The sequence below is a fragment of the Anabaenopsis sp. FSS-46 genome (assembly GCF_029891665.1).
Taxonomy (GTDB): Bacteria; Cyanobacteriota; Cyanobacteriia; order Cyanobacteriales; family Nostocaceae; genus Anabaenopsis; species Anabaenopsis arnoldii.
Genome location: NZ_JANQDG010000130.1, coordinates 1 through 53035 on the forward strand (window position 1 = coordinate 1; position 53035 = coordinate 53035).

Consider the following 53035-nt stretch of genomic DNA (forward strand, 5'->3'; position numbering starts at 1 on the left):
AAATTTGATTTTGTCTTGAGGATTAAGTTTGTTATGTAATAATACCTGTTGACAAAGTGCTAAACCTTGATTCCAAGCGTGTCTGGCTACTCCTGCGTGTTGCGCCAGTAGTAGTCGTTGTTGCTTGTTAACTTTGAGTTGGGTTTTGAATCCTAGTAGCATACGGTAATTTTACTGTAATTCTGTCACAAAGCGAAAAGATGACAGGAAATTTTGAGCAAATGTGATTATTTGTTAGTATTAGTTAATAAAAACGTAACTAGCTACTAAACCTGTGAGATTAACGCCAATTATCCCAGTTTTCGTTAAAAATTGAAGTATCAGGAAAAGCTGTCGGGTTGCCATTTTGCTCTAATAGACGTTTGAGAGCCTCTAATTGTGGTTCTGGACTGGGTAAATTGTTCACCAGTTGGTAAGGTGCAACTTGATTTTTTAAGGCAAAAGCCGCGGTGGTTCCCGCAGCAGCACCCGCAGACCATTCAAAGGAGTGTACCCGATAAGCAGCGGCCGCAATGTGACTAGTGGCGATACTTTTACCTCCTAGGAGCAAATTGTCGATTTTCTGGGGAATCATGGCTCTGAGAGGAATTTGGAAGGGATAAGCAGCACCAGCACCCCGCCTTTCTCCGGGAAGTTCTCTATTACCGGGCTTTTCTGGGGGGCTTTTCTCCATACAAGGATGAAAGTCTATGGCATAGTGACCAATACCTACAGAATCAGGGAAAATAGTAGAACGAGTCCGCCGTATTACCTGTTCCGGTGGCTTTTGACCTATAATTACAGAGATAGCTTCCAAACCAGCCAGTGTTGCTTGTAACCGGCGGTACATATCTACAGGCAGTGTATAACGATAATACTCATCGTTGTAGTCGCGACGAGAAATATCAGTTTCCCAAATGGTAAAACCTCCAGGTTGTCCCCAACTGGGACGGCCAATAATGCGTCGTCCTTCCCGGATATAGGGATATTTGGATAAGCCATGGGCTGTTCCCATGGGGGAATTGAACCCAGATATAAAACGGTGATTTGTGTGTTGCTGCTTGACACCTGTACCAAGTTGAGAATCTGTAGTCCCAGCAACTAACCAATAATAGTAGGCTAGTGCATTTTCTTCACCTCTGCGGAGGCTTTCGGTTCGTAGTCCCCCCATCCATCCGCCGGGTTGTAATTGTCCAGTAGCTTGCAACTGTTGGCGAGTGTAAACTAGGTTATCTTGAGGGGTTCCAGGGCGATAGTCGTTACCCCAAGTCCAATTTTGCATGGAAATGTCCCCTGGTGTGGGAGCCGAAAACCTTACACCTCCAAATCTTACAAGTTGTCCCCGCTGCTGGCTCCAAATGCGGCGATAGGTGAAAACTACGTCAAAGTTTGCCAACCGCTGTAATTCATAACTAAAATATGGGGCATACTGTGGATAGAATGGGGGCATTTCCTGGGGTTGTGGTTCCTTAGTGGCTTCCATTGCAAAGGTGTAAGTGAAGCCTTGGGTACAATAAGGATTGTTTTTGGTACTGGAGGAAGAGGGTTCGAGGTGGGAGAGGGGGTCAATACCCAAACGGTAGGGAACATCGGCCAGGGCGATCATTTCACCGGTTTCGCTAGCGTCTACGATGTACCATTTGGGAGAATTCCCTTGTGTGTTTTGGGGAACTAAGCGAATGATGTTTTTAGTAAACCGAGATGAGTTTTGGTAACGGTAAGCATCTTCAATGGTTTGAGATAAGGTGAAGGTGTTATGAGGTGGTGCGCCTGGGACTGGTTGATGTTGAATGGCGATCGCACTACTAATTAATTGTCCACCCCCGTCAACTGTAGAGGGTGTAATTTCTAAATCCTTAATTACTGTATTGGGAAACCATTCTAACTTGCCTTTCCCCTTTCTTTCGGCATCTCTGAGCATATGACTGATAATCGTGTGGGCATCACGAGGCAGAAAACAAGAGTCACTTACCCAGCAGTTCCCAGGGTTCAGTTTACCATACTTGCGTTCAATGCGATTTCGCAATTCCAAGTAGCCGCGAGAATAAAATTGGCGACTGCGTTGGGTGGGGCGTTCATCTAATGCAGATGTTCCCTGGGAAGAAATTTGACCCCCTAACCAATCAGTAATTTCTGTGAGACAAACTTTGCTTCCTGCTAGTAACCCCTCGTAAGCTGTAGCTACACCTGAGAGTCCGCCACCCACAACTAAAATGTCACAATTTACGGTTTTGTCTGGGTTTCTCGGTGGTGCGGCAAGAATGGCAGAATCAGGTGTAATAAAGTTGGATATTAAGCTGATACTGATTAATGAGGTCAAGCTGTAAGCTAATTTCTGTTGATGCTTCATAGTCAGGGTAACGTTGAACCGCTATCCCAAGTAGACGCTACCATGTAATAAATGTTCTTCACAACTTCAATAGAGACATGGAAACTTTTGATACTTGAGCAAAAAAGCCAGACTTAAATAGGACTTAAGTAAGATTGGACTAAAAACCTGGTTCTGATGTAGGGGTGATTCATGAATTACCCCTACTTTTGTTGTGTTTTGCGTAAGTCCTGATTGTATGGGGATACTCCAGCGGTAAAGACTTGTTTTGCTGCTAATTGCAAATTAGGAAAGATGGAGGATACCAATTGATCGTTGTTTTGAAACAATCGCTTTTGATACTCATCGTCTAATAATGTACAAATTGTAACAGTAGGCTGCTTGATTTTGCCAATATAGTCTCTACCACCTATACCCAAATAATCAACTATCCAATATTCCGAGACACCCAGTAAAGCGTAATCTTCGACTTTACGGGCGTAGTCATTTTGCCAATTTGTACTGACGACTTCAGCTATTAGTTTGATAGATTTACCTGATGTAATGACTGGTTCTTGTTGCCACAATGGCTCATTGATTAGTTGTGTTTGGTCTAGGACAATAACATCGGGACGAAATGCTGTATTTGTTCCTAATAGTTTAATTAAGCAGCGATGGGGGATAAAGTATGGTAAGTCCTGATGATCAATTTCTACGTTAAGTTTGCGCCCAATTAAGGATGATACCTGCTCATGGGGTCCGGTTGGTTCCACTTCGATTAATTCCCCATCAATTAGTTCGTAATTTTCTTGATCGCCGTATTCAGCAATAAATTCATCAACTGTGATTAGCTTTAGGGCTGATTTTCCCATGATGATTTTTCCTGATGATTCAATAAAGCAAGTATTCTGTGAATAAATTTCTGGAATTGTTTTTTACATATAGCTTACCTCTTAGATCAATTTTAACTTGTTTCGTCTAATTGATGCTACACGGGGAGCCGGGGGGTTAGAAACCCCCGTCTGAAAGCTAAAGTCAGATAAATCTGACACCGAAGATCATATATTGGATGGTCTTGACCGGATGCGATCGCGAAGCGCTGGTGTTAAAGGCGATCGCGTCAGTGCTGCTGTAAGCAGATCGCGAAGCGCTGGTGTTAAAGGCGATCGCGAAGTGCTGCTGTAAGGCGATCGCTCTGGGTTGATCCCGTTTGATGCTACAGGGGGAGCCGGGGGTTAGAAACCCCCGTCTCAAAGCTAAAGTCAGATAAATCTGACTAGAAGATCATATATTGGATGGTCTTGATGGGATGCGATAGCGAAGCGCTGGTGTTAAAGGCGATCGCGTCAGTGCTACTGTAATGCGATCGCCATTCCATATAGCCCCCTCCCTTTGTAAGGGGAGGGGTTGGGGGTGGGGTCAATACTACTCTAAAATTTTTATATTCTCAAAAATCTATCTTTAGATAGATGACAAGATTACCTAAATACTATCACTGAGGTTGAATAAAATAAATGTGTCATTTATTTTATTATTTCCATTTGAGTGTGGTATTATAAATTTCATCTATTTAAACTTTTGCTGTTTCTTCTTATAAGTACGCATACCGTTAAATATTCAACTAACCATCAAAGGTAAAACCCATGCAATTAATAGGACTAACTAGGGCTGTAGGCTTAACAACACTGACATTCACCCTCAGTGCTACTCCCACTTGGGGTCAAGCTAATCAAAACAGCTTCACCTGTTCCTCAAGCTCCTACCCAGGCTGTGTGGAACAAATTCCCAGCCCATTGGGGTTAACACGTGAATCAGGGAAATACCAGAAAAATAATCTAGAAATACAGTCATCTCAGAAGATGGCAAAGGAAAATAGCATAACAGGTTACGACCAATTTCAAGTTAAAAGTAACAAAAACCAGAAAATATTTCCTAGTAATTACAAATATATTACTCAGTCCTTTTTACAGGAAATAAATAATTTTGTAAGTAAGAATCCGAACAAAACACAATTTGAAACCACATCTGAGCATGAAGCAAGATTGAGCAGATTACTTAATATTTTCTCGGTAAATCTAGAAAGAAAAGGTATTAATATAAATAATACATATAATATAGAGATTGGAGAAAAGAGTTTTAATACAAGTTATAATGCTGATCAAGAATTATTAACAGTTAAGTTAACATCATTTGGACGTTTAGAACTAGAAGACAATAGAAGATCAAGGCGGTCAAAAAACAGAAGAGGTATTGATTACCTCGAAGAAATTGAGAGTTATAACTTAGACGTGTTAAATTCCACAGAAATAATTTCTAAATTTCCATCAGAAGGGCTTTCTTTTTCTCTTAAGAGGTCGGATGCAAAACAGTTATTATCTAACAAGCAATTAGGAGTTATTGTAGTATCCGAGTTTGTATTGCCTTTTGTTAATACTAAACAATCAACTATAGATAAACTAAACATTGGAAGAACTCAACGAATTTATGGGGGAAATATTGTAGAAAATTTTATTGAATCTATTGCAATTGCTCAGGAATAACTGGCAATATCTTACGCACAGCGTTATAGATCACAAGGTTATACAAGTTATATTGTTAAGGAGAAAGAATTTAATTTAAAAGCCAATGTTAAAGAAATAGTTATTTATAACAAAAAAACAAAATTAGTAAAACAAAGATGGATTACTCCTCTTAGTTCTGAAGCTTATTTCAATCGCGGTGTTGTTTACACTCGACAGCAGAAATGGGATTTAGCGCTGGCTGATTTCAACCAAGCTATTAAACTTAATCCTAATGATGCTTTAGCTTACAAAAATCGCGGTACTATTTACTATAACCAGCAAAAATGGGATTTAGCGCTGGCTGATTTCAACCAAGCTATTAAACTTAATCCTAATTATGCCGGTGCTTACACCAATCGCGGTAATGTTTACCATGACCAGCAGAAATGGGATTTAGCTGTAGCTGATTATAACAAAGCCATTGCGGTTGATCCTAATTTAGCTCAAGCTTACTACAATCGTGGTAATATTTACCTTAAATTAGGAAACATCAACAAAGCCAGGGAAGACCTCCAAAGAGCAGCGCAATTATACCTCACTCAAGGTAATACCGCCTATTATGAAGATGCAATTGAGATTTTAAACTCACTTTAGCTGCAAAGATACCTGAAAGTAAGCACTGAACAGGTTTTAGTATCCGCCCTATAATTATCGCCAGTAGAAGAAAGTCAAATCATTCAAGCTTAAACCCCGCCTAATTACCTTTCCACCTAACAAGTATCGGGTAATACGTCATTATATAATATCCCCAAGACTAAATTAACTACCAGTGGTAAACTATCATGAACGAGCCACAACCAGGGGAATTTGATGTACTACTAGGTGGTACTAGTAACGCTCCAGAAAATGCCCTGGTCTTAGGGGGAATCCAAGAGGAGCAGCAGAGATATAAGAACCCTGACCCCAAGGTGAGGATAAATGCGATATCCCAAGCCCTCAACTATGGGGATGAGGGGGTTAACTTACTTCTCCAAGCTTTAACCACAGATGAATCAACCGATGTCAAGGATGCGGCTTATAATCTCCTGTCCTCTAGAGACAATAAGTCTGTTCAGGTCATTGAGGCTTTAAAAGCTTATGAACCCTTTTTATGGCGGGAAATCATCACCCTCACCGGACATTCAGGTTACGTCACTTCAGTAGCTTTCAGCCGGGATGGTACAACCTTAGCTTCTTCTGGGATTAGGGGAACCATCCAACTGTGGGATGTCGCCACACGTCAGGAAATCGCCACTCTCACCGGACATTCAAATTGGGTTCATTCAGTAGCTTTCAGCCGGGATGGTAAAACCTTAGCTTCTGGGAGTAGCGATAAGACCATCAAACTGTGGGATGTCGCCACCCGGCGGGAAATCGTCACCCTCACCGGACATTCAAATTGGGTTCATTCAGTAGCTTTCAGCCGGGATGGTCGCACCTTAGCCTCTGGGAGTTGGGATAGAACCATCAAATTGTGGGATGTCGCCACGGGGCGGGAAATCGTCACCCTCACTGGACATTCAAGGGAGGTTTATTCAGTAGCTTTCAGCCCGGATGGTAAAACCTTAGCCTCTGGGAGTAGCGATAACACCATCAAGATTTGGCGAAGGCGTTATTAATCCACACCTATTCTCACAGAGAAGAAGTGAAGGACAGCCCCGCTGGTGGAACAGCAGGTAAACTTATATTAACGATCGCCCTTAGTGTCGCAGCCCGTCGCCTACTTTGAAGGTTATTAAATTAAATTTATCAGCAAACGCTACCGGCTGCTTATATCAAAAAACCAGAGAAAAAAAACCAATTAGTAAAGTCCATTAGTTTGGATGATTTAATGATTCCACCCACCAAGCGATCGCTCCTAGAAGCAGCACAAATCAGAGCCACAGAAAACCGCTATCAACGGGGCGAAATCACCGGAGTAGAACGGTTCCAAAAAGTCATCAATATCTGGAATGGAACCGGTGAGAGCCACTCAAGGATGAAGTAGTAGTAAACTTCAAAAGTACCGACCCATTAAACTCCTCCCCCTGATATTCCTTCGACTGCGCTCAGGGAACATATTGATCTCGGTGGGTATAACCCCACAGTTCAGGCCAAGCCAAATGTGGGTAGTTTATGCTGGAACTACTTGAAGGACTAGTGAGCGTTTATCGAGGGATTGGACTTTTCCCACCTCACTCAGAGCGCTGACAATGCGGTCTAACATTTCTCCTGCTTGTTCGCGGTGTTGATGCTCTCTTCCTCGTAAGCGAATGGCGAATTTGACTGAATCGCCTTTGCTCAACCATTGAGTTGCTTGTGCTATCCGTAAATTGTAATCGGCTAAACCCACATTGGGACGTAAGCGAACCTCTTTGACAGTGGGTCTAGCGCTCTGGGTCTGACGTTTTTTCTTTTGATACTGGAGCTTACCATAGTTGACAATCTTGGCAACCGGTACCTCTTTACTTTCCGACACCACAACCAGGTCAAGCTCTACACTTTCTGCTAGGTGTAGCGCCTCGGCGGTATCAACAAGACCACGGTTATTATTCTCATGATCAATCAAGTAGACTTGATTGGATTTAATTTGGGAGTTGATCAGTTGTTTTTTAACTACGATAATGATTTCCTCTTAATTTAATACTTGGGTTTGTGGCTTGCCTAGTCTCTGTTCTAAGACAGGTGCGCTGACTTTGCACTTAGCATCTCCATAATATCATAACCGACTGATCCACCAACCAGGTTACCCGCAATAAATTAATTTAGGGACTTGCGGGGGGGGAAGTCTTCGGTGAGAATTGAATTCTGGTATAGATTGGAGATAAGCCACCCACTGCAAAAAACTGACCCCAGAATCAGGATGGTTCTTATGAAGCGCAAAAATCAAGTTGTCCTCACTTTAGTATTGAAAAGCGCTCTTGTCTTTTCGCCCTTGCTGCTTGCTGGTATTGCTACTGGTTCCACAGCAGTGAATAGGCCTGAGGTAATATCTGCTCAGAAGTTGCAAGCACAACAGCTTACTCCAGAGCGAGTTTCCCCGGGAGTGGAACCAGGTTTGAATAACACAAATGTCTTGTGGAGTCTGTGGTTAGTGATCTTGAGTTTATTTCCTGTGTCGGTAATTGCTTTATTCTGGCTGTTGCGCCGGGTAGCAATTCGTGAGATTGTTCATAGAGCAATGGCACAGCTAGACGGGTTAGAAAATCTCCAAAACCAGCTGATTATTGTCAAGCAAGATGCGGAAAATCTGATTGGAGAATCTAAACAGAGAAATCGTGAATTGGAAACAGAACTTTTGAAGTTGCAACATAATATACAAAGACAACAAGAGAATTTAGCTAATTTAGCATCGGAAATGGTGCAGTCAAAAGATGCCATCCTAGGAGAATTAAAAACGACAATTAAAGAGATTGAAGATAATTTAGAGTCTGATTTTACAGTCAAAGTCTCTCAGTTGCAGTTAGCAGCAGAACAAACAAGAGATAGAATCATAGAAGGTTTAGAGAATCTAGAGTCTGACTTTATCCATAAACTAGAGAATTTGCAGTTAGAGGCTGAACAACAAAAGAATCTCACTCTGGAAGATTTACAAGCATCTAGGAGTGAATTTGTGGCTGAACTTTCTCAGTTGCTGTCTCAGACTCAATCAGAGAAAGATCACACTGTGGCAAATCTGATTAAAGTATATGGTGATGCTGAAAACCAAAAGAATGATATTCTAGAGAATATTAGAGAATTAGAAAGATTATTTCAAGGAGAAATATCTAACTGGCAGTCTGAGGCTCGGCAAGGAAAAGATAATATTTTTGAGAGTTTAGGAAAGTTACAGGTAGATGCGCAACAGGAAAAAGATAAAACCCTAGATAGTTTAAGGGAGTTAGAAAATTTATTTAAGGCTCAAATCGCTGTATTACAGTCTGGGGTAGAATCACATAAGGATACTCTCCTGGAAAGTCTGACGGAATTACATTCAGAATTTGCGGGTGAATTATCTGAGTTACAGTTGGAGGCTCAAAACCGCAAAGCGCTAATTGTTACGAATTTAGAAGCATCAGCAGCGGAGTTGACAGAGCAATTTTCAGATTTACAATTTCATGCTCAAGAGCAAAAGCTGTTGATTCTGGAAAAGCTGGAAAAATTAGAGAGGGATTTTGGATCTCAACTTTCTAAGTTACAGTTGGATGCTGCACATCGCCAGGAGATGATTTTACAGGAATTAATCAAGTCTGAAGAGTCACAGGTGCAGCTACAAGGTTCAGAGTCAGTTAATGATGACTTTCAACAAGCAGAAGATTTATTTACTCAAGGGAAATATACCGAGGCGATCGCAGTTTATAATCAGGTGGTGAAAAATCAGCCAGATAATTGCGTGGCTTGGTTAAAACGGGGTTTGACTTTAGGAAGATTACAACGTTACCAAGATGCTATCACTTCCTATGACAAGGCCATTGAAATTCGCCCAGATTATCACCAGGCTTGGTGCGATCGCGGTGTGGCTTTTGGTAAACTAGGACAGCATCAACAGGCTTTTACATCTTTTGACCAAGCTACTCAAGTCAAGGGTGATGATCCTGTGGCTTGGTTAAATCGTGGTCTTTCTTTGATAGAATTAGAAAGATATGAAGATGCCATGGCTAGTTTTGACCAAGCTATCAAAATTAATCCTAATTCTGCCAAGGTGTGGGATAAACGCGGTTATACTTTGGTCAGATTGGGAGAAGATGACGAAGCGATCGCCAGTTTTGACAAGGCGTTACAAATTAATCCCAACTATGGGAGTGCTTATTATAATAAAGCCGCTTGCTATGCTCTGCAAAGACAACTAAAGTTAGCATTGACAAATCTGCAAAAAGCCATTGAACTCAATCCCAGTTATAAAGAAGATGCAGGATTTGACATTGATTTTGATGAAATTGCCGATGATAAAAGCTTTAAGGAAATTATTTCTGAATAGAACCATCACTATATTCCTTTCATTTTCCATATTAAAAAATTGAAAATATTCAAAGGAAACATGGGAGGATTATAGATGAGCAAACAAACCGTTGGTATCACATCTATTGGTTATTACATTCCCCCAGGAATTTTAACCAGTAAGGAAATGTCAAAACTATCTCAGTTACCTGAGTTTATTTTCACTGACAAGATTGGGATCAAACAGAAACCAGTTGCAGGTAAAGATGAACATCCCAGTGATATGGGAATTAAAGCAGCATTAGGGGCTATAGAGCAGGCAAAAATTACAGCGTGTGAAATTGATTTGATTGCTTATTGTGCTGCGGGAGATTATGATTATAGATTTTGGTCTCCTGCTGCCAAAATTCAAGATGCACTTGGGGCAGAAAACGCTTTTGCATTTGAAGTGAAAAATTTTTGTAATAGTGGGAATTTAGGGATACATATTTGCAGAAATATGTTACTGGCAGATAATGATTTATCTTATGCATTAGTAGTCTGTAGTGATAAATTATCTATGCTGTTAGATTATTCAGATGTGAATAATTTATCAACATTTATCATGGGTGATGGTGCAGCAGCAGTGATTTTGAAAAAAGGAGAATTAAGTAATGAAATTCTCTCTTATCACGGGATCACCAATGGAAAGTTAGTAGATTGTCTCAAGGTATCCTCAGCAGGAACTAAGTTTCCGGTGGGAGGTAAACCAATTAAGGATGAACTAAATTATTTAAAGGTTGAAGACCCTAAAGAACTAGAAAGAATCTTACAGGATGTCTATTTAGAAAACTATGGTAAAGTGATTCACAGGTCTTTAGAGAAAAGCGGTTATTCAATCAAAGATGTGGACTTTTTATTAACTAATCAAGTCAAAAAAAGTTTATCTAAAGCAATTTTAGAATCTTTGAATTTAAAGGATGAGCAGACATTGATTTCTTTGCCTGAATATGGTCATCTAGGTGCTGTAGATACTATATTTGGCTTGGCAAAAACTCTAGAAGCCAATAAAATAAAGCCGGGAAATATCGTGGTGTTAGCTAGTAGTGCGGCTGGTTTTTCATGGGCAGCATTAACTGTAAGATATTAGATAAAAAAGTATTCTAACAAGAGAATAATTTGAGCAAGATAGAGATTTATCGCTAAACTAATAATATTTGGTATGACTAGCAATATTATAGTATGACTGCTGCCACAACTGTAAAAACTGAGTACGAAGCGATTATAGGTCTAGAAACCCATTGTCAACTGAGCACCAATACCAAGATTTTCTCTAATAGCTCCACTGCTTTCGGTGCTGATCCCAATACTAACATTGACCCCGTGTGTATGGGCTTACCGGGTGTTTTACCTGTACTGAATGAAAAAGTCCTGGAATATGCGGTAAAGGCGGGTTTGGCTTTGAATTGCCAAATTGCTAAGTATAGTAAATTTGACCGTAAACAGTATTTTTATCCTGATCTGCCCAAAAATTACCAAATTTCTCAATATGACCTGCCGATTGCGGAACATGGTTGGTTAGAAATCGAATTGGTAAATGCTGAGGGGGAACCGATTCGTAAACGCATTGGTGTGACTCGTTTGCACATGGAGGAAGATGCAGGAAAACTGGTACACGCGGGGAGCGATCGCCTGTCTGGTTCTAGCTATTCTCTGGTAGACTATAATCGCGCCGGTGTGCCATTAGTAGAAATTGTTTCTGAGCCTGACTTGCGTTCTGGTGAAGAAGCTGCGGAATATGCCCAAGAATTACGCCGAATTATGCGTTATCTTGGTGTGAGTGATGGCAATATGCAAGAAGGTTCTCTACGCTGTGATGTGAATATCTCTGTGCGTCCAGTGGGACAACAGAAGTTTGGCGTTAAGGTAGAAATTAAAAATATGAACTCCTTCAACGCCATTCAAAGAGCCATTGATTACGAAATTGAGCGCCAAATTGCAGCCATAGAAGCAGGGGAGCCGATTATCCAAGAAACTCGCCTATGGGAAGAAGGCGCTCAACGTACGATTAGTATGCGGGTGAAAGAAGGTTCTAGTGATTACCGCTATTTCCCCGAACCAGATTTAGCACCGATTGAGGTATCCCAGTCCCAATTAGAGGAATGGCGAGGGGAACTTCCCGAACTACCCGCCCAAAAACGTCATCGTTATGAAAGTGATTTAGGGCTTTCAGCTTATGATACAAGGGTGTTGACAGAAGACTGCACCGTGGCGGATTATTTTGAGTGCGCCATTGCATCGGGCGCTAATCCCAAAGCTGCTGCTAACTGGATTACTCAAGACATCGCCGCATACCTCAACAAGCAGAAGCTGAGTATTACGGAAATTGCTCTGACTCCCGCCAATTTAGCTGAGGTGATTAGTCGAATTGAATCTGGTAAAATCAGCAATGCCCAAGCTAAACAAAAGCTGGCGGATTTGCTGAGTGGTGTTTCCCCAGAGGAGGCTTTTGCAGGTCAAGAGTTAATCACTGATCCTAGTGTGCTAGAACCGATCATTGATGAGGCGATCGCAGCTAATCCCAAAGAACTAGAGAAGTATCGCAATGGTAACACTAAGCTGAAAGGCTTCTTTGTGGGACAGGTTTTGAAGAAAACCGACAAACGAGCTGATCCTCAACTAACTAATGAATTAGTTGAGAAAAAACTGAATTCTTAGGTCTTTACTGTTTTTTAACCTAATTCTTCATCAATTCTTTACAAAAAAACCGAAAAATAGGTTACACCCCTCACCCCTTAAAGGCTATTCTATGTATTGTAGATGAACCCTAATGATCTGGAGAGCAGCCCATGAGCTCTCCTGATTTTTTTGTTTATTCACAAGAAAATCGCAAAAAAGGCAGGGAAGCCACTTGGCTTTACCCAAACCAACATTTTTGATTGACTTTGATTAACCGGACCTGTTTTCAAGTAAATAAAGTACACACCTGAAGATTATAAATCTTGTGGGGTGGGCATCGGTGCCCGCCCTTTTGTATCTAACTCAGATGAGATACGCTGTAAATTCGTTTAAGTGCAATCTTCGCCAAAATTGGTATAAGTTATGATTCATGACTGGAATACCATAACTTAAACAATTGCATCGAAATTATCAATGGTGAACTCTACTTTCGTGACCAAATTCTATGTCAATCCTATCCAAGGGAATGATACTAATCCTGGTTCTCGGTCTAGTCCCTTTAGAACTCTCACCCGGGCTTTAAAGGCCACCAAAACACCGCTAATTATTCAGTTGACATCTGGGACTTATAGTGTTGCCAATGGTGAGGTGTTTCCCCTAGTTATTTCTGCGGGGGTGACATTAGTAGGTAACGAAGCGAAAAAAGGTGTGGGGATTGTGATTTCCGGGGGTGGTGAGTATGAAAGTTCTAGTTTTGGTAGACAAAATATCACATTACTGTTGCAAGATAATGCCAGTCTCTTGGGTGTGACTGTGATTAACCCTATGTCTAAAGGGACTGGGGTCTGGATTTCATCGTCAGCAAAAAATGTGGCTAACAATACCTTAAGTAACTGTGGTAGGGAAGGTATATTTGTCACTGATACTGCTAAACCGGCCATTGTAGATAATGTCTTTAGGCAAAATGCTGCTAGTGGCTTGATGATGGCGCGTCATAGTAAGGGTGAAGTGCGGCGGAATGTCTTTGAGCAAAACCCCTTGGGTATTGCCATCAGTGACTATGCCGCTCCATTAATAGCAAATAACATCATATCAGATAACCGTCTAGCGATCGCCCTGTCTCGCCACGCTAGACCTGTACTACGTCACAATCGAATTAGACAAAATACCCAGGGGGGGATGTTAGTTAATGGTAACGCCATTCCTGATTTAGGCAATAACCAAGACCCAGCTGGGAATATTTTTGAGTATAACGGTCAATTCGATTTACACAATACCACACCAGAAACACTGGTTTCAGCAGGTAATAAATTAAATCCTACCCAAGTTAAGGGTAGGGTAGATTTTATAGCTGTCCTCCAAGAGCATCCTCAAAGCCTCTCAGCCAGCAGTATTTTTCCTGACTTAGTTGGACATTGGTCAGCAGCTTTTGTGGAAGCATTGGCGAGGATGGGTGTCATTAGCGGCTTTCCCGATGGTACTTTTGCCCCGGATAGCGCCATGACTCGCGCTCAGTATGCAGCCATGATTGCCAAAAGTTTCCAGTTACCAACAAGAAATATTAATAGTAAATTTACGGATGTAAATCCCAGTTTTTGGGCAGCATCAGCGATTTACCGAAGCGCCGAAATGGGTTTTATTAGTGGGTTTCCTGATGGAACCTTTAGAGGCGGACAAAATTTGACCAGAGTACAGGCTATAGTATCTATAGTTAGTGGTTTAAAACTCACAGGGGGTCATCCCCAGGTATTGAACCTGTACCGCGATCGCGCTCAAATCCCTACTTATGCCATTAATGCCGTAGCAGTGGCTACCCAAGCATTGCTGGTGGTGAACTATCCCCAAGCAGAAGAATTAGAACCTATGCGAGATATAACTCGTGGCGAAGTGGCAGCATTAATTTATCAAGGGTTAGTAGCCAGCGGTCAGGAAAAGGCCATCCCTTCACCCTATATTGTCAGCCCCGATATTGATCTCCCCAGCTTTACAGACATCATGGGACATTGGGCAGAACCATTTATTCGGGGATTAGCCAGGATGAATTTAACTAGTGGTTTTGCTGATGGTAGCTACCAGCCAGATAAACCCATGACCCGTGCCCAATATGCCGCTTTAGTAGCCACTGCCTTTAAGCCCACACCCAAACGCCCCGCACCTGAGTTTACAGACGTATTGCCAGATTTTTGGGCTGATCAAGCCTTGCAAATTGCCGCTAGGGGTGGCTTTGTCAGTGGATTTAGAGATGGCACTTTCCGCCCCGGGCAAAATGTGCAAAGGTTACAGGTAATTGTCTCCCTAGTGAATGGACTGACTCTACCAAGGGCTGACGATAATACTTTACTCACTTATACTGATGATCATACAATTCCCGATTATGCGCGTCAAGCAGTGAGGACTGCCACACAGCATAGAATTGTTGTCAACTACCCTGACCCCAAACAACTTGTACCCCAGAGGGAAGCAACACGTGGGGAGGTGGCCGCAATGGTCTATCAGGCATTAGTTGCAATCCAGCGAACCTCAACTATTAATTCACCCTATATTGTTTAGAGAGTAAGGAGTTGAACAAGTAAAATGAAAAACACAATGTATGATGATCAGCCTGGAAACTCTCGGGAAAGAATGCTATACCAAAAAACACCATAGGCTATGAAGGATGGCTAGACAATTTATACCCCTATTCTGAACCCAATAGCGCCATGTTAAGCACAGAGTCAGAAATCTCTGCCGAATTGGCAGCCGCTCTATTAACCCATTACAGTTTTGATCTCAGTGGATATACTGCCAGGGAGCTGATTAACCGTTGGCAAACCCAATATCCACTCAACTGGCTGCACTTGGCAGTGATTGAGGCGCTATATCAAGGTCGCTATAAAGCCATCTCAGTGCAACAAATATTACTATTTTGGCAACGCCGCGGTCAGGTGATTTATCATTTCAATATGGAATTTGAACGCCTGATTTGTAGCAAATTTCCCGAAAGCTTAACTCAACAGGCTACACCAGTTCTACCTGCTATTAACAAACCAATTCGCCATGGATCAGCATCTACTGATAAACCAGTGACAACTAATTGCTTACCAGATGATCTGAAAAATGGCTATAGGCAAAGTCACACCACCACCCAACAAGGGATCAACTCACAAGAAGAGGAGAAAAACAGGACATTAGTATCTACCGGTGTGAACCTTGCTGTGTCTGGTAGTGATTCCAGGCTGAACTTACCAAGGTATCATGAGAGAAATTCCCCATTACCCAAACCTCACCAGCAGACAAAGCTGATAGCATCATCTGCTAATCATCCACCCATTGGACAATTTACTCCAGCAACCGGCAATTACTCTGATTCATTTACATCAAAACTAAAAGCGATGTCGGACGAAAAGAGATAACCGTCTATAGCTTAGGAATGACTCTATACTTACTATTAATAAAAATTCTTACCTGCTTTTAGTCAAAGACTGGTCACCTCACCCGGACTGTTTGGGGGTGAGGTAAGTGTATTTCACAAGACAGGTGATGCTTTCGCACAAATCATTTTAATGGTTCCATTATAGTTCTTAAACCCAAACTTTTGAGGACATTAAGGATTTCATCGGCATTATTGCGATCGCTAAACACTCCCACTTGCATCACTCTGCGACCTTGCCGGACAGTAGGAAATGCTTCTGGTACTAAGTTTAGCACTAGATCTCGTTCCTGATTATTTGTGATATTAACTACAACGCGGTAGCGTAAACCCGGCGGCTCTTCAGTAGATGCGATGCTCTGAGTGGGAGGAGTACTGGGATTGGGAATTGGTAACAGAGGTGATTCCCCAAAGGGAGGTGCTTGACCTGGAGGTGGCGACTGGGGGGCTACAAATTCCACAATATTAGGATCAATCTGGAGATAATTCCTCTGTGATTGATTAGCTTGGTTTGGCTGACTGGGAGCAGAAAAGATAATTTCTTCATTGGTAGGGATTGTCTGGGTGGGAGGATTGGCGAGGGTAGGCCGCTGAGGGTTTTGACCTATGGGTGCTGTTCGAGCTTGAAAGTCTACGTTACCAATAATGCGATTTGGGAACAGGTTATTACCAACTGCAGGAATCCTCTGGTTACTCCCACTTGCATTAATATCATAGCCCATATTATTGCGAAATTGGTTTCCACCTACTTCAGTCATAGTACCTAGGTTTGGCATTGCAGGGGTGAGAACCACTAAACCATCTTCCCTACTACCTTGAATTAAATTCTGCCGTAAAATCGGCCGAGCATTACCTTGTACTATGATGCCATAGCGATTGTTTTGAATTTGATTACTGCCCAATATAGGCGCAGCATTGTCAGTAATATTGATGCCAAATCCTGTTTCCTCAAAAACATTTTCCCGCACTTGCGCCTGGGAATTACCGCCAATGGTCATACCATTCGCCCCATTACGATGAACGTAATTCTGCCTAATTGTAGGGGAACTGTTACCACTGATAGAGATCCCATCCTGAGTATTGCGGGTAAATGTATTGTTTGTGATCACAGGATTGCTGGACTCAACCCACAAACCATAACCACGGGGCTGGGGATTTGTGACCGTTACCCCACTTAACTCAGCCTTGTCTGCACCGACGATAGTGACGTTTTGACCGCCAAAGCTGCGACTAAGGAATGTCCCACCACCTCTAATTGTAATTCCCTGTCCTTTGCTGGGACTATCTCCTTGAATCACAACACCCGGTTTGAGCTTGAGGGGAAAAACCTCCCCAGTCTCAGCAGTATAATTACCGGGGAAGAGGATAATCATTGTATTGGGAGTCGCTACTTGCAAGGCGTGGGTAATAGTTTGGAAAGGAGCGCTCTGAGTACCATTACCCGAAGTGTTATTTCCCAGACGGGGGTTGACAAATAACATTTTCACTTCAGTCCTTGTGCTTTCACCCTGGGAGGTCTGAGGTATTTGAGCCGAAACTCTACCGGAACCGACACCCAGTACAGTTATAGTTATTACTCCTAAGCCTAGGGTGAAAGATAAGATGGAAGAAACCAAAAACCAGACTAATTCCTGGGAAGAATTTGATTTATCAAGGTTGCGAGTTAGCTGTAATTGCAGGAGCTTTGCTTGAGAATATTGAGAATACATAATTGGGATAAATCCACTTTCGATAAATGCTAATAATATAAGACTTATGCAGATGGAATCATATCTTAACTGGGGGGGGAAAGTGCAATCCTCACAATCTGGTAAAGAGCCGCCCTGAATGCCAGCAAAAAATATAATTTTTTATGACAGGTGTCTAAGTCCTATAATAAAGTTTTTATCCCCTGAGAATCAAGAATGTCAACCATTGGTATTATGCGATCGCTCACAGTCATCAACCTGGTAATTGTGAGAATCAATACTAGAAGTAAGCATGAACACTTTGATTTCGGCGATTGTCTTAGCCGCCACACATTTATTTGCAGGTAAACTAAGATTTCTCAAATATACACCACGTAGTCGCTGCATTTTGTGGTTAACGATCATGGTTTGCGTCAACATCACAAAAGAATCTATGACAAAATTGGTCGTTGGCTGTTGTCAATAGCGATAATTGTGGGTTGGTTTCTGGGCTCAGGTACGGAAATTAATCAGGCTATTGTTGCGGTTTTATTTGCGTTTTTAGCTGGTGGTATTGTCCTCAATGTTCTGAAGGAAGAACTACCAGAAGAGAGAGAAAGCTGTTTTTGGGCATTTGCTTGTGGTACATTGATCTGTGCAATAGCTGTTGGGGATTGGACTTGATGCAAATGATTGATTGACTTTGCCCAAATAAATTACACAACAAAAGTTACTATACCTGCTGATAAATAATTCTCTGTGTGTTATGCAGGTGAATTGCTGAATATATGCTTTTTGTTCAGTTTAAGATATATGATAATATCGTTCTTAAATCTTTGCTGTTTCATCTATCTAGCAACTAATGTATGTATAAAATTATATTAAATTCGTACTTATTTTTGATATTACCGTACTAGAAATTTTTGATCAAAATGTCTCAAAGTTTTGATATTACCCCACTTAATGCAAGTAATAATAGGGTTGTTCTTATGGTGGAGCCAAACAGCCAAAAAGCGCAAATACAGCCAGCTGTTTACCGGATTTTAGATGCTAATCTAGACCGATCCCGGGAAGGATTGCGAATTATAGAAGAATGGTGTCGCTTTGGGTTAAATAACGCGCAATTAGTTGGGGAATGCAAGTACCTGCGTCAAGAATTGGCTCATTGGCATACTGCGGAACTGCGGGCGGCGCGAGATACACCCGGTGATCCGGGTACGGAATTGACCCATCCGCAGGAAGAACAACGATCTACCATTGGGGCGCTATTACAAGCAAACTTTTGTCGTGTCCAAGAAGCAATGCGGGTGCTCGAAGAATACGGTAAGCTTTACCGTCCCGATATGGGGAGAGCTTTGAAGCAGATGCGTTATCGTGTTTATACTCTAGAAACTAGTTTAATGGGCTACCAGCGTCATCAACTACTGTGGCGATCACACTTATATCTAGTGACTGCTCCCGCAGAAAATTTACTCCCACAGGTGGAAGCTGCTCTCAAGGCTGGATTAAGCCTTGTGCAATACCGGGAGAAAACTGCTGATGATTATATACGTGTGGAACGGGCGACAAGATTAAGGGAATTATGTCATTCCTACGGTGCTTTATTTATCGTTAATGACAGAGTGGATCTAGCTTTGGCTGTGGATGCAGATGGTGTACATTTGGGACAACAAGATATGCCTATTGCCATGGCTAGACAATTACTAGGACACCAACGTTTAATAGGGCGTTCTACTACCAATCCTGAAGAAATGCAAAAGGCAATTGCTGAAGGTGCAGATTATATTGGTGTGGGTCCAGTTTATGAAACCCCCACGAAAGCAAATAAGCCAGCAGCAGGCTTACAATATGTTACCTATGCCGCCCAACATAGCTCAATTCCTTGGTTTGCCATTGGGGGTATAGATACAAATAATATCAACGATGTGATCGCAGCGGGGGCGGAACGTGTAGCGGTGGTACGAGCTATCATCCAAGCGGAACAGCCGACCCTAGTAACACAATATTTGATTTCCCAGCTTCATCACATCCAACCATAACCAGTTGATAAATCAGCACTTTAAGATGTCTAATCAGATTACACTCTGGGTAAATGGCGAAACCCGTAGTTGCTCCTCCCAAACCCTGTTACCAGATTTACTGCAACAGTTCGGTTTTAATCCCCGTTTAGTAGCGGTGGAATATAATGGTGAAATTTTACACCGTCAATTTTGGCCAGAAACACAAATGCAGCCAGGCGATCGCTTAGAAATAGTCACCATTGTAGGTGGTGGTTAATTCAACACACCATTAGGGATAGGTTCAGATAGGTACAGCGAACGGTAAAGGGTTTTGCGTCTGGCTAATTGTTTACCTTTGCGACCGAGTTTTTCACGTAAATGCTGGTCGTTACACAATCGTTTGAAAGCCTGAAAAACTTCGTATCCAGATTTGGGATTCACGAGAATCCCATTTTCCTCATGGCGAACTATATCAATCACCGAGCCTAAACGAGAAGCAATCACAGGCTTACCGAAATAATTTGCTTCTAAGTAAACAATACCAAAACCCTGTATACATTCCTTGGGATCTAAGGAACTGAGCATCGCAAACAGATCACAAGCTGCATAATAACCAGCTAATTGGTCATCGGGTATATGTCCGGTCAAGTGTACTCGCTTGTCTACTCGCAAGCGCTGGGCTAATTTTTTTAATGCGGGTTCACATGGCCCTTGTCCGCAAAGTATATAGTAAACATCAAGTCCAATTGTGAGTAGCAGTGGTAAGTTTTCAATCACACGATCAAAGCTTTTTTCCTTGACTAACCTTCCTACCGAAAGAATTACTATTGCTGTTTCGGGAATATTGTACGCTTCCCGCACCCGTTGACGTAAATCATCAAAATTAGCTTGATTCTTTTCAATACCAAATTTTTCTGGTCTGACTATAGGTTGAATGACATGGGTGGGAGTGGTTAAGCGGAAAGTTTTGTGGAGATAATCTTGGGTGACGTAACTGTTACAAACAATTCCCTCGGCGCGTTTCAGGGTCAATTTTAAGAGCGATCGCCATATGGGATTATTTAAACTCTCAAGAATATCGCTACCATGGAGATACATAAAAAAGCGTATGGGTAGGATATAGCTCAATAGCAATAATGCTGTAAAATCGTAGCCGTGACCCCATTCAATATAACGGTAATGATAACGAAAATAGAGTTTTATGGCTAACACAAATGAGCATACTAAATCGATAGTAGGTTGTAATAGACTTCCCAGAAAATTACCCAACCAGTATCGACAATTGAACCAGCGATATACAGGAAATTCTTGAGCCGCATCAAATACTTGATCGCCAGAACAAGCAGATGTGAGAACAACTACTCTTTCTGGGTCTTGAACACAGCGATTATAGAGATATTCCCCAATCACTGCTTTTTTTGGCAGAAATAGATGGGATATTACTAATATATCATGATTTGCCCTTTCCTGTCTAATTTTTGTTCGGAGTTGTGAGATATGTTCCATGCTAATTTTTGATCAGTTGAATTTAAAAGATATGTAAGCCTTAATACTAGAATTTATTTCAATGTTTATATGGATTTAAATTCTAGTAATTGAACTGACTAACTTGGTAAGTATTGACTATGTTGTAGCTCAAGCCAAGAAGTTAACTACATAGAAAACAAAATAGTTTATAACGGAATTAAAACCTGAAATTAGAGTGATTTCGCCATTTACAGCATCTTTTTACAACGTCTTAAATCCTCAAATTCCCCTCATAGATGCTATATATACTAACTAGTGAGTGCAGAGCTTCGTGATCATTTAAGCGAGAAATGGGCTATTTTTTTATTTTAGCTAATAGCTATCATTGACAAAACAGGGATTTGTACTTTTTTTACCAGGTTTTTTCGCACTCTGAATTAATCCCGTAACAGTTGATTTATGTATAGAGCCTTTTTCAGGCTCATGAAGTACACACCAATTCCCTATTCCCTGTTCCCTCAAACTAAAAAAAAGTTTTACCTCACGAGCATGGGAAATGCTATAGATATTTACCTCTGTTTAGGATATAGAAAATTTAAATTTTTTATCCTTGATTGAGGGAATAGATTACACATCTCTCAGCTATATTTTATAACATTCAACATGGTAGATTTATGTGAAGTTTTTGTAAATTATTTTAGTGCTACATAAATTTTACCAATTTGATAATTTAAATGCCAAACAACTCCCCATAAATCGTGATTATTAGCCGATTTCATGACTAAAAAAATGCTAATAAAAACCTATTCAATATTATCGTTATTAATAGCATATCCTAAATAAAGTTCTATGTCATGCCAAAATGCCCAACAAATATGATTTACTGGTAGTATATATCATCAATTTTACGAAACTACCGGAAAATTATCCTGTTTTTCTGATGATGCTCAAGTTGTTAATCCGCGGGCTACATAGTTAATAGTAATATAAGTAAAAGTGATACATTACCGAGCTATTCTTAATAGCGAGTATATCTGTCATATCTGGCGTGGCGTAGCCATACCCTTAGAGGATGTTTTAAAAGGTATGATTAGTGTATCAACTATTGTTTGACCCCACCCCCTTCCTTACAAGGGTAGGTTTTTAATATGATCTGTGAAGGCAAGACTACCGAAGACAAGGAAGGAAAGTGGACAAGGAAGATTTTATACGGACAATGGTCTTTTAATGGGCTATTTTTCTTACTAAGAATACAGACTTTGTACTGTTTTTCTCCGGTGGTCACCTTGTCCACCTTGTCCACCAAGTCTTGTCCTTTTAAGGGTAGGGGACTGGATTTTATTGTTTTTTGTGTGTTCCCCAGCCGTTCCCAACCCTTCGGTGTGTTCCCTAATATAAAAATTACCTGTTTAATACTTTCCAAACATCCTCTTACTGATGATTATGACTGGTCTGACATCATATAAATTGTCCGTATCCTTCATGTACGGTTATCTACCACAGAAATCCCTCCTGGGCTGACTGTCCAATCCGGATAGGACGCGGTAAATTAGATATATATCAAAAAAGTGAATGTTAAAAAGAGCTAGTGTCAATCAACAACTCACTAGTTCAAGTAAGTAAAAGATTTTTGAGAACCTAGAAAGCAATCATAACTAATACAATTTCTAAGCGCCTGTGTTATGGCTAACAAACTAAAACAAACCATCAAACCCTTGTTAAAGGTTTTCTTTCTTTTCAGCCTAGTGTTAACTTTAGCACTTAGCCATGGTGATAATGCATTAGCAGCCCGCAGCGGTGGTCGCATCGGTGGCGGCTCATTTAGAGCGCCTTCTAGCCGCACCTACACACCGCGTACTTATGCGCCTCCTGGTGGTGGAGGATACTATCCCGGTGGTGGTTTCGGCTTTCCCTTCTTGATTCCCTTTTGGGGAATCGGCGGTGGGTTTGGCGGTCTATTTACCATCTTAATTTTCTTGGCGATCGCGAATTTCTTGATGCAAACCTTCCGCCGTGTGAGCGGTGGTGAAGGGGAAGACGTAGAATATAGCAGCAATCCTGCTGTTTCTGTAACTCGGTTACAAGTTGGTTTATTAGCGCAAGCGCGTGGTTTGCAAACCGAACTTGACCAGATAGCCGAATCTGCTGATACTAACTCCCCAGAAGGGAGAGCAGAAGTATTGCAAGAAGTCAGTTTAGCCTTACTGCGTCATCCAGAATATTGGGTCTACGCAGGTGGGGGTACGCAGCAAGTTAAATTAAATGCGGCTGAAAGTCAGTTTAACCGTTTATCATTAGCCGAACGCAGCAAGTTTAGTGAAGAAACTCTCTCTAACGTTAACAACCAGCTGAAAGCAGCTTTGAAAAAAGAGGCTTTACCCCCTGCTGACCAAATCAGTGAAGCACCAGGGGAATACCTAATTGTTACCCTACTAGCGGCGACATTAGGGAAGTTGGAAATCCCAGAGGTCAACAGTGCTGATGATTTGCGTCAAGTTTTGCGGCGAATTGGTGGAATTCCAGGTGATCAACTTTTAGCTATTGAGGTGCTTTGGACTCCTCAAGCTGAAGGGGATACCCTGACTTCTGATGATATTTTGGCGGAGTATCCTGATTTAAACCTAGTCTAAAGGTCTTCTTCGCCAATCATTCCATTGAGCCGGTAGATACAGTCATTTTATCTACCGGCTTGATTTTTAGGGCTGATATAGCATTTCCCATGCTCGTGAGGTAAACAGTTTTTTAGTTTTAGGGAACAGGGAACAGGGAATAAGTAATAAGTAATAAGTAATAAATTGGTGTGTACTTCATTAGATACACCAAAATGCTTTATACTTCTTAAAAGTTCAGAGTTTAAGACTTGTATAAAGCCACAAAAAAAAGACAGTTAAAATTCTCTAGCTAAAATAGCGATAGTTGTTCAGATATTTCTTTAGCTTTGAGTTTATTTCCCTGGATTAAACTAAAAAGATAAGTACCAATTTCTTTTGCAAGCAATACCGGAACTGCATTACCAATTTGTTTATATTTAGAACTTATCGAACCAGAGAAGATCCAATCATCGGGAAAAGTTTGAATTTTTGCCGACTCGCGTACAGTTAAAGAACGCAACTCTACGGGATGACACATATCAGTAGCTTTTTGATGTGGACTTGTGGTTATTGTCGGAGAAGGTTTATCCCAGGATAATCTTCTATAAAAACCGACTTTTCCACCTCCCGAATCATAAGCACCCCCCATGGCCTCTTTTTTTAATTCCTCTGGTAAATGTCTCCAGTTTTGTCCTGCTTCTAATAATCTTAAATATTTTAAGCGATTTTCTGAATAACTTATAAACTCTGACTCTCTATCAACTAAACCTGTTAAAGCATCTCTTAGAGTCCGCCATTTAGGTAGATGTTGACCACCTTGGCAATATTTGGGAAGAGGAAATGTAGCAGTCTCACCATCTCTAGAACCAATAAATACTACACGCTCTCTATTTTGTGGAACGCCATAATCTGCTGCTTCTAAGAGATTATAAACTACCTTATATCCTAGTTCTTTCATTTCTGATAGTACCACCCTTAATGCAGATCCTGGCATTTCATCATCTGCTAAAGGGGGATGATTTTTACCCCGTTCATTAATTGGTCTGTGACGAATAGGTGCTGAAAGTAACCCTCTGACATTTTCCATCAAGAAAAAACGGGGTTGAACTTCTTTAACAATACGAATAAATTCCATAAATAAACTACCGCGAGGGTCCATCACTGAACCTCTTTTTCCGGCGGTACTAAATGGCTGACAGGGTGGACCACCTGTTACTAAATCTACTTCTCCCACTTGTAAAGCACGACCTAATTTTAAAAATCTTCCTCCTTCCTCAAGTAGTCTTTGGGAACTGACTTTTTCTATTTCCCTAGGAACAGCACTTTCTTTAAGATCAGGTCTGTTAAGAAGAATTGTTTTTGCAGCATCATGGTCTTTTTCTACTACAGTCACTGTATGAAATCCGGCTGCTTCCATACCTAAATCCAGACCAAATGCACCTGTAAATAGGGAAATAGAAATCCCTTGATCCTGTATCATGAGAAGGACTACCACACAGAGTAAATATTCTTGCAGTACAATTATACTACTTGTGGCTAAAATATTTCTAACTTTTGTATGAGCCGAGGATACCGCCATCGGGGGCGGAAATTATCCACTGTGGTGGGTAAATCCCAAGGTTCACCAGTATGTAAATGAATTTCATTCACATACTGGATTGTCCTTAAATTTTAGTATGTTTATCTACTATATTAGCTAAGTCTGGAACTGCTTCTTCTACGTGTTTTTTGGCGGAACTCCGGAATTTTTCATAGGTTCCTTTAACTATTTGCCGCTTAGTATGCTGGATTCTAGCATCGGTAATACTGAGCATAGCGTCTGCTGTTTCAGAACGACTGGCGATGAGGTGAGATGCGGGATCACCCTTAGCTATACCCTCAGTCCAGAGAGGGTCAAGGGCTGTCAGGAATTGTGGTAGCAGCTGCTCGACAATATAAGGGATGTATCCGGGGTTCACTCCTTTTAAGGCGGTGAAGGCAGTTTTCAAGGCTATACCACTGATACCTGATTTAGAAGCTAGCTGCTGATCAATCATTTGGCAGCAATCATCTACAAGCATAGCCTTTTTGTTGGCAGTTAACAGCTGTTCAGTTAATCCCATTTTATTGCTCCTGAATATCAATGCAATGCTAATTATAAGCTAATGGCCATTTAACTGGGTTGACATGGGCAAGCTAAATACCCACAGGTGTTTTGCAGCCGAGTAGCTGATATCATTTCCGGGTGATGGCTATTTAAACCCGGAATCCCTATAAAATTCAGTTTCTTAGTAATCTTAAACCACTGAGTGTAACTAACACTGTTGAACCTTCGTGACCAATGACCCCAATGGGTAAGTTAATGTTGCCTAAAAAGTTACCGATTAACAGTAATATAATAAAGCCTAGAGCTATAACTATATTCTGTTTGACAATGGAGTGCGATCGCCTACCTAATTCAATGGCTGTGGCTATTTTCTCTAATTTATCCGCCATCAATACTATATCTGCGGTTTCCAAAGCTACATCACTACCGGCTATCCCCATAGCAATACCCACAGAAGCCTGGGCGAGGGCGGGAGCATCATTAATGCCGTCCCCCACCATAGCCACAGTTTGATACTCTTGTTGCAGCTGACGGATCACATTTAGCTTATCTTCAGGTAAGAGTTCCGCATACACTTGATCAATACCCACAGTCTGGGCTACGCTGTCAGCCGTGCGTTGATTATCCCCGGTAATCATGACAATTTGCTCAACCCCTAACTTTCGCAAGCGAGTAATCATAGATACAGCTTCTGGTCTAATCAGGTCAGCAATGGCGATCGCACCTATGATCTGTTGAGCCTGTGCCACCCAAACCACAGTTTTACCCTGATTTTCCTGAGATTGCGCCCAGGTTTGTAACTCCTCCGGGGACTGGTCTACATATTCCCGGATAAAAGCTGTATTCCCCACAAACACCTGTTGATGGTTGACAAAGCCGACAATTCCCTGTCCGGGTATAGCTTGGACATCAACCCCACATTCCCAACCTGTACCAGCCGCCTGTACAATAGCCTTACCAATGGGGTGTTCAGAGCAGGATTCCAAAGCTGCCGCTATTTTTAATACTTCTGGCTCCGAATATTCACCACTAGAGATTACCCCATAAACTTGCAGATTACCTGTAGTTAAAGTACCAGTTTTATCGAAAGCAATGGCGCGAACCTGACCAATTTTTTCTAACTGCGCCCCATTCTTAAATAAAATTCCCTGTCGTGCACCATTAGCAATACCCGATAACAGTGTAGGCATAATTGCCGCCATCAGGGCACAGGGAGAAGCCACCACCAAAAAAGTCAAAGCACGATAAATAGTAACTTCCCAACTCCAACCCCAAATTAAGGGCGGTAAAAACACCAACAACACCCCACCGACCACAACTACCCGCGCATAGATGCGTTCAAATTGCTCAATAAACTGTTGAGAAGGGGGTGCGTCCGTCTGTGCTTGTTCCACCAAACGAATCACACGCTGAATCAAACTGCTAGAAGGTGGTTTATGTACCCGAAGATGCAAAGCGCCAAAACCGTTGAGAGTTCCGGCAAAAACCTCATCCCCCACAGACTTTTCTATAGGTAAAGACTCCCCTGTAATTGCTGCTTGATTGAGGCTACTATAACCAGATATAATTATACCATCAGTAGGAATCAATTCACCTGGTTTAACAATAATTTCATCACCCACCTTGAGTTGAGTAATAGGCAGCATTTCTGCTTCTCCCCCCAGTAAAACCCGAGCTGTATCTGGTGTTAAACTCATCAAACTACGGATACTCTTCTCAGTGCGACGCATAGCGTAACCTTCGAGTGCGCCACTAATAGCAAAGATGAGGATCAAAATTCCCCCATCAATAATTAGATAGTATTCCCCACGCCATAAACCCAACCCAGCAGCACCCAGAGCAGCCACAATCATTAACAGATCAACATCTAATTCTTGTTCTTTAATCAGAGTGGTCAAACCCTCCCGGGCGCTATCATAACCACCAATCACATAAGCAGCGGGTAAAAACAGCAAAGCCCATCCTAACCAATCAACAGACAAAGCCAACCAACCCACAAACAAAAACATACCACAAAACACAGCCGCCAAAGTATCCGAACCTTCGGCAATAAATCTTGTTAAACCCCGATAACTCAGCATAATAACTCATTAATCACAATGCCCTCACCCTAAACCTTGACATTACTGTCAATGTCAAGCCTAAAATCGATAAAAACCACTTTGCGAACCTTTGCGTTTAAAAACAGATGACCACCCTAACAATCAAAGAACTCACCCAAGCAGTAGGACAAGGGATAACCCCGCGGATGGTGAGACATTACCATCAACTAGGACTATTACCACAACCACAGCGATCGCCTGGTAACTACCGCCTGTACACACATAGAGATATAGTTAGACTGCAGCGCATAGTCGCCTTAAAAAACCAAGGCTTTCAACTTAACCATATTCGCCAGATTTTAGAAATAGAACCAGAAACAGACAACAGCAAAAGCCTAACAGAGCAACTGCAAAAACAATATGGGGCCGTAATGCAGCAAATATCTCAACTCAGACAAACAGCCTCAGCATTAGAGAGCTTATTAGGACGCGATCGCCATTGTCAAATCATGCAAGCCGAGGTATTATCGCAACTCAAACTGTTAGAAGTAGAAACCCAAGTAGGACTAGGAGAACTTAATCAACTGTGGAGTGGGTTAGATGCAGAAGTACATAATCATGCAGAAGCATTTACCGAGTCATTACAGCGCATCCTTCCTGACCTGTCCGAGCGTTCGGAAATTGAACAACATTTAATAGCTCAACTAGTTTTAGCCTGTGGTGATGTGAGTTTAGTATCCTTTGTCAAACTCAGTTCAGGTGCGATCGCCACCAGTCGTAAAAGCTTAAAAACCGCGTGTAAAATAGTAGTAGATATACCCACAGTCGCCGCCGCCTTAGACCAAACCAGACTCACCCACCTAGGGTGTGAAATTATCACCTTAATTGACAACCCCCATATTACCACCGCCCCAGAGGCCGAGACAGAATTCTGGGAGCAGGACAAATGGCGGCAAAAACTTGCCCAAATCAGTAATAATAGTATATTGGTCATAGGCTACGCCCCATCAGTCCTCTTAGAGACCTGTGAAGCCATCAAGCAGCAGAAAATCGCACCAGCCCTGATTATAGGCTTACCCATAGGCTTTAGCCACGCTCCCGCGGCCAAACGCCGACTTATGCAACAACCGATACCATACATTACCATAGAAGGGACTCTAGGAGGAGGCTTACTAGCGGCCACAGCCCTCAACTCCCTAGTAGAAACCTTAATCACCAAACCCCACTGTCACTGTCATCTGACAAAAATATCAGTATCTGCGCCGCAAAATCAACCAACTAACAACCGGAGTTCCAATTAAAGCTGTCACAGAGTTGAGGGGTAAAACCAGCTGACTTCCTGGTAACTGAGACACCAAATCTGCAATTAAAGCCAAAATACCCCCCATGATAATCACAGCAGGTATTAAATTAAACTCTTGAGTAATCTGAGAGCGAGTACATGACCCCGTTGTCAAAAAGTAATGATAAATTTCATCCCAGATGTATAATTAGCGCGTCTGCTCCTAATATAAAGAGATACAATTCCAGATCCTCTAGCTTTGTCTACCCAGATCAATAATATATGTGGCAAGAAGAAAAAAAAGATAGTGCAATAGTTACTCTAGCATTATTGCTGTCTTTAGTGACTACCCCTATGACAGTACCTTTGTTTGTACCGACATCAGTGCTGGCACAATCTGCTACTGACTCTTTGCTAGCGCCTCAAACAGTGGAAGATCAGACTACAATCAAAATTGATGGTTCTACCAGCTTGGGAGCAATCAACCGCAGTTTAAAACAGAGTTTTGAGCAAGGGTTTTCTGGGACAAATGTAGAGGTTGCAACTAATGGGTCTGATGCGGCGATTTCAGCTTTGCTAAGTGGAAATATTGATATAGCAGCAATACCTCGTGATTTGACTCCAGAAGAACAAGCCCAAGGTCTGGCACAAGTATTGATTCACAGTGCAAAAATTGCTATCATAGTTAGTCAGGATAATCCCTTTGAGGGTAGTCTGACTTCTGAGCAATTCGCCGGTATTTTCAGCGGAAATATTACCAACTGGTCAGAAGTTGGAGGTACAGATAGTAATATTCGATTCATTGACCGCCCGGTAAATAGCGAAACCCGCAACACATTTCGCACCTACCCAGGTTTTCAGGGATCTGAACTTGTTACGGGCGCAAATGCTACCGTAATTCCAGAGGATGATATTACAGAAATTATCGCCAAACTGGGCAATGATGGTATTAGCTATGCCATGCTCCATGATGTATCGCGTCTGCCCAATGTGCGAGTGATTCCTGTCAATGAAACTTTACCGGATCAGCTTAACTATATCTATTCTCTGCCTTTGGTGTATGCTTACAGCCAAAATCCTAGCCCCAATTTAGATGCTTTTATCAAGTTTACCCAGGCAGTACCAGGAAAGCAAGCCATAGAAACGGCCCTGGCTGGGAGAGAAGTAGAAACACTAGAAATTCCTGGACTAGATCCTCCAGCTCCCCTATTAGATGAAGACCAGTCGCCAGAAAATATTTCTAGTTCTGATCAGATGCCTGAGATACCTTTATGGTGGCTTTCATTACCTACGCCTGTTATAATTGGGTTACTAATATGGCTGTTCCGGTTACGTCGGGCAGATCCTAAGAAGAAAGTCCCTGGTTATACTGCCGAAATTTCTCAAAAAAATGAGGACTCAACCCCCAGAAATGATACCTCTGTTACAGCAGCAACTGCTACGGGGTCTGTTGTTGTGCCTGAAACAGTGAATGATCAAGAACTGGTTGAAACTCAAAATTTTCAAGCTACAGATTCTCAAATCTCAGAAGTGGTGTTTGAAGAGGAAAATTGGCAGAGCAAATACTCTCTTGACCAAACAGCAGCACAACACCAGCCAGAATTTGATTTAAGTGCAAGTTTGCGACTAAGTGAAAATACATCGGCACGGGTGACCAATTTACAGGAAATATCCCTAGATATGAGTGAAGAGGTGTTGAATGCAGTAGCCGATGCAGCTGAACCCATCAACCATAGGACGGTCTGTGATCATCCGGAGAAGACAGATATTTTTGCAGACAGTCAAACCTTTGTAGAAATGGGGATTGACCATGAGGGTCATGGGGGGGAAGATCCATTGTTGAATCATCCCCTGGGGGATAGCTTGGCTGACGTAGCCATGGCCGCAGCACTGAATGGGGATCTGAGTATGATCCTTAAGCTGCGAAATCCAGAATGGGCTTATGTGACTTGGTACATTGATCAAACTTGTCAGGAAGCATTATCAAATAATGGCATATCTCAATTGTATCTGCGGCTGTATGATGTGACAGATTTAAACTTGAGTTATCAAGGTCCTCAACTGGTAGATGAATATGAAGTAAAGTGGGAAATACCAGAGAAATATATTCCGATTCCCCAAACATATCTGCTTGCGGGGACGCTTCGCGATCGCAATTATATCGCCGCCATAGGTTTTAAGGTAGATGATAATTGGGTAAGTATTACCACTTCTGAACGGATTCGCGTTTTTGCTACACCCCAAGAAGACACCAGAGGAGGATTGAATATCGATGGGGAGCGGAGTATGATGCTTAAGCCGCGAAATCCAGAATGGGCTTATGTGACTTGGTACATTGATCAAACTTGTCAGGAAGCATTATCAAATAATGGCATATCTCAATTGTATCTGCGGCTGTATGATGTGACAGATTTAGACTTGAGTTATCAAACCCCCCAAGTGCTACAGGAGTATGAACTAGACTCAGGAATAAAAGAGGAATATATTCCGATTCCCCGCAGCGATCGCGATTATATCGCCGCCATAGGTTTTAAGGTAGATGATAATTGGGTAAGTATTACCACTTCTGAACGGATTCGCGTTTTTGCTACACCCCAAGAAGATAGTAGGCCAGGATTTCATCTCTATGGCGACCAAAATATTATCCTCCAGCCCAAAAATGCAGAGTGGGCTTATGCCACTTGGCACATTGATGGCCAGGAAGTATTATCAAATAATGGCATATCTCAATTATATCTGCGGCTGTATGATGTCACGAATTTAGACTTGAGTTATCAAACTCCCCAACTGCTACAGGAGTATGAACTAGAGTCAGGAATAAAAGAGAAATATATTACCATTCCCCGCAGCGATCGCGATTATATCGCCGCCATAGGCTACAATATAGGTGATGATTGGGTAACTATTACCAGTTCTGAACGGATTCGCGTCTTTGGTATACCCTTGACAGATGGCACAGATAAAAATCTCCAAACGGCAAACACAACATTTCTAGATTTACCCGAGATCAGTAATGAGAGTAGTCTGATCCTTCAATTACGTACACCCAAGTGGGCTAATGCGACTTGGTACATTTCCCCAGCGGACAAGGAAATATTGCAAAATAACAGCGTATCTCAATTATATCTGCGCTTATATGATGTCACAAATTTAGACTTGAGTTATCAGACTCCCCCTCTGGTACAGCAGTACGAATGCAATGACATTGCGCCTAGTCGTTATGTGGGAATTCCCGAAACTGATCATGATTATATTGCCGAAATAGGTTATACTACTCAAGGTGGTAGCTGGGAAATAATCGTCCGTTCAGAAATAGTTCGCGTATTCAGTCGTCCCCAAACAGATTTTTGGTTGATCACAGATGCTGAATTAATTATCCACGGCTCAACAGAACCCGGTGCAAAAGTAAATATTGCTGGTAAACCCATTAAAGTAAAAACAGACGGTACATTTCACCTCCGGGTTCCTTTCTCCGATGACTCAATTAACTATTTCATGACAGCAACTGCTGCTAATGGGGAAAGTAAAACAATCCGTAGGAGGTTTTCTCAGGAAGATTCACGAGTTGAGCAAAAATTATAACTCTTTTGGGGTGGGTATCCCCTCACAGGGGTAGGTTTTTAATATTAACTGTGAAGGCACGACCACCGAAGACAAGGAGGGAAAGTAGACAAGGAAGATTTTCTACGGACAATGGTCTTTTAATGGGCTATTTTTCTTACTAAGAATACAGACTTTGTACTGTTTTTATCCGGTGGTCACCTTGTCCACCTTGTCCACCTTGTCTTGTCCTTCTAAGGGGAAGAGACTGGATTTTATTGTTTTTTGTGTGTTCCCCAATCCTTCCCAATCCTTCGGGGTGTTCCCTGTTCGGTGTTCGGTGTGTTCGGTGTGTTCCCTAATATAAAAATTACCTGTTGAAAACTTATCAAACATCCTCTGAGGAGTTATGTACCTGTGACATAAAATTATTATTCCTATGATAATTTCTAGGAAAAACTGGTTCTTCGGTACTTTTTATGGAGAACCCAGTTCAAAATCATTGAAAGCCTTATTGTGTCGGCATTTCATTGAAAATATTGGGCATAATTGTTTATAGTCCTTACCCCGTAAGGGTTTTGTTGTTATCAATCCTCGATTACCATAAAATCTACGCAAGAACCGAAAAACTTTAAATTATATTACATGAGTGGAGTAATCACTTCAGGCATATGCTAAGGTAAATTCAAATGTCTAAAAATACGTTCATTCTTTATTTTTAAGACGTTGACATTAATACCACCAAATTGATGCTTGATTTCAACGCCTTAGCTGAGTTCTCCCGTGACAATTGCATCGGCATTTGTGCATTTCTAGTCCCAGCCAACTTGATTACCTCCTTACTGACCATCATCCTCACAGTATTGCGTCGCCCAACACATCAAGTGTGGAAATCTGCGGGACTTGCTAGCATCTTCGCCTTAGCGATGGTATTCCATGTATTTACCTGGTTCATCATTGGCGTAGTCATGTTACCTACTTATATATTGCTCTCCCTAGCAATTAGCGCCTTGCTAAGTAATTTGGCAGCCATTCTTTGGCAAAAGCGCCAGATTGGGAGTCATAGTCAGGCTCAAAACGCTTGATAGGTTTTGCAGCCATCTTGTTCACACTCCCACTGCTGAGAGCACGTGGGATTATCCCTTCATCCAGCTAACCTACTTAGAGGAGTTTCCTCCCATTTCCCATTCCCAGAGGTGATTCCGTCTACAAGCTTTAGATTATGTATGCAACATATTAACCTTTAAATCTTCTTATTAAGTAGCAACACCTTTAATCGTGTATCCCGCCCAATAGTAAGGATGACTGTAAAGTTTTTCATGGGGAACAGTTTCAATACTTCTATATAAAGCTGCTAAATCAACTCCAAGTGTTCGTTCATCAGCAGTGAGATGACTTCGTAAGTCTTCATACCATTTTGTGAGATCATCCCCAGTCAGTTCTTTTAACCATAATGTTGCTTCATTTAAAGCCCTAACTGGGGATTTATTGATTTGTAGTCTTCTATAGAACTCAATCATCACTAAGGCTCTAGCAGATGATTCTACCGTCCATAGGCTACTTACCACATAAGCTACTCCTCCACAAAGAAAACCACTGGCTAAATCCACATATTCCCTGGTAATATTCTGGTGTTTAGTTACTGCACTTTCACCAGCCGCAAGAGTAACCAATTGATAACTATTTAAATTGCGATCGCGGATTTCTTCTAAGGTGATTTTATCTTGATCTACTAATACTAATGCAGATGTTTTTGGGTCATTGTAACAGTTGATAACACTGCCAGAAAAGTGAAAAATACTTTTATTAAATACAGCATTTTCTACTAAACTTTTGGTAGCATTAGCTCCCTGGATTAGTTGCGAGTTATTGAACATTCTGCTAATAATTTCTGCTTCCAATTGACCAAATTCTAGCGGAGGATAATTCGTGCTTTTCGCAGATTCGACACCAAGGAATATAGGATGCAGCAATGGCGATATACTTTGAGCTTGGACAGACAAACCTGTTTGGACACTGGGTAAATAGCTAATAGTCAACTTACTTGGTAATTCTTCCTGGGAGGGCGAAGACAGAGAAAAAAGGGCATGGAGAGGTAATCTATGTAAGTCCCGATGGGGAATTAAAATGAGTTGGGTGATATCTTTGAGTTCTTGTATAACTGTGGAAATCTGGAGAATATTTTGGAGTTTCCCCAGCTTTTGTGTCATATCCACTCGCCAAACATGATGACTTCTGCTGTGTTGGTCTTCGCCTTGAGTAAGATATTCTTGGTATGAGTGATGCCAATCTTCCAGCCAACGTTCAAATTTAATTAAGCGTCTTACAGCTTCCGCTAGAGGTACTTCATCCACAAGCAGGGATTTTTCTTCTAAGTATGTTTTAACTACATCTTGTATGGGTGTAAAGACTAAAATGGGTGATGGCGCCTGATGTTTAATAATGAAGGTATGTAACGCCACTGGGCTAATATGCCAGTAAATAATTGCTGTGTGGGGATTGAGCAGTTGTTGAACCGAAGTGTAGTAGTGTGTATAAGTGTGTTCATGGGAATCAAATAATAGCCAATTTAAACAAGAATTTTTGCCCTGTTCTGCCATTTCCCAAGCTTGTACCAACTCGCCGCACTCTACCGCTAAATCAACTCCTAATTGAGCAATTCCGCTAAATTTGAGGGCTAGTTGTCTTCTACTCTCCTCAGAAGGAGTTGGTGAAATTAGTAATTGTGTTAATAAATCACTGGCTTGTTGCTGTAGTTCTTGTGCTTGTGCTGTTTGACCTATGGCTAAATATGTTCTAATCAGAGACTGCAAAACCTCTAAATGCAATTCGCTAAACTCTGGTGTTGTTAAGGTTAACAGCGCTTGATTGTATTCAGCTATGGCTTGAGACCAATAATAACGATTTCTGGGCAGTTTTTTGCCTAAATCGTAATAAGTGTTACCTTTTTCTATATGCAATCTACCCCAACCTTCTGGATGGGTATCTGGCTGAATATATTTCAACCCTTCCTCTAAGCTGGCTAGTCTACCCTCATAGCCGCCCCGCTGCAAGGCAGGATTTTGTTTGGCGATCCCTGTTAAGGAACTTAACGGTATTTGGGTAGGTAAATGGCCCACAGCTGTCGCTCGACCAATCCAAGCTTCCCAGTAGTCAAGTTTAACTTCTAAGGCGTGGTCGTAGGAAATGATCGCTTTGGCAAATCTGGCTAAATAAAACAGCCCTAGCCCTTGGTTATGCCAAGCTAAGTGAAAGTCGGGTTTGATAGCTATGGCCTTGTCATAGGAAGCGATCGCTTCCTCTATATTTCCTAACCTTTCCAAGGCAATGCCCCGATTATACCAAGCTAAGTATAAATCTGGTTGGTTGGCAAGTGCTCGATCCCAGGAGGCGATCGCTTGGTTCCAATTTCCTAAATTAAATAATACTACGCCTCGGTCAATCCAGACCTCATGGAAGTCGGGTTGAATGGCGATGGCTTTGTCGTAAGAGGTAATAGCCTCTAGATATTTCTCATCTATAGCCAAGGCTATACCTCGGTAATACCAGGTATATGGGTCTTGTGGTTCTAAATCCAGGGCTTGGTCATAACTAGAAATTGACTCGCCGATTTGTCCCAATTTTAGCAGCGCTAAACCTTTACCAGACCAGGCCTCCGGATTTTGGGGCTGAATTTCTATAGCTTGGTTAAAGGAGGCGATGGCCGCTTCAAATTCTCCTAATTCACCTAAAGTCACACCGCGATTATACCAAGATTTGTAATGATTGGGTTTTAATGCTACGGCTTGGTCATAAGAGGCGATGGCTTGTGCAAAATCTTCTAAATGAAATAAACTTAAACCCTTGTTAAACCAATATTCAAAAGCATCAGGTTTGATTGCTATGGCTTGATTATAAGAAATTACCGCTCCTACCAAATCACCGGTTTTCCCTTGCTGAAGACCTTGATAAAAGTACTCTTGCGCTTGCATGTCATCGGAATCAGCAATAATAGCCGGTGAGAGATAATCTGCTAGCTGTTGGACTAAATTCATATTCTCATGCAGCTGCACGAACAACTCATGTAAGGTGTGCGCTACATTTGCATCTAAATTAACCAATAAATCTTGCCAATTTTCAGGAGAAGATACTATTGCCCCTCCTGTTTCTGACTTGATCATCTGAGGTTTTTCTCTTTGTGACGCCCAGAATATTGCCCTTAAATTGGCGATTACATCCTTCTCAAATGGGCTGGGCAGATTTGGCGCTGTGATTGTGGTTTCTTGATTTGTATATTCCGAGGTCACTTCTTCGGTATTGTCAGTCAATCTTTCTGAGGGAGAATCAAGGCTTGTTGCTCCTGTCGCTTGATATTCTTCTGTATCTATGGCTTGGCCCCGCCAGCCTTGAGAATCCCATAAAAACTCGCCATGGGTAGGGATTAACTCTTGTCCCCCAGAGTCCAGTGGCATATTTAATATTTCAGGGCTTATAGTTTCACTCTGTTTGTCATGTTCACCCCTTCCCCCCGTTAACAAGCGGATACCAATTTCGTCAGCAAGTTCACTCACCTTGCCAATTCCCATCTGCCCTAGTTGTATCATCTGTCTTGCTAACTGACGATTGGACTCTGGTGATAACAGCAACTTTTCGCCAAACATCACCAACCAATTTATCCAGCGATCAACACTGATACGATTCTCCATGCGTTGTAGATACTCAATCGCCCATTGTTTTCCGCGTCCTTGTTGTACACCTTCCAATAACTGGGTAAACAAAAATTCTAGATCTGCATTAGTTAGCTCAGGTAGTGGTTGTGCCACCTCAGATCCCCCTACCGTATTGAACGATGGAGTCGACTTATGACCCATGGGGTGCTTGAAAAACTTGTTAAGCCGCTGGAATAGCTGCGTGAGCATCTGTAACACTTTCCGATTTTGTCTTACGTGACATACTACCGTAACTGAATTTTTTTGAGAAATTCAGTGTAGGCTTCTCATCCAATCCAGCTAGTGCAGTGCCTAGGCCATGCAGGCTATCGGAGACGATGAGCTTTGTTTTAAGTCCACGCAATGCCCTAGCGCCGACTGTAGATTTCTTAGCGATACTTTTTCGGTAACTAATGTTCACAAATACATAATAAGTTGTGATTCTCTCTTAACCAAGGCATATCAACCAATGCGCGCAGATAAATTCCTCGCGCACCATTCAACCCCCGATTTATGATTTTATCATCTATTCTAGACTTGATGATTTTAGACCCTCCTAGATTGTTGATAATTCCACCAGTCCAACTTACCGTTTTTGATGTTTACGCTTCGTTTAGATCAACTACTATTTTGTCATATTCCTTAGCTTTGTGTTTGATGAACTGTTTGAATTTGTACTGGCTTAAAGTAAGCATTTGTCGGACTGACTTCGATCTAATTCTTCTCTTGGCTTTTCTAGACATAACAGATATCTCGAAAGTAGGAAGCAGAATTACATCAACCCAGCCCCTTACTAATAATCGCAATCCAAGTGGATAGAGGCTTATCATACACCCATAGGGGTGAAGTTAACCATATTTATATTTATCGCCCATCTCCCCATCACCGCTTAACTCCGATCTGTATTTGATTGACTAGCAGCATAATGTTGATTGATTAGTTCCTGGACAATCAACTGTGGATCGTCTGTTTCAATAGCCAGTTGCTGGGCAATTTGCTGGCGTAAATTCTCATCCTGCTGTAACATGACTAACAGCTGATCTAGGGTGACGGTTTGGGTTACTCCCTTGGTGGGTACAGTTGTGTTAAGGGCATCTGGTCCGTCATATTCCCATATTGGTTCCCTGGAAAGGCGTGTTAACAACTGCATTCCCACTTCATAGGCAACTTTTCCCACTTCACCAACACCCAACTCACCCAGATGCACTAAGCGAGCGGCTAATTCATTATTCGGCGTAGGTGATGCTAGCAATCTTTCGCCAAAGCGGCGTAACCATTGTATCCAATTTTCAGTAGAAACACGGTGTTCAAGATTATCTAGCCATTTTTGCGCCCAATCTTTTCCTCTGGCTTGATGGACACCTTCTATTAGTTCGTTGAACAGAAACTCTAAATCGCTATCTGTTAGCGGTGGGGCTGGTCTTGGTGCTAAATCATCTTCCGTATGGGAGTGAGTTCTTTGTCCGCCAAACCACCTACTAATTAGACCCTTCAACCATTGAATTAACCGCCTGAGCATTTTGTGCTACACCATTGAGTATTGTTGACCATTATACCAGCACAGGCAAGGCGATCAACACGCCCACAGACCAGCGCGAGGGAGTGTCAAATATACACAACCCATGTCCAAAAGTTTAAAATAGTTTAATCCCAAACTCGACTGGGTGCTGCTAACCAAAATTGAAAGGCACTAAAGTCTTCTATCCATGTCTTACGAACCCCTCCACCACAAGTATCGCCCAAAGAGTTTTGTAGAATTGGTCGGACAAGAGGCGATCGCCACCACCCTCACCAACGCGATTCGCACAGCTAAAATTGCCCCAGCCTATTTGTTTACTGGACCCAGAGGTACGGGAAAAACTTCCAGCGCGCGGATTCTGGCTAAGTCCCTAAATTGTCTCCACAGTGATCAGCCCACTGCTGAACCCTGTGGAGTGTGCGATGTTTGTCAAGGTATCACTAAGGGTTATTCCCTCGATGTGATAGAAATTGATGCCGCTAGCAACACTGGTGTCGATAATATCCGTGAGCTGATTGAAAAGGCGCAGTTTGCACCGGTACAGTGTCGCTACAAGGTTTATGTGATCGATGAATGTCATATGCTCAGTACCGCAGCATTTAATGCGCTCCTCAAAACATTAGAAGAACCACCAAAACACGTAGTTTTTGTGTTAGCTACAACAGACCCCCAGCGAGTATTGCCAACAATTATTTCACGCTGCCAAAAATTTGACTTTAGACGTATTCAGTTAGAGTCCATGGTGAAGCATTTAAGTGCGATCGCCCGTCAAGAAAATATTCATATTTCTCCTGATGCTGTCACCTTGATTGCTCAAATCGCTCAGGGAGGATTGCGAGATGCGGAAAGTTTACTAGACCAATTAGCACTGGTGACTGGTGAAGTCACCCCGGAGAAAGTTTGGGATTTGGTTGGTTCAGTCAGTGAACAAGACTTACTAACGCTATTAAAGGCGATCGCTCAAAACCAACCAGAAGCAGTTTTAGATTGCAGCCGTAAAATCCTTGATAGTGGACGGGAACCCCTAATTATTCTGCAAAATCTCGCCGTCTGCTATCGGGACTTACTCATAGCTAAAACTGCACCTAACCGCCAGGATTTAGTTACCTGTACCCAGCAAACCTGGATAGCACTGGTTGAATTTGCCCAGCAACTAGACATGACGATCATTTTACAGGGGCAGCAACACCTGCGCACAGCGGAACTACAAATTAAAAATACCACCCAACCGCGCTTGTGGTTAGAGGTGACATTATTAGGTTTATTACCCAGTGCTAATCTTCAAATCCAAACTGTGATTACACCTCAGTCAGTGAATCCGCCAGTTGTAGGTACAAATTATTACCCTGTTGTTTCTCCACCACCTCAGCCCACGAATCAAAACACCACCCTTAACCCAATATCTTTACCTCAGCCCACAAGTGAAAATACCACGGCTCATCCACCCGCCATCACACCACAACCTCTCACTTCCCCACCAGCAAGTGGAACTACTAACCCTCCTTCTAGAGAGAAAGTGACCACACCATCAGAGTGTGACTTAACTCAAGTTTGGCAACAGGTACTTGTGAATATTCACATACCTTCCCGCAGAGCCTTACTTGGTCAAATGTGCCAGATAATAGAGTTTAATGGGAACTTGGCTCGTATTGCGGTCAAAGGTACTTGGTTAGACGCACTCAAATCTGATCTACCCATGATTAAGGCTGCTTTCCAAGAGATTTTTCAGCGGCAAATCGAAGTTTATCTCGAAAAAGGAACTTCTTCGACTGGTAACACCACAAGAACAAATCCTCAACCACAAAATTATACTCCCGTTCAGCAACCACCAGCACCCAAATACAATCAACTTGTGTCTGACGCACCGCCGCCAGCTACACCCAAACCAGCACCAAGCAAAACCGAATCAACCACCGGTGTACCTAAGGTGCAAACCTTGTCCCCGCCACAAATACCCACACCTCCGGCTGATTGGGGAACCGAAGAGGTGGAAAGCGCAGCCCAGCGTCTAGCTCAATTCTTCGATGGGCAAATTATCCGCCTGACAGGGGATGCATTAGACTTGCCTGAAACCATGACTATATCTGAGTGGATGGACGAGTCAGAACTTGATGACGAATAAAAAAAATCCATCCAAATTTAAATTTGGAAATGGATTTTCAGTGTTAACTTGGCTGCAAAAAACTAGTTACCGGTTCCTGAATGCACGGTTTTTACCCATTTTAGACGTTTTGGTCTGAGGGACATCCGAGCAGTGGTACTGCTCATCACAACTAACCAGTGCAACATATACAAAGCACCACGTAGTGTTTGTAACAGCAACAGGAAAGATGTAGAAATATTAAATTTCTCATCTTGACGTATGCGCTTCAGTCCGGCAAACATACCCACAACAGACATACCCACGGATAGTGTAGTTACCGATCCTAAAATTGGTAGACGATGCCGAGCTAGGGCCATGAATAAATCTGGAATTGCTGCTGTGGGTAGGATATACATACTCAACATAAACATGAGCATATCCCAGGTTTTTCGCGTACCCATGCGGTTTCTGACAATTAGATCCCAGTAATCTAAATAGCGTTGATAGCCGCCTTCTGCCCAACGATTGCGCTGATGCCAAAGGGCGATGGCATTTGTGACACCCTCTTCCTGCACAGCTGGGCAAAATGTACAGTCAATGTCCCATTGGTTTAAATGTAGGCGCAAAGTCAGATCCAAATCATCCGTGATGGTTTCTTCATTCCACCCGCCACAACTTTCTAAGGCTGTACGCCGGACAAATTGACCATTACCGCGGAGTTCGCCAATACCACCCAGGGCTACACGTTGCTGCTGAAACCAGGTATCCAAAGCCATTTCTGCCATCTGACCTTGAGTCCAAAAATTTTCTTTGGCGTTAGCGATGGCTTTTCGCACCTGCACCGCCCCCACCTTTTCTCGTTGGAATAAAGGTACCACCTTGAGCAATAAGTCTGGCACTACCTGAGCATCAGCATCAAACACTGCGACAATTTCGCCCTTAGTCAATGGCAATACCTGATTTAATGCTCCTGATTTGCCGCCACTAGCTTGTGGAGAACGTCTGATAACCTTGAGTTGCTGATATTCTTGGGCTAGTTGGGCTAAGAGTTCCGGTGTCTTATCTGTGCTGTTATCGTCAATTATCCAGACTTCATATTGCCCACCTGGATATTCCAGATTGCAAAGATTCTTGACTAACTTGCCAATAACGGCTTCCTCATTTTTTGCAGCTACTAGCACAGATACACAGGGAAAATCTCCCTGGATGTTTTTGGCATAGCGCCGGGGTCTAGCAAATACCACCACTAAGGCATGAAATCCTAGAAGAGTGGTCAGTCCTAGAATCAATATTGAACCCCAAGAAGCTAAATGCAGAGCGATTGTACCGCTCCACACTACAGTCAACATGAGAGCAGCTTTGCGTCTACGTCCTTGAAACCGGGATGGTAGAGACATGGGATCCACCTCTACCACTAACTCCTGCTGATCTGCCGAGGGATCGGATAACACAGAGTTAAGTGGGTCAAGCTCTTCGTAATAATCATCTTCGGGCCAGGAATTCGCTGGCATAGGTTACTTGATTCAAAAACCAGTTGTTATACAGCTGAAAAAAAGCAAGGAATCCAACACTTGAGAGCGCTGATTTCTGCTTTTATTGCTTCAGCTTCTTTGTTAAAAGCCAATGCATATTAATTGTAACCGAATTTTTAACATTTCTTAGCACCAAATTTGGAGTTTCAAAGTATTTTGGATGATTTATTAGGTTTAGGTTTTACAGTGACCAGCCCCAAGAAAGTAGATTATGGGGAACTGTACCTTGTGAGCACTCCACCCTGTTGCCGTAACCCACTAAAATTAGTAAACACCTTCCTTTTGCAATTAGGAGTGCATGTGTGCCACAATCTGCTAAATGTTTGCTGATTGGCTCAACTGAGATTTATAGTGGTAAATCTGCAACTGTTTTGGGTTTGTCTCATCAGCTACAGCAAAAAGGACTAGATATTGCCTACGGTAAACCCCTGGGCACTTGTTTTAGTGCATCTGGCGGAACCTTAGTTGAGGAAGATGTCCAGTTTATTGCTCATAGTCTGAACTTACCAAAAAACCGTGTTGCGGCCACAATACTGGCTTTGGATGAGGTCAATGTCCAAAGACGCTGGCGCGGCGAAGACAACACCAATTATCGGCAGTTATTAAAACAGCAATATTTGCAAATTTCCCAGGGAGATTTAGTGTTGCTAGAGGGACCAGGTGATTTGACACAAGGCAGTCTGTTTGATTTGTCCTTGTTACAGGTTGCTGAGACGTTAGATGCGGCTGTACTGTTGGTAACACGTTATAGTTCACTGCTCTCAACTGGGGCCTTATTATCTGCCAAGCGGTATGTGGGCGATCGCTTGGTGGGAGTTGTGATTAATGATATCCCTAGCGAACAATTAGAAATAGTTGACGCTCAATTATGCCCGTTTCTAGAAAAGCAAGACATCCCTGTATTGGCCACATTGCCGAAAAGTGATTTACTCCGCAGTGTCAGCGTTGGTGAACTGGTAAACCAGTTAAAGGCGGAAGTTCTCTGTCGTCGAGATCGCTTGGATTTGATGGTGGAGAGTTTGGCAATTGGGGCAATGAATGTCAATGCGGCTGTGAAGTATTTCCACAAACGCCGAAATATGGCAGTAGTCACAGGAGGCGATCGCGTGGAAATTCAACAAGCCGCCCTAGAAACCTCTACACAATGCCTGATTTTGACTGGACAGCTGCCACCACCTGCCTTTATTCTCAGTCGTGCTGAAGAGCTAGAAATCCCCATCCTATCGGTTGACTTAGATACCCTAACCACTGTGGAAATTATCGACCGGACCTTTGGTCAAGTACGGGTACATGAACCCATCAAGGTTCACTGCATTCGCCAGTTGATGGCCGAGAATTTTGACATTGATCGCTTGTTATCTAAACTAGGCTTAACTGCCCCAGGGACATTAGCTTAAGTGAAGCTGGAATCCCCCGTGTTTAGGCGTGGGGAGTGTCCAGCAGCTATTGAGCTACTGAAGCAAACATCATAAAAATGTAGCAATATGTAACTATATTTGGCTGTTCACCTACACTCTGTTTGGTAGAATAACTGGGTTGTTTAATGTGATTACGTCCATCTTTGAGCCAGTCAACAGACCTTACCAACCTAGATACATTAGCGCAGGAACTGGCGACCATCCAACAAACGGGTTCTAAGCGAATCGCCTTGTTGGGTTCTCGTCATGTGCCAATTACGCATCAAAATCTCATTGAGATGATGACCTATGCCTTGGTTCTATCAGGCAATCGGGTCATCACCTCTGGGGCTACAGGGACAAATTCAGCTGCCATTAAGGGAGCAATGCGGGCTGATCCCAATTTATTGACGGTGATTTTACCCCAAAGTTTGGAACGTCAGCCCCATGAATCACGCCAACAACTAGAGCAGGTGATGCATCTGGTAGAAAATTCCAGTAATGATAATCTGTCTTTAGCTGAAGCTAGTTACATTTGTAACAAGGAGATTATCTCCCGATGCCAGCAACTCATCTGTTTTGCTTTTCACGACAGTCGTACTCTGCTGCAAACTTGTGGAGATGCAGAAGAACAAAGAAAAGTTGTCACACTTTTCTACTTTGACTAAAGTGCAGTAAGTCCTCGCCCTGGTAATGATAGATATAGGAAACTGCGAATTGGTAACAGGTAACCACCTGTTACCTGTTCATCACAGCTAACTACAAATACATTGATTGGTTTAATCATGCTATCGCAACTGCCTGTGTCTGTTATTTTGTTGTATTCTATTGCTGCTGCTGCCCTTCTGATTTATCTGCCCTTTCTATTGGTAGCTTATGCGCGGGTGCGGATTGGCTATGAAGCCCTTGCTACTCCTCGCGCCATGTTTGATAAATTGCCCCCCTATGCTCAAAGAGCCACTTGGGCGCATCAAAACTCTCTGGAAGCATTTATGTTGTTTGCCACCGCCGCACTGATGGCATATGTAACTGGGGTAAATTATACTACAGCAACAGTGGCGGCGATCGCTTTTGTGGTGGCGCGTTTGCTATACTCAGTTTTTTATATTTTGAATATACCCCTATTGCGATCGCTGATGTTTGCCATTGCCTCCCTGAGCTCTGCTACTCTGATTATCTCCAGCATCATTCAAGCCCAGAGTTAATTGGGCAGTAGAAATGCGGGTTGAAAATCACCGGTAAACCGAAAATCTAAAATTGTTTATGGCTTCTACATATTCCTTTGACATTGTGAGCGACTTTGATCGACAAGAGTTAGTGAATGCGGTCGATCAAGTTATGCGAGATATCAAAGGTCGTTATGACCTCAAAGATACTCAAACCACTGTAGAGTTAAACGAGCAAACCATTAATGTCAGCACTGACAGCGAGTTTACCTTAGATTCTGTTCACAACATCCTCCGGGAAAAAGCCGCCAAGCGTCAGCTTTCTCAGAAAATTTTCGAGTTTGGCAAAGTTGAATCAGCTAGTGGTAACCGTGTACGTCAAGAAATCACACTCAAAAAAGGCATCAGTCAGGAAATAGCTAAACAAATTTCCAAATTGATTCGGGACGAATTCAAAAAAGTACAAGCCTCAATTCAAGGTGATGCTGTACGAGTTTCAGCTAAAGCTAAGGATGACTTACAAGCTGTGATGCAGCGTCTGAAACAAGAAGACCTTCCTGTGGCTTTACAATTTACCAATTACCGTTAAACAACCTATGGGGTGGATTTTATCCACCCCATACCATTGTTTTCAAATCAGGTTCGATAGTTTTTCGCTAATTATTAACTAGTTAACTGCCTTCCGCATTAGCTGAGATTAAAGAATTTTGTGAGTGTGGGAATGCTGCTTAACATTGTCTTCTTTAGTGACAACTCTAGCGGCATTCAGTACGCGCTTACGCTCCGTTGAATATTGAAAATCAGTGTAGGTTGTACCTAAAGGAATGAGGGACTGTGCAGTTTCACGTCGTTTGTAGGTGCGAGCTGCAGCAAACACCCGCACAGCGAATTCTTCCCCAAACTGAGTCGAATCTGGAAAGCCATCTGGTAGCACAGGTGTATTGCCATCCAGAACAGATCCCAGGGTGGTTGCACAAGCCAGCTTATAAGAGGTGGGAATACCTTTGAACAATGCTTCTAGAGCAGCAGAGGGAATTGGTTCTACTACTTCCACTTGATAAACTTCCCCATCTTCCTTAATGAAGCAGGTTGATAGACCTATAACAATATAATCGTTAGCGGTGAGATCCGGTGCATCTTCATAGGAAATTGCTGTTGTCATAAAAATTTTCCCAACCTTCAAAATTACGATGTGTGCTTGAGTGCTATACTTTTCCGTCGCCTACAGCATGAGTTAGAGTAGGCACGATACCTGACGGCAACAAGCAATGAGCTAAATCAAGGCTTGTGGGCATTCTAGCAATTTGTTGCTCTTACTACTTGATTAGTCTTAAAGATTGATATTTATCTTATGGGTGAGGTATTAAATATGAGGTTCGAGCATTAATTGTTTAAGTAATGTGAAGTCTTATACGGAACTTATGTAGTGGTGTCAATGGAGATAATAAGTAATTATATAGCCTTTTTCAGCTAATTGTACTACAGACGGAAACATAGTATATATAAGCAATAACACCCGTCAAGAAAAGCTATCTATCCGTATAAATTCGTACTACTTACCTTATGGTAATACATTTAATATTTCCGCTTTCTGAACATCAGGATTTACGAGTACTACTGGAAATTGATTAGGGTCAAATTTATACCCTTGCTGTTGTCTAATAATATGAGCTTGATGGGGGTCGAAATTACGCTGAAATTCGCTTTGCAAACTCTCAACACGTTCTTCCATCAGCTTGACCTCAGTCTTGACTTCTCGCAACCTATTCTGCTGTGTCCAATGATAAGGCAGAAGTTGTACCAGGGCAGATACTGCTGCAGTGCAGAGGACTAAGTTAACTGCTATTTTAGCTGTGGTTTCCAGGGCTATAACCTGGTAGGAACGTTGACGAAGATGCCGTTTTGGTCGAGGAGCAGCCCGGCGTTTTTGTATAGGTTGTACCGGCGGTCTAGACGGTTGAATGGCGTTCATTATGCTTAAAAAACCTGACTAATTTCATGACAACTTCATAGAATGCACACTGACGGGGTTTACACCTTTACTTAGCTGTCATATTACTTCATTTTTCCGAAATTGCTACACGTATATTTAAAGTTAAAATGTTACTCTATATGAGCAAGTAGCTAGCATTTAAAAACTTCTAGCATTTAGCCACTAGCACCCCGTTTACCCGATTATTATTCTTTTATAAGATTATGTCAATTCCGAGTCATGGTTATTTTTTTTCACAGGGCTTCGGGGATATGTAATCTTGCCTTGTTTTGAATAAATCTCCCAGATGTTGTCGGGTAAAGTTGAAAGGTTTTCTATTTGACTAAAAGAATATACTTATAAAGACAACAACCAGGACTGGCCTGATTGTTGTTTGAGAGTGGGGCGATTTTGAATCTACCCCGGTTACCATGTCAGAACGTGGCGTTATTTATAGAGTTCTGTTGCTAAACGCCAAGCCAGAATTCCTGGAATCAGCGCTACAGCTAGAGCAATGTACACCTGAGTGTCTGATATAGGCATGGTTTGAACCCTCCTGAGCTTCAAATCAATATTGAACAGTTCGTTTACTACTTTTCACTGTTTTGCCAAGAATGTGGAATATCTTGTTACAAGATGCAACAAAAACAGTGATTTGTCATTAAAAAAATTTATAAAACTATGGATTTTTATTTGGGGATCGATTTCGGTACATCTGGGGTTAGGGGTGTGGTGATTAATCATGAAGCTTGCACCCAGGCAGAAATCAAGCATCCTTGGGCAGATGGGGCTGTTACTAACTTAGCAGATTCGTGGCATGGGGCTTTATTTCGACTGCTGACACAAATACCAGAGAAATTGCGCCGAGAAATCAAGGGGATCGCCATTAACGGTACTTCTTCCACAGTCCTGCTGTGTGATGCGGCTGGTCAGCCTGTAGATGCACCTTTATTGTATAACGATGGGCGGGGATCAGTGGTGCTGCCGCAATTAAAAAGTCTTGCACCACGGCAAAGTAACGTATTAAGTGCAACTTCTAGCCTAGTAAAATTGCTGTGGATGGTGCAACAGCCGAGTTTCAGCAAAGCGAGATATTTTCTGCATCAAGCCGATTGGTTAGGATTTCTGCTGCATGGGTATTTGGGAATTAGCGATTACCATAACGCTTTAAAGCTGGGCTATGACGTGGAAGAGTTGAAATATCCACAATGGCTAGAAAAACTAGAATTACCGATTCAGTTACCCAGAGTTTTACCCCCCGGTACTCCCATTGCCAAATTGCGCCCGGAAATAGCAACTCAGTTTCATTTCCCTGATGATTGCTTGGTGTATGCTGGTACAACTGATAGTATTGCCGCTTTCTTGGCTAGTGGGGCCAAATCCCCCGGGGAAGCGGTGACATCCTTGGGTTCGACCTTGGCGGTCAAACTATTGAGTCGTACCCGAGTAGAAGATGCACGATATGGTATTTATAGCCATCGCTGGGGTAACTTGTGGCTGGCTGGGGGTGCTTCTAATACTGGGGGGGCGGTGCTAAAGCAATTTTTTAGTGATGCTGAGTTAGAAAGATTGAGCAGCGAAATTGATATTACAAGAGCCAGCGAGTTAGATTATTATCCATTGTTGCAGCCAGGCGATCGCTTTCCCATTAATGATCCGGCTTTACCGCCGCGATTAACACCACGCCCTGAGAGTAGTGTGGAATTTTTGCATGGGTTGTTAGAAAGTATTGCCCGAATTGAGGCTAATGGGTATAAATTATTGCAAAAAATGGGGGCAGATAAATTAACTCGTGTTTACACTGCCGGGGGTGGTGCGGTAAATTCTACTTGGTCTGGCATTCGTGAACGACATTTAAAGGTGTCTGTGATGTCGTCGGTGCATAGGGAAGCTGCTTATGGTACGGCGCTTTTGGCCATGAGAGGGACTGATTTTTTTAACTAGCCACTGGACTGCACAAGTGTCACAGAAGATTTATACAGTTGCTCTAACAACCGATCCAAAAAAGCTAACTGCTGCGCCAGTAGTAGTCGCTGTTGCTTGTTAACTTTGAGTTGGGTTTTGAATCCTAGTAGCATTTTGTCACCAAGCGAAAAGATGACAGGTTTTGAGTAAATGTGATTATTTGTTAGTATTAGTTAATGAACGATTAACTAATACTAACCCTCGATTTAACTGGGAAGCACCCATTAACTTTCTTGGTTAACCTTCTCAAATCTCCTGTTTGTCTGTCATCTCCGCCTGATGCTTTTCCTGTCCATGAATCCTTCTTCCAGGCTATGGCAAAATTTATAAGAGTCCTTCCAGAATTACTTGTCCCCGCATGACCGCAAATATTAGCAACCTCCCTAGTCTCTATGACCCATTTACCACCGAAGCCAGGTGGCAAAAATTTTGGGAAGAAAACCAAGTTTACAAAGCTGACCCCAATCAAGGCGGTGAACCTTACTGTATTGTGATTCCCCCTCCTAATGTCACGGGGAGTTTACACATGGGTCATGCTTTTGAAAGTGCCTTAATTGATACTCTGGTGCGCTATCACCGCATGAAAGGGCGTAACACCCTATGGGTACCGGGAACTGACCACGCCAGCATCGCCGTTCACACGATGTTAGAAAAACAACTCAAGAAAGAGGGTAAAACTCGCTACGAACTGGGGCGCGAGGAATTCTTAGAACGCGCTTGGCAATGGAAGGCGGACTCTGAGGGTACAATTGTTAATCAGTTAAAACGTTTGGGTGTGTCGGTTGATTGGACACGGGAACGGTTTACTTTAGATGAAGGTTTATCAAAAGCTGTTCTGGAAGCCTTTGTAAGTCTCTATGAGTCAGGATTAATTTATCGTGGAGAATATTTAGTGAATTGGTGTCCTGCTTCTGGGTCGGCGGTGTCTGATGTAGAAGTGGATAATCAAGAAGTTGATGGGAATCTTTGGCATTTCCGCTATCCCCTGAGTGATAATTCTGGGTTTGTGGAGGTGGCGACCACTCGACCGGAAACTATGCTGGGTGATACTGCTGTGGCTGTTAACCCCAATGATGAAAGGTACTCTCATTTGATTGGTAAGACCCTCACTCTACCAATTATGAATCGGGAAATTCCCATTATTGGTGATGAGTTTGTTGATCCCACTTTCGGAACTGGTTGTGTTAAGGTGACTCCAGCCCATGACCCGAATGACTTTGAAATGGGTAAGCGTCACAATCTGCCGTTGATCAATATTATGAATAAGGATGGAACTCTTAATGCTCAGGCTGGGGAGTTCCAGGGACAAGACCGCTTTGTGGCTAGGAAGAATGTGGTTTCTCGCTTGGAGTCAGAGGGTGTGCTGGTGAAGGTGGAGAATTATAAGCATACTGTTCCTTATAGCGATCGCGGTAAAGTCCCGGTAGAACCACTATTATCTACTCAGTGGTTTGTGAAAATTCGCCCCATGGCTGATCAAGCTTTAGAATTTCTGGACGGGCAAAATTCGCCGGAGTTTGTCCCCCAACGCTGGACTAAGGTTTATCGTGATTGGCTGGTTAAGTTAAAGGATTGGTGTATCTCTCGTCAATTATGGTGGGGTCATCAAATTCCGGCTTGGTATGCGGTGAGTGAAACCGGCGGCCAAATTACCGATAATACCCCCTTTGTGGTGGCAAAATCAGCCGCTGAGGCTTGGGAAAAAGCTAAAACACAATTTGGCGAAAATGTCAAGTTAGAACAAGACCCAGATGTGTTAGATACTTGGTTTTCTTCTGGGCTTTGGCCATTTTCAACTTTGGGTTGGCCAGAACAAACGCCGGATTTAAGGACTTATTACCCTAACACTGCTTTGGTGACTGGTTTTGATATTATCTTTTTCTGGGTGGCCAGAATGACGATGATGGCCGGACACTTTACTGGGAAAATGCCATTTAATGATGTTTACATTCACGGGTTAGTTCTGGATGAAAACGGTCAGAAAATGTCGAAAACTAAAGGTAATGGGATTGACCCACTATTATTAATTGACAAGTATGGTACTGACGCGCTGCGCTATACCTTAGTTAAAGAAGTGGCGGGGGCGGGTCAAAATATCCGCCTGGAATATGACCGCAAAAAGGATGAGTCGTCATCGGTGGAAGCGGCGCGCAACTTTGCTAATAAGTTATGGAATGCGGCCCGGTTTGTCATGATGAATTTGGATGGACAAACGCCGCAACAGTTAGGTCAACCACTGGCTACAGAATTAAGTGATAAGTGGATTCTTTCCCGTTATCATCAAGTTATCAAACAAACTAGTAATTACATTGATAACTACGGTTTAGGGGAAGCGGCCAAAGGTCTGTATGAGTTTATCTGGGGTGATTTTTGTGACTGGTATATTGAATTAGTCAAATCCCGGTTACAAAAAGATGCCGATCCCGCATCCCGCAAGGTAGCACAACAAATTCTTGCCTATGTCCTGGAAGGGATTTTAAAATTACTGCATCCCTTAATGCCTCACATTACTGAGGAGATTTGGCAAACTCTCACCCAACAACCAGGGGATTCTTTAGAAAGTTTATCTTTACAAGCCTATCCGCAAAGCGATAATCACCTGATTAATCCCGATTTGGAAGCACAGTTTGAATTGCTCATTGGTACAATCCGTACGATTCGGAATTTACGCGCTGAGGCGGATATTAAGCCAGGGGCGAAAATTACGACCAACTTGCAAACTGATAATCCCCAGGAACAGCAAATCCTCACAGATGGACGGGCGTATATTCAAGATTTGGCTAAGGTGGAGAATTTAACTATTGCTGGTGTGGGGGAAGCTTCTCCCGCAGAGGAACCCGTCCCAGAAATGGTGGAGAAAAAACCTCTGAGGGGTTTAAAGACAATTGCTTTAATTATTGTACTGCTTGTCTTTACTAGGATAGGTTTAGCGACGGGGAAGGCAATTTATGAAATTCCCTTAATGGGGAGATTTTTTGAAATAGTTGGTTTGGGTTATGCATCTTGGTTTGTTGTACAAAATCTCCTCCTAGCTGAGGACAGACAAAAGCTTTTAGCTGTGTTTTCTGCGCCGCGCCATCCCAAGGAAATCTTACAAACAGAATTACAACAGCCACCAGCACCAGAAAATGCCATTGCTGGTGTTGTGGGTACTGTACAAGTGGTAATTCCTTTGAGTGGGGATGTTGTAGATATTGCTACTCTGCGGGCTAAACTGGAAAAAAGCCTCAACAAAGCCGAAGCTGAGGCTAAGTCTTTGAGTGGGAGGTTAAGTAATCCGAAGTTTGTGGATAAAGCGCCAGCAGAAGTGGTACAGGGAGCCAGAGATTCTTTAGCAGAAGCTGAGAAACAAGCTGAAATTTTGCGCGATCGCTTGCGTAGTTTAACATAGGTCTAATGGGTAATGGTTAAATACAAATTAACCATTACCTATGAACTTACAGCGCATTTTATCTGAGTTAGGTACACAAGGGCGGACACCGATAGCTACCGCTTGCGTAAGCCATTGCCCACCCCAGAAGATTTATGATATTAATGTGTTTACTTTATTGATTTTAAAAGTGCTGTAAATCATATTTTACTTTTCCCCACGGCTGAAAATCAAGCCATGCTATATCTAGCTCAAGTACATAAAAAGAAATTTTCAGATAACTTTCACTTACGCTTGTTAGCACGTCAAGAAAGTCCAAACCTGTGGGTAATTATCCCTGAAGAGAGTGTGATTTCTGTGGGTAAAGAAACTAAGATGAGTGATAACTTGCTGGTTTTAGTGCAGCTTTCCCCTGAAGGTGATATTGAAAGTTTAGAAGATGCTAAGGACTGGGTAATAAATTTAGTGCAAACCTACCTCAGCATTGGTATGACACCAAAACAGTTAGAAGAAGAAGTAGAACTTGCCGAAAACTGGCGACAATCTCTAACTTTACAAAATCAAGAATTAGCTCGTCGTACTCTAGAACTAGAAGCACGTCGCGAACAGATTCAAGCCTTAGAAGAACGTCTTCGACGTGACAGAAATCGTCACCATGGAGACTCTGGTTAAACAATTCAAATCTAAGTTTATGTGGGAAAAAATCACCTGATCCCGAAACCCTCTCCTTGGTAAGAAGCTATTCATTACCCACATTTTTCTTAACAATCTTGAAACATTTATGTGGCAACGGTTTCAACGCTTGAAAATTTCCCTACTCTTGACAAAATGTACCTTATTCTTATTGATAAAAACCTTATTTTATTGATAATCATCAA

41 protein-coding genes and 3 pseudogenes are annotated in these 53035 nt (G+C 42.3%); 24 read left to right on the plus strand and 20 right to left on the minus strand.

Translation table 11 applies throughout. The annotated features are described in order from the left end of the window. The 4 genes from NWP21_RS15650 to NWP21_RS15665 form a co-directional block, all read right to left on the minus strand. A partial coding sequence (locus NWP21_RS15650) for a helix-turn-helix domain-containing protein (RefSeq protein ID WP_271730781.1) occupies positions 1-162 on the minus strand: 162 nt, incomplete at its 3' end. 118 nt (positions 163-280) lie between these two features. Then, positions 281-2329 (minus strand): FAD-dependent oxidoreductase, encoded by a 2049-nt coding sequence (locus tag NWP21_RS15655; protein WP_280793368.1) that lies wholly within the window; start codon positions 2327-2329, stop codon positions 281-283. A 182-nt stretch (positions 2330-2511) separates the two neighbouring features. Continuing rightward, complete coding sequence (locus NWP21_RS15660) at positions 2512-3159, minus strand: Uma2 family endonuclease (RefSeq protein ID WP_280793369.1); 648 nt, start codon at positions 3157-3159, stop codon at positions 2512-2514. Between the two features lie 163 nt (positions 3160-3322). Continuing rightward, complete coding sequence (locus NWP21_RS15665; RefSeq protein ID WP_280793370.1) at positions 3323-3541, minus strand: hypothetical protein; 219 nt, start codon at positions 3539-3541, stop codon at positions 3323-3325. Positions 3542-3930: 389 nt separating this feature from the next. On the opposite strand from NWP21_RS15665, the gene NWP21_RS15670 reads away from it, so the two are divergent. The 4 genes and pseudogenes from NWP21_RS15670 to NWP21_RS15685 form a co-directional block, all read left to right on the plus strand. Continuing rightward, complete coding sequence (locus tag NWP21_RS15670) at positions 3931-4827, plus strand: hypothetical protein (protein WP_280793371.1); 897 nt, start codon at positions 3931-3933, stop codon at positions 4825-4827. Between the two features lie 1115 nt (positions 4828-5942). Continuing rightward, positions 5943-6446: pseudogene (locus NWP21_RS15675) on the plus strand (WD40 repeat domain-containing protein); the annotation flags it as partial. Then, positions 6428-6556: a hypothetical protein gene (locus NWP21_RS15680; RefSeq protein ID WP_271733461.1), complete on the plus strand. Its 129-nt coding sequence runs from the start codon at positions 6428-6430 to the stop codon at positions 6554-6556. The pseudogene NWP21_RS15675 and the gene NWP21_RS15680, both read left to right, overlap by 19 nt. 81 nt (positions 6557-6637) lie before the next feature. After that, positions 6638-6849 (plus strand): annotated as a pseudogene (locus tag NWP21_RS15685) (hypothetical protein); the annotation flags it as partial. A gap of 91 nt (positions 6850-6940) precedes the next feature. Here NWP21_RS15685 and infC read toward each other — a convergent pair. After that, positions 6941-7435, minus strand: a complete 495-nt coding sequence (infC, locus tag NWP21_RS15690) for a translation initiation factor IF-3 (protein WP_342393879.1) — start codon at positions 7433-7435, stop codon at positions 6941-6943. Positions 7436-7678: 243 nt separating this feature from the next. On the opposite strand from infC, the gene NWP21_RS15695 reads away from it, so the two are divergent. The 5 genes from NWP21_RS15695 (at position 7679) to NWP21_RS15715 (ending at position 15773) form a co-directional block, all read left to right on the plus strand. Next, positions 7679-9763 carry a tetratricopeptide repeat protein gene (locus tag NWP21_RS15695; protein WP_280793372.1) on the plus strand — a complete coding sequence of 695 codons (2085 nt, stop codon included), beginning with the start codon at positions 7679-7681 and terminating at the stop codon, positions 9761-9763. A gap of 75 nt (positions 9764-9838) precedes the next feature. Then, positions 9839-10852, plus strand: a complete 1014-nt coding sequence (locus NWP21_RS15700) for a 3-oxoacyl-[acyl-carrier-protein] synthase III C-terminal domain-containing protein (RefSeq protein ID WP_280793373.1) — start codon at positions 9839-9841, stop codon at positions 10850-10852. 92 nt (positions 10853-10944) lie between these two features. Beyond that, positions 10945-12420 (plus strand): Asp-tRNA(Asn)/Glu-tRNA(Gln) amidotransferase subunit GatB, encoded by a 1476-nt coding sequence (gene gatB / locus NWP21_RS15705; RefSeq protein WP_280793374.1) that lies wholly within the window; start codon positions 10945-10947, stop codon positions 12418-12420. 435 nt (positions 12421-12855) lie between these two features. Further along, positions 12856-14931 carry an S-layer homology domain-containing protein gene (locus NWP21_RS15710; RefSeq protein WP_280793375.1) on the plus strand — a complete coding sequence of 692 codons (2076 nt, stop codon included), beginning with the start codon at positions 12856-12858 and terminating at the stop codon, positions 14929-14931. Between the two features lie 149 nt (positions 14932-15080). Next, complete coding sequence (locus NWP21_RS15715) at positions 15081-15773, plus strand: hypothetical protein (protein ID WP_280793376.1); 693 nt, start codon at positions 15081-15083, stop codon at positions 15771-15773. A gap of 142 nt (positions 15774-15915) precedes the next feature. On the opposite strand, the gene NWP21_RS15720 is transcribed toward NWP21_RS15715, so the two are convergent. Both NWP21_RS15720 and NWP21_RS15725 read right to left on the minus strand, forming a co-directional pair. Continuing rightward, complete coding sequence (locus NWP21_RS15720; RefSeq protein WP_280793377.1) at positions 15916-17499, minus strand: DUF1565 domain-containing protein; 1584 nt, start codon at positions 17497-17499, stop codon at positions 15916-15918. A gap of 198 nt (positions 17500-17697) precedes the next feature. Beyond that, a complete protein-coding gene (locus NWP21_RS15725) occupies positions 17698-17865 on the minus strand; it encodes a hypothetical protein (protein ID WP_280793378.1) in 168 nt (55 codons plus the stop codon). Between the two features lie 3 nt (positions 17866-17868). On the opposite strand from NWP21_RS15725, the gene NWP21_RS15730 reads away from it, so the two are divergent. The 3 genes from NWP21_RS15730 (at position 17869) to thiS (ending at position 19734) form a co-directional block, all read left to right on the plus strand. Continuing rightward, on the plus strand, positions 17869-18141 hold the full coding sequence (locus NWP21_RS15730; protein ID WP_280793379.1) for a hypothetical protein: 273 nt from the start codon (positions 17869-17871) through the stop codon (positions 18139-18141). A gap of 248 nt (positions 18142-18389) precedes the next feature. Beyond that, positions 18390-19496 (plus strand): thiamine phosphate synthase, encoded by a 1107-nt coding sequence (locus NWP21_RS15735; RefSeq protein WP_280793380.1) that lies wholly within the window; start codon positions 18390-18392, stop codon positions 19494-19496. Positions 19497-19521: 25 nt separating this feature from the next. Further along, positions 19522-19734: a sulfur carrier protein ThiS gene (gene thiS, locus NWP21_RS15740; RefSeq protein ID WP_280793381.1), complete on the plus strand. Its 213-nt coding sequence runs from the start codon at positions 19522-19524 to the stop codon at positions 19732-19734. Here the strand turns inward: thiS and NWP21_RS15745 are convergent. Next, a complete protein-coding gene (locus tag NWP21_RS15745) occupies positions 19731-20963 on the minus strand; it encodes a glycosyltransferase family 4 protein (protein WP_280793383.1) in 1233 nt (410 codons plus the stop codon). The two genes, thiS and NWP21_RS15745, sit on opposite strands and share 4 nt — an antisense overlap. Before the next feature lie 1643 nt (positions 20964-22606). Between NWP21_RS15745 and NWP21_RS15750 the strand changes: the two genes are divergently transcribed. Then, on the plus strand, positions 22607-23554 hold the full coding sequence (locus NWP21_RS15750; protein ID WP_280793384.1) for a DUF1517 domain-containing protein: 948 nt from the start codon (positions 22607-22609) through the stop codon (positions 23552-23554). Between the two features lie 271 nt (positions 23555-23825). On the opposite strand, the gene NWP21_RS15755 is transcribed toward NWP21_RS15750, so the two are convergent. The 3 genes from NWP21_RS15755 to NWP21_RS15765 all read right to left on the minus strand — a co-directional run bounded on the left by NWP21_RS15755 (position 23826) and on the right by NWP21_RS15765 (position 27682). Beyond that, entirely contained in the window at positions 23826-24995 is a 1170-nt protein-coding gene (locus NWP21_RS15755; protein WP_280793397.1) for a DNA cytosine methyltransferase, read from the minus strand. 184 nt (positions 24996-25179) lie between these two features. Further along, positions 25180-25617: a hypothetical protein gene (locus NWP21_RS15760; RefSeq protein WP_280793385.1), complete on the minus strand. Its 438-nt coding sequence runs from the start codon at positions 25615-25617 to the stop codon at positions 25180-25182. A gap of 157 nt (positions 25618-25774) precedes the next feature. Beyond that, positions 25775-27682, minus strand: a complete 1908-nt coding sequence (locus NWP21_RS15765; RefSeq protein WP_280793386.1) for a heavy metal translocating P-type ATPase — start codon at positions 27680-27682, stop codon at positions 25775-25777. Positions 27683-27789: 107 nt separating this feature from the next. On the opposite strand from NWP21_RS15765, the gene NWP21_RS15770 reads away from it, so the two are divergent. Further along, a complete protein-coding gene (locus NWP21_RS15770) occupies positions 27790-28944 on the plus strand; it encodes a precorrin-8X methylmutase (protein WP_280793387.1) in 1155 nt (384 codons plus the stop codon). On the opposite strand, the pseudogene NWP21_RS15775 reads toward NWP21_RS15770, so the two are convergent. Continuing rightward, positions 28894-29052 (minus strand): annotated as a pseudogene (locus tag NWP21_RS15775) (iron chelate uptake ABC transporter family permease subunit); the annotation flags it as partial. The gene NWP21_RS15770 and the pseudogene NWP21_RS15775 sit on opposite strands and share 51 nt — an antisense overlap. Before the next feature lie 155 nt (positions 29053-29207). Between NWP21_RS15775 and NWP21_RS15780 the strand changes: the two are divergent. Then, positions 29208-32507 carry a DUF4912 domain-containing protein gene (locus NWP21_RS15780; protein ID WP_280793388.1) on the plus strand — a complete coding sequence of 1100 codons (3300 nt, stop codon included), beginning with the start codon at positions 29208-29210 and terminating at the stop codon, positions 32505-32507. A 707-nt stretch (positions 32508-33214) separates the two neighbouring features. Further along, the gene (locus NWP21_RS15785; RefSeq protein WP_271733469.1) at positions 33215-33550 is read left to right on the plus strand and encodes a hypothetical protein; all 336 of its coding nucleotides are present in this window, start codon (positions 33215-33217) and stop codon (positions 33548-33550) included. A gap of 171 nt (positions 33551-33721) precedes the next feature. On the opposite strand, the gene NWP21_RS15790 is transcribed toward NWP21_RS15785, so the two are convergent. Together NWP21_RS15790 and NWP21_RS15795 are read right to left on the minus strand one after the other, a co-directional pair. Continuing rightward, positions 33722-37267: a tetratricopeptide repeat protein gene (locus tag NWP21_RS15790; protein WP_348519782.1), complete on the minus strand. Its 3546-nt coding sequence runs from the start codon at positions 37265-37267 to the stop codon at positions 33722-33724. Between the two features lie 775 nt (positions 37268-38042). Further along, positions 38043-38672, minus strand: coding sequence for a hypothetical protein (locus tag NWP21_RS15795; RefSeq protein WP_271733472.1), 630 nt, complete (start codon positions 38670-38672; stop codon positions 38043-38045). A gap of 187 nt (positions 38673-38859) precedes the next feature. Here NWP21_RS15795 and NWP21_RS15800 point away from each other — a divergent pair, with 187 nt between their 5' ends. Beyond that, complete coding sequence (locus NWP21_RS15800; protein ID WP_280793390.1) at positions 38860-40794, plus strand: DNA polymerase III subunit gamma/tau; 1935 nt, start codon at positions 38860-38862, stop codon at positions 40792-40794. A gap of 62 nt (positions 40795-40856) precedes the next feature. Here the strand turns inward: NWP21_RS15800 and NWP21_RS15805 are convergent, their stop codons facing one another. After that, positions 40857-42266 carry a glycosyltransferase family 2 protein gene (locus tag NWP21_RS15805; protein WP_271733475.1) on the minus strand — a complete coding sequence of 470 codons (1410 nt, stop codon included), beginning with the start codon at positions 42264-42266 and terminating at the stop codon, positions 40857-40859. 323 nt (positions 42267-42589) lie between these two features. Between NWP21_RS15805 and NWP21_RS15810 the strand changes: the two genes are divergently transcribed. Together NWP21_RS15810 and NWP21_RS15815 are read left to right on the plus strand one after the other, a co-directional pair. Beyond that, positions 42590-43684 carry a phosphotransacetylase family protein gene (locus NWP21_RS15810; protein ID WP_271733476.1) on the plus strand — a complete coding sequence of 365 codons (1095 nt, stop codon included), beginning with the start codon at positions 42590-42592 and terminating at the stop codon, positions 43682-43684. A gap of 164 nt (positions 43685-43848) precedes the next feature. After that, entirely contained in the window at positions 43849-44352 is a 504-nt protein-coding gene (locus NWP21_RS15815; RefSeq protein ID WP_271733477.1) for a DNA recombination-mediator protein A, read from the plus strand. On the opposite strand, the gene NWP21_RS15820 is transcribed toward NWP21_RS15815, so the two are convergent. Then, on the minus strand, positions 44349-44471 hold the full coding sequence (locus tag NWP21_RS15820; RefSeq protein WP_271761515.1) for a hypothetical protein: 123 nt from the start codon (positions 44469-44471) through the stop codon (positions 44349-44351). The genes NWP21_RS15815 and NWP21_RS15820 overlap by 4 nt on opposite strands. Between NWP21_RS15820 and NWP21_RS15825 the strand changes: the two genes are divergently transcribed. Further along, on the plus strand, positions 44470-44889 hold the full coding sequence (locus NWP21_RS15825) for an MAPEG family protein (protein ID WP_271733478.1): 420 nt from the start codon (positions 44470-44472) through the stop codon (positions 44887-44889). The two genes, NWP21_RS15820 and NWP21_RS15825, sit on opposite strands and share 2 nt — an antisense overlap. Before the next feature lie 58 nt (positions 44890-44947). Continuing rightward, positions 44948-45439, plus strand: a complete 492-nt coding sequence (locus NWP21_RS15830; RefSeq protein ID WP_271733479.1) for a YajQ family cyclic di-GMP-binding protein — start codon at positions 44948-44950, stop codon at positions 45437-45439. A 108-nt stretch (positions 45440-45547) separates the two neighbouring features. Here the strand turns inward: NWP21_RS15830 and NWP21_RS15835 are convergent, their stop codons facing one another. The 3 genes from NWP21_RS15835 to psaM form a co-directional block, all read right to left on the minus strand. Then, on the minus strand, positions 45548-46012 hold the full coding sequence (locus NWP21_RS15835; RefSeq protein WP_271733481.1) for a hypothetical protein: 465 nt from the start codon (positions 46010-46012) through the stop codon (positions 45548-45550). A 399-nt stretch (positions 46013-46411) separates the two neighbouring features. Next, the gene (locus NWP21_RS15840) at positions 46412-46822 is read right to left on the minus strand and encodes a hypothetical protein (RefSeq protein WP_280793391.1); all 411 of its coding nucleotides are present in this window, start codon (positions 46820-46822) and stop codon (positions 46412-46414) included. 447 nt (positions 46823-47269) lie between these two features. After that, positions 47270-47365 (minus strand): photosystem I reaction center subunit XII, encoded by a 96-nt coding sequence (gene psaM, locus NWP21_RS15845; RefSeq protein ID WP_006196319.1) that lies wholly within the window; start codon positions 47363-47365, stop codon positions 47270-47272. A 138-nt stretch (positions 47366-47503) separates the two neighbouring features. Between psaM and NWP21_RS15850 the strand changes: the two genes are divergently transcribed. Further along, entirely contained in the window at positions 47504-48766 is a 1263-nt protein-coding gene (locus tag NWP21_RS15850; protein WP_280793392.1) for an FGGY-family carbohydrate kinase, read from the plus strand. Here NWP21_RS15850 and NWP21_RS15855 read toward each other — a convergent pair. Beyond that, a complete protein-coding gene (locus NWP21_RS15855) occupies positions 48763-48900 on the minus strand; it encodes a hypothetical protein (RefSeq protein WP_280793393.1) in 138 nt (45 codons plus the stop codon). The genes NWP21_RS15850 and NWP21_RS15855 overlap by 4 nt on opposite strands. Positions 48901-49145: 245 nt before the next feature. Between NWP21_RS15855 and NWP21_RS15860 the strand changes: the two genes are divergently transcribed. Further along, a complete protein-coding gene (locus NWP21_RS15860) occupies positions 49146-52178 on the plus strand; it encodes a valine--tRNA ligase (RefSeq protein ID WP_280793394.1) in 3033 nt (1010 codons plus the stop codon). Between the two features lie 216 nt (positions 52179-52394). Continuing rightward, on the plus strand, positions 52395-52829 hold the full coding sequence (locus NWP21_RS15865) for a hypothetical protein (protein ID WP_280793395.1): 435 nt from the start codon (positions 52395-52397) through the stop codon (positions 52827-52829). Positions 52830-53035 lie beyond the last annotated feature (206 nt).

Excerpts from the sequence above, each read along its gene's own strand:
- NWP21_RS15655 (WP_280793368.1), bottom strand. The coding sequence starts at position 2,329 with ATGAAGCATCAACAGAAATTAGCTTACAGCTTGACCTCATTAATCAGT.
- NWP21_RS15660 (WP_280793369.1), bottom strand. The coding sequence starts at position 3,159 with ATGGGAAAATCAGCCCTAAAGCTAATCACAGTTGATGAATTTATTGCT.
- NWP21_RS15670 (WP_280793371.1), top strand. The coding sequence starts at position 3,931 with ATGCAATTAATAGGACTAACTAGGGCTGTAGGCTTAACAACACTGACA.
- NWP21_RS15695 (WP_280793372.1), top strand. The coding sequence starts at position 7,679 with ATGAAGCGCAAAAATCAAGTTGTCCTCACTTTAGTATTGAAAAGCGCT.
- NWP21_RS15700 (WP_280793373.1), top strand. The coding sequence starts at position 9,839 with ATGAGCAAACAAACCGTTGGTATCACATCTATTGGTTATTACATTCCC.
- gatB (WP_280793374.1), top strand. The coding sequence starts at position 10,945 with ATGACTGCTGCCACAACTGTAAAAACTGAGTACGAAGCGATTATAGGT.
- NWP21_RS15710 (WP_280793375.1), top strand. The coding sequence starts at position 12,856 with ATGGTGAACTCTACTTTCGTGACCAAATTCTATGTCAATCCTATCCAA.
- NWP21_RS15715 (WP_280793376.1), top strand. The coding sequence starts at position 15,081 with ATGTTAAGCACAGAGTCAGAAATCTCTGCCGAATTGGCAGCCGCTCTA.
- NWP21_RS15720 (WP_280793377.1), bottom strand. The coding sequence starts at position 17,499 with ATGTATTCTCAATATTCTCAAGCAAAGCTCCTGCAATTACAGCTAACT.
- NWP21_RS15725 (WP_280793378.1), bottom strand. The coding sequence starts at position 17,865 with ATGCAGCGACTACGTGGTGTATATTTGAGAAATCTTAGTTTACCTGCA.
- NWP21_RS15735 (WP_280793380.1), top strand. The coding sequence starts at position 18,390 with ATGTCTCAAAGTTTTGATATTACCCCACTTAATGCAAGTAATAATAGG.
- thiS (WP_280793381.1), top strand. The coding sequence starts at position 19,522 with ATGTCTAATCAGATTACACTCTGGGTAAATGGCGAAACCCGTAGTTGC.
- NWP21_RS15745 (WP_280793383.1), bottom strand. The coding sequence starts at position 20,963 with ATGGAACATATCTCACAACTCCGAACAAAAATTAGACAGGAAAGGGCA.
- NWP21_RS15750 (WP_280793384.1), top strand. The coding sequence starts at position 22,607 with ATGGCTAACAAACTAAAACAAACCATCAAACCCTTGTTAAAGGTTTTC.
- NWP21_RS15755 (WP_280793397.1), bottom strand. The coding sequence starts at position 24,995 with ATGATACAGGATCAAGGGATTTCTATTTCCCTATTTACAGGTGCATTT.
- NWP21_RS15760 (WP_280793385.1), bottom strand. The coding sequence starts at position 25,617 with ATGGGATTAACTGAACAGCTGTTAACTGCCAACAAAAAGGCTATGCTT.
- NWP21_RS15765 (WP_280793386.1), bottom strand. The coding sequence starts at position 27,682 with ATGCTGAGTTATCGGGGTTTAACAAGATTTATTGCCGAAGGTTCGGAT.
- NWP21_RS15770 (WP_280793387.1), top strand. The coding sequence starts at position 27,790 with ATGACCACCCTAACAATCAAAGAACTCACCCAAGCAGTAGGACAAGGG.
- NWP21_RS15780 (WP_280793388.1), top strand. The coding sequence starts at position 29,208 with ATGTGGCAAGAAGAAAAAAAAGATAGTGCAATAGTTACTCTAGCATTA.
- NWP21_RS15785 (WP_271733469.1), top strand. The coding sequence starts at position 33,215 with ATGCTTGATTTCAACGCCTTAGCTGAGTTCTCCCGTGACAATTGCATC.
- NWP21_RS15795 (WP_271733472.1), bottom strand. The coding sequence starts at position 38,672 with ATGCTCAGGCGGTTAATTCAATGGTTGAAGGGTCTAATTAGTAGGTGG.
- NWP21_RS15800 (WP_280793390.1), top strand. The coding sequence starts at position 38,860 with ATGTCTTACGAACCCCTCCACCACAAGTATCGCCCAAAGAGTTTTGTA.
- NWP21_RS15805 (WP_271733475.1), bottom strand. The coding sequence starts at position 42,266 with ATGCCAGCGAATTCCTGGCCCGAAGATGATTATTACGAAGAGCTTGAC.
- NWP21_RS15825 (WP_271733478.1), top strand. The coding sequence starts at position 44,470 with ATGCTATCGCAACTGCCTGTGTCTGTTATTTTGTTGTATTCTATTGCT.
- NWP21_RS15820 (WP_271761515.1), bottom strand. The coding sequence starts at position 44,471 with ATGATTAAACCAATCAATGTATTTGTAGTTAGCTGTGATGAACAGGTA.
- NWP21_RS15830 (WP_271733479.1), top strand. The coding sequence starts at position 44,948 with ATGGCTTCTACATATTCCTTTGACATTGTGAGCGACTTTGATCGACAA.
- NWP21_RS15835 (WP_271733481.1), bottom strand. The coding sequence starts at position 46,012 with ATGACAACAGCAATTTCCTATGAAGATGCACCGGATCTCACCGCTAAC.
- NWP21_RS15840 (WP_280793391.1), bottom strand. The coding sequence starts at position 46,822 with ATGAACGCCATTCAACCGTCTAGACCGCCGGTACAACCTATACAAAAA.
- psaM (WP_006196319.1), bottom strand. The coding sequence starts at position 47,365 with ATGCCTATATCAGACACTCAGGTGTACATTGCTCTAGCTGTAGCGCTG.
- NWP21_RS15850 (WP_280793392.1), top strand. The coding sequence starts at position 47,504 with ATGGATTTTTATTTGGGGATCGATTTCGGTACATCTGGGGTTAGGGGT.
- NWP21_RS15855 (WP_280793393.1), bottom strand. The coding sequence starts at position 48,900 with ATGCTACTAGGATTCAAAACCCAACTCAAAGTTAACAAGCAACAGCGA.
- NWP21_RS15860 (WP_280793394.1), top strand. The coding sequence starts at position 49,146 with ATGACCGCAAATATTAGCAACCTCCCTAGTCTCTATGACCCATTTACC.
- NWP21_RS15865 (WP_280793395.1), top strand. The coding sequence starts at position 52,395 with ATGCTATATCTAGCTCAAGTACATAAAAAGAAATTTTCAGATAACTTT.